At 71.1% G+C, this 56877-nt stretch carries 53 protein-coding genes and 2 tRNA genes (2 of these 55 only partly in view); 40 read left to right on the plus strand and 15 right to left on the minus strand.

What is annotated here, in order from left to right; genetic code table 11:
• From ACZ303_RS05330 to obgE, 4 genes are all read left to right on the plus strand, one after another.
• Nucleotides 1-394 carry the final stretch of an Rne/Rng family ribonuclease gene (locus tag ACZ303_RS05330; protein WP_467335242.1) on the plus strand. 3518 nt of this gene lie to the left of the window's left edge, so 394 of the gene's 3912 nt are visible here — the last part of the coding sequence; its start codon lies beyond the left edge, outside the window; the stop codon is at nt 392-394.
• A gap of 366 nt (nt 395-760) precedes the next feature.
• Nucleotides 761-1081 carry a 50S ribosomal protein L21 gene (gene rplU / locus ACZ303_RS05335; protein ID WP_130877714.1) on the plus strand — a complete coding sequence of 107 codons (321 nt, stop codon included), beginning with the start codon at nt 761-763 and terminating at the stop codon, nt 1079-1081.
• A gap of 14 nt (nt 1082-1095) precedes the next feature.
• Nucleotides 1096-1353 (plus strand): 50S ribosomal protein L27, encoded by a 258-nt coding sequence (rpmA, locus tag ACZ303_RS05340; RefSeq protein ID WP_467335244.1) that lies wholly within the window; start codon nt 1096-1098, stop codon nt 1351-1353.
• 124 nt (nt 1354-1477) lie between these two features.
• Entirely contained in the window at nt 1478-2914 is a 1437-nt protein-coding gene (obgE, locus tag ACZ303_RS05345) for a GTPase ObgE (RefSeq protein ID WP_467335247.1), read from the plus strand.
• Between the two features lie 98 nt (nt 2915-3012).
• On the opposite strand, the gene ACZ303_RS05350 is transcribed toward obgE, so the two are convergent.
• Nucleotides 3013-5052, minus strand: coding sequence for a hypothetical protein (locus ACZ303_RS05350; protein WP_467335249.1), 2040 nt, complete (start codon nt 5050-5052; stop codon nt 3013-3015).
• Between the two features lie 282 nt (nt 5053-5334).
• Between ACZ303_RS05350 and proB the strand changes: the two genes are divergently transcribed.
• The 5 genes from proB to ACZ303_RS05375 all read left to right on the plus strand — a co-directional run bounded on the left by proB (nt 5335) and on the right by ACZ303_RS05375 (nt 10499).
• Nucleotides 5335-6435 carry a glutamate 5-kinase gene (proB, locus tag ACZ303_RS05355; protein ID WP_467335251.1) on the plus strand — a complete coding sequence of 367 codons (1101 nt, stop codon included), beginning with the start codon at nt 5335-5337 and terminating at the stop codon, nt 6433-6435.
• 248 nt (nt 6436-6683) lie between these two features.
• Nucleotides 6684-7196 carry a hypothetical protein gene (locus ACZ303_RS05360; RefSeq protein WP_467335253.1) on the plus strand — a complete coding sequence of 171 codons (513 nt, stop codon included), beginning with the start codon at nt 6684-6686 and terminating at the stop codon, nt 7194-7196.
• A gap of 111 nt (nt 7197-7307) precedes the next feature.
• The gene (locus ACZ303_RS05365) at nt 7308-8627 is read left to right on the plus strand and encodes a glutamate-5-semialdehyde dehydrogenase (RefSeq protein WP_467335255.1); all 1320 of its coding nucleotides are present in this window, start codon (nt 7308-7310) and stop codon (nt 8625-8627) included.
• Between the two features lie 50 nt (nt 8628-8677).
• Entirely contained in the window at nt 8678-9295 is a 618-nt protein-coding gene (locus ACZ303_RS05370) for an SCO2584 family spore wall biosynthesis protein (RefSeq protein ID WP_467335257.1), read from the plus strand.
• Nucleotides 9296-9404: 109 nt separating this feature from the next.
• Nucleotides 9405-10499 carry an SCO2583 family membrane protein gene (locus tag ACZ303_RS05375; protein ID WP_467335259.1) on the plus strand — a complete coding sequence of 365 codons (1095 nt, stop codon included), beginning with the start codon at nt 9405-9407 and terminating at the stop codon, nt 10497-10499.
• 171 nt (nt 10500-10670) lie between these two features.
• On the opposite strand, the gene ACZ303_RS05380 is transcribed toward ACZ303_RS05375, so the two are convergent.
• Nucleotides 10671-11819 (minus strand): M48 family metallopeptidase, encoded by a 1149-nt coding sequence (locus ACZ303_RS05380; RefSeq protein WP_467335261.1) that lies wholly within the window; start codon nt 11817-11819, stop codon nt 10671-10673.
• Nucleotides 11820-11908: 89 nt separating this feature from the next.
• On the opposite strand from ACZ303_RS05380, the gene ACZ303_RS05385 reads away from it, so the two are divergent.
• The 10 genes from ACZ303_RS05385 to ACZ303_RS05430 all read left to right on the plus strand — a co-directional run bounded on the left by ACZ303_RS05385 (nt 11909) and on the right by ACZ303_RS05430 (nt 18571).
• Entirely contained in the window at nt 11909-12079 is a 171-nt protein-coding gene (locus ACZ303_RS05385; RefSeq protein WP_467335263.1) for a hypothetical protein, read from the plus strand.
• Between the two features lie 92 nt (nt 12080-12171).
• Complete coding sequence (locus ACZ303_RS05390; RefSeq protein ID WP_467335264.1) at nt 12172-12336, plus strand: hypothetical protein; 165 nt, start codon at nt 12172-12174, stop codon at nt 12334-12336.
• Between the two features lie 55 nt (nt 12337-12391).
• Nucleotides 12392-12997, plus strand: a complete 606-nt coding sequence (gene nadD, locus ACZ303_RS05395) for a nicotinate-nucleotide adenylyltransferase (protein ID WP_467335266.1) — start codon at nt 12392-12394, stop codon at nt 12995-12997.
• 52 nt (nt 12998-13049) lie between these two features.
• Nucleotides 13050-14684 (plus strand): LCP family protein, encoded by a 1635-nt coding sequence (locus ACZ303_RS05400; RefSeq protein ID WP_467335268.1) that lies wholly within the window; start codon nt 13050-13052, stop codon nt 14682-14684.
• Between the two features lie 99 nt (nt 14685-14783).
• Nucleotides 14784-15215, plus strand: a complete 432-nt coding sequence (gene rsfS, locus ACZ303_RS05405) for a ribosome silencing factor (protein ID WP_467335270.1) — start codon at nt 14784-14786, stop codon at nt 15213-15215.
• The gene (locus ACZ303_RS05410; protein ID WP_467335803.1) at nt 15212-15877 is read left to right on the plus strand and encodes a histidine phosphatase family protein; all 666 of its coding nucleotides are present in this window, start codon (nt 15212-15214) and stop codon (nt 15875-15877) included. Before rsfS ends, ACZ303_RS05410 begins: the two co-directional genes overlap by 4 nt.
• Nucleotides 15878-16002: 125 nt before the next feature.
• Nucleotides 16003-16075 (plus strand) — tRNA-Ala (locus tag ACZ303_RS05415).
• A 118-nt stretch (nt 16076-16193) separates the two neighbouring features.
• Entirely contained in the window at nt 16194-16427 is a 234-nt protein-coding gene (locus tag ACZ303_RS05420) for a hypothetical protein (protein WP_130877703.1), read from the plus strand.
• A 62-nt stretch (nt 16428-16489) separates the two neighbouring features.
• Nucleotides 16490-18340: an O-aminophenol oxidase PhsA gene (gene phsA, locus ACZ303_RS05425; protein WP_467335272.1), complete on the plus strand. Its 1851-nt coding sequence runs from the start codon at nt 16490-16492 to the stop codon at nt 18338-18340.
• A 158-nt stretch (nt 18341-18498) separates the two neighbouring features.
• Nucleotides 18499-18571: transfer RNA gene (locus tag ACZ303_RS05430), tRNA-Ala, on the plus strand.
• A 66-nt stretch (nt 18572-18637) separates the two neighbouring features.
• Here the strand turns inward: ACZ303_RS05430 and ACZ303_RS05435 are convergent.
• Nucleotides 18638-20152 carry an NADH-ubiquinone oxidoreductase-F iron-sulfur binding region domain-containing protein gene (locus tag ACZ303_RS05435; RefSeq protein ID WP_467335274.1) on the minus strand — a complete coding sequence of 505 codons (1515 nt, stop codon included), beginning with the start codon at nt 20150-20152 and terminating at the stop codon, nt 18638-18640.
• On the minus strand, nt 20149-20865 hold the full coding sequence (locus ACZ303_RS05440) for a hypothetical protein (RefSeq protein WP_467335276.1): 717 nt from the start codon (nt 20863-20865) through the stop codon (nt 20149-20151). The genes ACZ303_RS05435 and ACZ303_RS05440 overlap by 4 nt, the downstream gene beginning before the upstream one ends.
• A 371-nt stretch (nt 20866-21236) precedes the next feature.
• Here ACZ303_RS05440 and leuS point away from each other — a divergent pair, with 371 nt between their 5' ends.
• The 6 genes from leuS to ACZ303_RS05470 all read left to right on the plus strand — a co-directional run bounded on the left by leuS (nt 21237) and on the right by ACZ303_RS05470 (nt 30637).
• The gene (leuS, locus tag ACZ303_RS05445) at nt 21237-24083 is read left to right on the plus strand and encodes a leucine--tRNA ligase (protein ID WP_467335277.1); all 2847 of its coding nucleotides are present in this window, start codon (nt 21237-21239) and stop codon (nt 24081-24083) included.
• 190 nt (nt 24084-24273) lie between these two features.
• Complete coding sequence (locus tag ACZ303_RS05450; RefSeq protein ID WP_467335278.1) at nt 24274-25002, plus strand: hypothetical protein; 729 nt, start codon at nt 24274-24276, stop codon at nt 25000-25002.
• Nucleotides 25003-25095: 93 nt separating this feature from the next.
• The gene (locus ACZ303_RS05455; protein ID WP_467335280.1) at nt 25096-25941 is read left to right on the plus strand and encodes a DegV family protein; all 846 of its coding nucleotides are present in this window, start codon (nt 25096-25098) and stop codon (nt 25939-25941) included.
• A gap of 244 nt (nt 25942-26185) precedes the next feature.
• Nucleotides 26186-26956 carry a ComEA family DNA-binding protein gene (locus tag ACZ303_RS05460; RefSeq protein WP_467335282.1) on the plus strand — a complete coding sequence of 257 codons (771 nt, stop codon included), beginning with the start codon at nt 26186-26188 and terminating at the stop codon, nt 26954-26956.
• A gap of 323 nt (nt 26957-27279) precedes the next feature.
• Nucleotides 27280-29787 (plus strand): ComEC/Rec2 family competence protein, encoded by a 2508-nt coding sequence (locus tag ACZ303_RS05465; protein ID WP_467335805.1) that lies wholly within the window; start codon nt 27280-27282, stop codon nt 29785-29787.
• Between the two features lie 34 nt (nt 29788-29821).
• A complete protein-coding gene (locus ACZ303_RS05470; protein WP_467335283.1) occupies nt 29822-30637 on the plus strand; it encodes an arylamine N-acetyltransferase family protein in 816 nt (271 codons plus the stop codon).
• A 1-nt stretch (nt 30638) separates the two neighbouring features.
• Here the strand turns inward: ACZ303_RS05470 and ACZ303_RS05475 are convergent, their stop codons facing one another.
• Nucleotides 30639-30866 carry a hypothetical protein gene (locus ACZ303_RS05475; protein ID WP_467335807.1) on the minus strand — a complete coding sequence of 76 codons (228 nt, stop codon included), beginning with the start codon at nt 30864-30866 and terminating at the stop codon, nt 30639-30641.
• Nucleotides 30867-31031: 165 nt separating this feature from the next.
• On the opposite strand from ACZ303_RS05475, the gene holA reads away from it, so the two are divergent.
• A complete protein-coding gene (gene holA, locus ACZ303_RS05480; protein ID WP_467335284.1) occupies nt 31032-32018 on the plus strand; it encodes a DNA polymerase III subunit delta in 987 nt (328 codons plus the stop codon).
• A gap of 324 nt (nt 32019-32342) precedes the next feature.
• Here holA and rpsT read toward each other — a convergent pair whose 3' ends face one another.
• Entirely contained in the window at nt 32343-32609 is a 267-nt protein-coding gene (gene rpsT, locus ACZ303_RS05485) for a 30S ribosomal protein S20 (protein ID WP_467335286.1), read from the minus strand.
• A 226-nt stretch (nt 32610-32835) separates the two neighbouring features.
• On the opposite strand from rpsT, the gene lepA reads away from it, so the two are divergent.
• From lepA to ACZ303_RS05505, 4 genes are all read left to right on the plus strand, one after another.
• A complete protein-coding gene (gene lepA / locus ACZ303_RS05490) occupies nt 32836-34701 on the plus strand; it encodes a translation elongation factor 4 (protein WP_467335288.1) in 1866 nt (621 codons plus the stop codon).
• A 281-nt stretch (nt 34702-34982) separates the two neighbouring features.
• The gene (locus ACZ303_RS05495; protein WP_467335289.1) at nt 34983-36872 is read left to right on the plus strand and encodes an AMP-dependent synthetase/ligase; all 1890 of its coding nucleotides are present in this window, start codon (nt 34983-34985) and stop codon (nt 36870-36872) included.
• Nucleotides 36873-36929: 57 nt separating this feature from the next.
• Entirely contained in the window at nt 36930-38162 is a 1233-nt protein-coding gene (gene hemW / locus ACZ303_RS05500; protein ID WP_467335291.1) for a radical SAM family heme chaperone HemW, read from the plus strand.
• A 100-nt stretch (nt 38163-38262) separates the two neighbouring features.
• Entirely contained in the window at nt 38263-38823 is a 561-nt protein-coding gene (locus ACZ303_RS05505; protein WP_467335293.1) for a Uma2 family endonuclease, read from the plus strand.
• Here the strand turns inward: ACZ303_RS05505 and ACZ303_RS05510 are convergent.
• Together ACZ303_RS05510 and ACZ303_RS05515 are read right to left on the minus strand one after the other, a co-directional pair.
• On the minus strand, nt 38820-39644 hold the full coding sequence (locus ACZ303_RS05510) for a DUF3097 domain-containing protein (protein WP_467335295.1): 825 nt from the start codon (nt 39642-39644) through the stop codon (nt 38820-38822). The genes ACZ303_RS05505 and ACZ303_RS05510 overlap by 4 nt on opposite strands.
• A gap of 101 nt (nt 39645-39745) precedes the next feature.
• Nucleotides 39746-40414 carry an MBL fold metallo-hydrolase gene (locus ACZ303_RS05515; RefSeq protein ID WP_467335297.1) on the minus strand — a complete coding sequence of 223 codons (669 nt, stop codon included), beginning with the start codon at nt 40412-40414 and terminating at the stop codon, nt 39746-39748.
• A 258-nt stretch (nt 40415-40672) separates the two neighbouring features.
• On the opposite strand from ACZ303_RS05515, the gene hrcA reads away from it, so the two are divergent.
• From hrcA to ACZ303_RS05555, 8 genes are all read left to right on the plus strand, one after another.
• Nucleotides 40673-41689, plus strand: coding sequence for a heat-inducible transcriptional repressor HrcA (hrcA, locus tag ACZ303_RS05520; RefSeq protein WP_467335298.1), 1017 nt, complete (start codon nt 40673-40675; stop codon nt 41687-41689).
• Complete coding sequence (gene dnaJ / locus ACZ303_RS05525; RefSeq protein ID WP_467335300.1) at nt 41690-42829, plus strand: molecular chaperone DnaJ; 1140 nt, start codon at nt 41690-41692, stop codon at nt 42827-42829.
• A gap of 134 nt (nt 42830-42963) precedes the next feature.
• The gene (locus ACZ303_RS05530) at nt 42964-44094 is read left to right on the plus strand and encodes a nitronate monooxygenase (protein ID WP_467335302.1); all 1131 of its coding nucleotides are present in this window, start codon (nt 42964-42966) and stop codon (nt 44092-44094) included.
• Nucleotides 44091-44843 (plus strand): 16S rRNA (uracil(1498)-N(3))-methyltransferase, encoded by a 753-nt coding sequence (locus ACZ303_RS05535; protein ID WP_467335304.1) that lies wholly within the window; start codon nt 44091-44093, stop codon nt 44841-44843. Before ACZ303_RS05530 ends, ACZ303_RS05535 begins: the two co-directional genes overlap by 4 nt.
• A gap of 100 nt (nt 44844-44943) precedes the next feature.
• Nucleotides 44944-45723 carry a helix-turn-helix transcriptional regulator gene (locus ACZ303_RS05540; RefSeq protein WP_467335306.1) on the plus strand — a complete coding sequence of 260 codons (780 nt, stop codon included), beginning with the start codon at nt 44944-44946 and terminating at the stop codon, nt 45721-45723.
• 293 nt (nt 45724-46016) lie between these two features.
• A complete protein-coding gene (locus tag ACZ303_RS05545) occupies nt 46017-46373 on the plus strand; it encodes a WXG100 family type VII secretion target (RefSeq protein WP_467335308.1) in 357 nt (118 codons plus the stop codon).
• Nucleotides 46370-50629, plus strand: coding sequence for a DUF6531 domain-containing protein (locus ACZ303_RS05550; RefSeq protein WP_467335310.1), 4260 nt, complete (start codon nt 46370-46372; stop codon nt 50627-50629). Before ACZ303_RS05545 ends, ACZ303_RS05550 begins: the two co-directional genes overlap by 4 nt.
• A gap of 30 nt (nt 50630-50659) precedes the next feature.
• Nucleotides 50660-51007 (plus strand): hypothetical protein, encoded by a 348-nt coding sequence (locus ACZ303_RS05555; protein WP_467335312.1) that lies wholly within the window; start codon nt 50660-50662, stop codon nt 51005-51007.
• Between the two features lie 146 nt (nt 51008-51153).
• Here the strand turns inward: ACZ303_RS05555 and ACZ303_RS05560 are convergent, their stop codons facing one another.
• Genes ACZ303_RS05560 through ACZ303_RS05570 form a run of 3 tightly spaced genes read right to left on the minus strand, consistent with a single transcriptional unit; the run spans nt 51154 to nt 52421 of the window.
• Entirely contained in the window at nt 51154-51345 is a 192-nt protein-coding gene (locus ACZ303_RS05560) for a DUF397 domain-containing protein (protein WP_467335314.1), read from the minus strand.
• A 19-nt stretch (nt 51346-51364) separates the two neighbouring features.
• Nucleotides 51365-51610, minus strand: coding sequence for a DUF397 domain-containing protein (locus ACZ303_RS05565; protein ID WP_467335316.1), 246 nt, complete (start codon nt 51608-51610; stop codon nt 51365-51367).
• Nucleotides 51567-52421, minus strand: coding sequence for a helix-turn-helix domain-containing protein (locus ACZ303_RS05570; protein ID WP_467335318.1), 855 nt, complete (start codon nt 52419-52421; stop codon nt 51567-51569). The genes ACZ303_RS05565 and ACZ303_RS05570 overlap by 44 nt, the downstream gene beginning before the upstream one ends.
• A 232-nt stretch (nt 52422-52653) precedes the next feature.
• Between ACZ303_RS05570 and ACZ303_RS05575 the strand changes: the two genes are divergently transcribed.
• Entirely contained in the window at nt 52654-53283 is a 630-nt protein-coding gene (locus tag ACZ303_RS05575) for an ATP-binding protein (protein ID WP_467335320.1), read from the plus strand.
• A complete protein-coding gene (locus ACZ303_RS05580; protein ID WP_467335322.1) occupies nt 53280-53537 on the plus strand; it encodes a DUF6255 family natural product biosynthesis protein in 258 nt (85 codons plus the stop codon). The genes ACZ303_RS05575 and ACZ303_RS05580 overlap by 4 nt, the downstream gene beginning before the upstream one ends.
• Nucleotides 53538-53560: 23 nt before the next feature.
• On the opposite strand, the gene ACZ303_RS05585 is transcribed toward ACZ303_RS05580, so the two are convergent.
• The 4 genes from ACZ303_RS05585 to ACZ303_RS05600 form a co-directional block, all read right to left on the minus strand.
• The gene (locus ACZ303_RS05585) at nt 53561-54067 is read right to left on the minus strand and encodes a hypothetical protein (RefSeq protein ID WP_467335324.1); all 507 of its coding nucleotides are present in this window, start codon (nt 54065-54067) and stop codon (nt 53561-53563) included.
• 57 nt (nt 54068-54124) lie between these two features.
• Nucleotides 54125-55816 (minus strand): protein kinase domain-containing protein, encoded by a 1692-nt coding sequence (locus tag ACZ303_RS05590; protein WP_467335326.1) that lies wholly within the window; start codon nt 55814-55816, stop codon nt 54125-54127.
• A 100-nt stretch (nt 55817-55916) separates the two neighbouring features.
• Nucleotides 55917-56612: an aspartate/glutamate racemase family protein gene (locus ACZ303_RS05595; protein WP_467335328.1), complete on the minus strand. Its 696-nt coding sequence runs from the start codon at nt 56610-56612 to the stop codon at nt 55917-55919.
• Nucleotides 56613-56643: 31 nt separating this feature from the next.
• Nucleotides 56644-56877 carry the 3' portion of a hypothetical protein gene (locus ACZ303_RS05600; protein ID WP_467335330.1) on the minus strand. The gene runs 45 nt beyond the window's last position, so 234 of the gene's 279 nt are visible here — the last part of the coding sequence; the start codon falls outside the window, past its right edge; its stop codon occupies nt 56644-56646.

Genomic DNA, 56877 nt, shown 5'->3' on the forward strand with positions numbered 1-56877 from the left:
CCCGGCGGGCTCGCCGGCGGACGCCGAGGCGGCCGTGGTGGTCGTGGAGGCGCCCGCCGCACCCGCCGCGGAGCCCGAGCCGGTCGCGGTCGAGGAGCCCACGACGGCCGAGCAGGTCGTGGAGGCCGTCGTCGAGCTGGTCGAGGAGGCGGAGGCGGCCGAAGCGGCGGCCCCGGCCAAGAAGACGGCCCGCAAGACGGCCGCCAAGACGGCGAAGAAGGCACCGGCGAAGAAGGCCGCCACGAAGAAGACGGCGGCCAAGAAGACGACGACCGCCAAGAAGACCGCCACGACCGCGGCCAAGAAGACCGCCACGAAGACGGCGGCCAAGAAGGCCCCGGCGAAGAAGACGGCGAAGAAGGCGACGGCCACGGTGTCCTCTTCCGAGGACTGAGCCGAGCGCTGTATTCAGGGGCCGGTGCGCGCGGGGCCGCCGGGAGACGTGAAGTGACACGTCTCCCGGCCCCCGCAGCGGGCCGGCCCCGGCCCGTTCGGCCCCCGCGGCCAGGGGCTCGTCCCGTGGCCGGCACCCGTCGGCCGAGGCCCTCCGCGGAGCGGCCTCCCCGGCGAGGGGACCGGTTTGACCCCCGGGATAAGGCCCCGTAACCTTGTCCTTCGGCGTCTGTACGCCAACCCCTGAGCAAATCCCTTCCGGTGCATTCCGGGAGAGGCCGCTCGTCCTCTCGGATATCACGGGCATTCGCCCGTGTGAGCGGCTGGCATCAGAGGTCCCGATTACCAGCGAGAGAGTGAGATCCGCGTGTACGCAGTTGTGCGTAGCGGTGGTCGCCAGCACAAGGTTGCTGTCGGCGACATCGTCGAGGTTGACAAGATTTCCGACGGCAAGGTGGGCGACTCCGTCGAGCTCTCCACGCTGCTCGTGGTCGACGGCGAGTCCGTCACCAGCGACCCGTGGGTGCTGGCCGGGATCAAGGTCCAGGCCGAGATCGTGGATCACCACAAGGGTGCCAAGATCGACATCCTGAAGTACAAGAACAAGACCGGCTACCGCAAGCGCATTGGTCACCGCCAGCAGTACACGGCGATCAAGGTCACCGGCATCCCCACGGCTGCGAAGTAAGGGACTGAGAACACATGGCACACAAGAAGGGCGCATCGTCCACCCGGAACGGTCGCGACTCCAACGCTCAGCGGCTCGGCGTCAAGCGCTTCGGCGGCCAGGCCGTCCTCGCCGGTGAGATCCTGGTCCGCCAGCGCGGCACCCACTTCCACCCGGGCGCGGGCGTCGGTCGCGGTGGCGACGACACCCTGTTCGCCCTGCAGGCCGGTTCGGTGCAGTTCGGCACCCACCGTGGCCGCAAGGTCGTGAACATCGTCCCGATCGCTGAGTAATCAGCTTTTCGGCGCGACATAGCACCTTCCGAGGGCGGGCCCGCTTTTTCCGGTGACGGGGAAGCTGGTCCGCCCTCGGCGTGTTAACAAAGAGACATCCCCGTATTCATCTGGAGGCACCGCAATGACCACCTTCGTGGACCGCGTCGAGCTGCATGTCGCCGCGGGTAACGGAGGCCATGGCTGCGCCTCCGTTCACCGTGAGAAGTTCAAGCCGCTGGGCGGCCCGGACGGCGGCAACGGCGGCCGCGGTGGCGACGTGACCCTGGTCGTGGACCAGTCCGTCACCACGCTCCTGGACTACCACCACAGCCCGCACCGCAAGGCCACCAACGGCCAGCCCGGCGCGGGTGACAACCGCTCCGGCAAGGACGGCCAGGACCTCGTCCTGCCCGTGCCGGACGGCACCGTCATCCTCGACAAGCAGGGCAACGTCCTCGCCGACCTGGTCGGCCAGGGCACCACCTTCGTCGCCGGCCAGGGCGGCCGCGGCGGCCTCGGCAACGCCGCGCTCTCCTCGGCCCGCCGCAAGGCCCCCGGCTTCGCGCTGCTCGGCGAGCCGGGCGAGACCCGTGACATCGTCATGGAGCTCAAGACCGTCGCCGACGTGGCGCTGGTCGGCTACCCCAGCGCGGGCAAGTCCTCGCTGATCTCGGTGCTCTCCGCCGCCAAGCCGAAGATCGCGGACTACCCCTTCACGACGCTGGTCCCCAACCTCGGTGTGGTGACGGCCGGTTCGACCGTCTACACCATCGCCGACGTCCCCGGCCTGATCCCCGGCGCCAGCCAGGGCAAGGGCCTGGGCCTGGAGTTCCTGCGCCATGTCGAGCGCTGCTCGGTGCTGGTGCACGTCCTGGACACGGCGACCCTGGAGTCCGACCGCGACCCGGTCACGGACCTGGACGTCATCGAGGCGGAGCTCAGCCAGTACGGCGGCCTGGACGACCGGCCGCGCATCGTCGTCCTCAACAAGATCGACATCCCGGACGGCCAGGACCTCGCCGACATGATCCGCCCGGATCTGGAGGCGCGCGGCTACCAGGTCTTCGAGGTCTCCGCCGTCGCCCGTACGGGCCTGAAGGAGCTCTCCTTCGCGCTGGCCGGCATCATCGCCGAGGCGCGCGCGGCCAAGCCGAAGGAGGAGGCGACCCGCATCGTCATCCGCCCGAAGGCCGTGGACGACGCGGGCTTCACGGTCACGCTGGAGGACGACGGCATCTACCGCGTGCGCGGCGAGAAGCCGGAACGCTGGGTGCGCCAGACGGACTTCAGCAACGACGAGGCCGTCGGCTATCTGGCGGACCGCCTCAACCGCCTCGGTGTCGAGGACGAGCTGATGAAGGCCGGCGCCCGGGCGGGCGACGGCGTGGCCATCGGCGCCGAGGACAACGCGGTCGTCTTCGACTGGGAGCCCACGATGATGGCGGGCGCCGAGATGCTGGGCCGCCGTGGCGAGGACCACCGTCTGGACTCCCCGCGTCCGGCCGCGACGCGCCGTCGCGACCGCGAGGCGGAGCGGGACGAGGCGGACCGCGAGTTCGACGGCTTCAAGCCCTTCTGACGGACCGGTTCCTGACAGAGGCTGACATGGGGAAGGCCCCGGGAGATTCTCCCGGGGCCTTCCCCATGTGCGGTGCGCGGCGCTCGCGCCGCGCGGCGTCAGACCGCCGCGGTCTTGTCCGCCTCGCGCTGCGAGGGGATCTCCGAGGCGCGGGCCTCCATCCGGGCCCGCCGCTCGTCCGCCTTCTGGGCGAGCGCGAGCGCCGCCTGGTTGAAGCGGACCAGCGACGGCGGGTCGGAGGGACCCAGCAGCTGGACCTTCAGCTCCGCGCGGGCCGCGGCGAGCGCGTCCCGGCCGTCGCTGCGGACGTCCGCGAGGAGGGCCGGTACGCCCTCCGCCTCGGGCGAGAGGATCGTGGCGGCGCTGACGGTCGGGAAGACCGCGCGGAACTCGTCCTCGGCCATGCCGCTGGTGTTGGCCACCGCGTACGGCTTCTCGCTGATCAGATAGTCCGAGACCACGCTGGAGACATCGCTGATCAGCAGGTCGGACTGGTTGAAGCAGGTGTACAGGGCGGGCCGGGCGGCCGTGATGATCTGGTGCTCCCACTCCGGCAGCGACGCCCAGTAGGCGGCCTCCCACGCGATCGTGGCGGCCTCGACGGTCGCGGCGCGGCCCTTCTCCGGGGCGCCCTGGAGCAGCATCCGCTCGACGTCGTCGGCGCTGTCGCGGAAGGCGCTGGTGGTGAGCCGGTCCAGCTCGGCCGTGCGGCGCGCCAGCTCGGCGGCGGCCTCGGGGCCCGGGCGGGCACCGGTGCGCCGCGTGTTGGCCTCGCGGATCATGGCCTGGATGCGCTCGTTGGCACGGCCGGCGCGCGGGTCGACGGAGCCGGTCATCGGGTGCGGCTTGTACAGCAGCCGGACCTTGGGGTCGGCGAGCAGCGCGCGGACGATGTTCTCGCCGGCGAGCATCACCGAGGTGTTGCCGGGCTGGCCGTCCCAGCCCTCCCACGTCGGCGCGTAGAGGACCGTCGTGAAGCCGTCGGCGGCCGGCGGGCCGGCGTACGGCATGATCGGCGCCAGCTGCGGGCGGCCGACCTCGACGACGTCGCGGTCGTCGACACCGATGTCGGCGAGCTGGTAGCGCTCGCGCGCGGCGGGGCCGGCGACCCAGATCTCGTCGTACGCCTTGGAGTACGGGTTGCAGCTGGAGAGCTTGTCGCTCTCGCCGTGGTTGGTGAAGGCGTGCTTGATCGACGGCATGCGCAGGACCTGCGAGGTCTTACCGGAGTTCGCCGGGTGCAGCATCATCTTCAGCGAGGACTTCTCCAGCGCCATCAGGTGCACGACCTTGGGGATGCACACGATCGGCACATCGGTGGCCTCGATCTTCTGCACCATGAAGCGCTCGCGGAGCACGATGACGGGGTTGCCGTCGAGCTCGCCGAGCGTGGAGAGCCACATGTTGGCCTGGTAGGCCGAGGTCGTGCCGCCGGAGAAGTACATGCCGACGGTCGGCCGGTAGTCGGCCAGCCAGCGGTCCAGCCACTCCAGGGCCTGCTGCTCGTTGGCGATGCGCTTCTTCGGCCGCAGCCAGCCGGCCAGGTAGGCGGTGCCGGCGAGGCCGAGCAGGACCGCGAGGCCGACGCCGAGCTCGCCCCACAGGGCCTTCTCGGTGGCGGCGGTGACCAGCAGGCCCGCCGTGGCGGGGACCGCGAAGCGCAGCAGGCGGCGGCCGTGCTGGCGGGCCAGCAGGCGCGGCGGCGCGGCGGTCAGGCGCAGACCGGAGGCGTCGATGTTCCGGGTCAGGAAGGGGAGCGTGCGGCTGCGGCGGACGAGGATCGCGGTGGCCTGGCAGGCGAGGTGCGTGGCGTAGAAGAGCACCAGGCCGACGAAGACCGGGGCGTAGTCGCTCAGCGAGCCGTCGCCGTGCAGGCGCAGCAGCCCGACCAGGACCAGCATGTCGCGCAGCAGCTGCCGCACCATGACATCGAAGCGGATCTTGCCGAGCACGGCGACCAGACCGGGGTCGCGGTGCTGGAGGTAGAGGTCGAGCGCGAGACCCGCCGCCGAGGCGGTGATCAAGAGCGGCACGTTGGGCAGCAGGGCTCCCACGAGCTGAGTGGCGAAGAACACCAGCATCGCGAGCAGCGCCGCGAGCTGTACGGCTCGGCGGGAGGCTGTTCCGGCAGAAGGCACTGGGCGGGCTCCTGGCAGGAGTACGGGGGGATGGGGAAGCTTGCGGGGGTGGGGACCGTGCCTGGGCAACGGTCGACTACCGACCGTATGACGGCGGCCGGTCCAGGAGCAATCTTCCGTGACGGCAATCATTACAAAACAGGGCCGAACGACCACAATCGTCCGGGCGGTAGATTTGCGGGCCGGAGCGGGCGGACGGCTCGCGCGCACAGGCGATCACAGGGGTGTACGTACGTGACAGGGGCAGGGGCGGGTAATGGGGCCGGAGCGGCGCGTCGCGAGGTGACGGACGCCCGCAGGATCGTGGTCAAGGTGGGCTCCTCCTCCCTCACCACCGCAGGTGGGGGACTGGACGCCGACCGGGTGGACGCGCTCGTCGACACGCTGGCCAAGGCCGGCGGCGAGAAGGAGATCGTGCTGGTCTCCTCCGGCGCCATCGCCGCCGGGCTCGCGCCGCTCGGCCTCGACCGGCGCCCGCGCGACCTGGCCCGCCAGCAGGCGGCCGCCAGCGTCGGCCAGGGCCTGCTGGTCGCCCGCTACACCGCGTCCTTCGCCCGCTACGGCCGGCGTGTCGGCCAGGTGCTGCTCACCACCGACGACACCAGCCGCCGCGCGCACTACCGCAACGCCCGCCGGACCCTGGACCAGCTGCTCGCCATGGGCGCGGTGCCGGTCGTCAACGAGAACGACACGGTGGCCACGGACGAGATCAGGTTCGGCGACAACGACCGCCTCGCGGCCCTCGTGGCCCATCTCGTCCGGGCCGACCTGCTGATCCTGCTGTCGGACGTCGACGGCCTGTACGACGGCGACCCCAGCACCCCGGGCACCTCGCGGATCGCCGAGGTTGCCGGCCCCCAGGATCTCGACGGCGTGTCCATCGGCAGCGCCGGCAAGGCGGGCGTGGGCACCGGCGGCATGGTCACCAAGGTCGAGGCCGCCCGGATCGCGGCCGCCGCCGGCATCCCCGTCGTCCTCACCTCCGCCAGCCAGGCCGCCGACGCCCTCGCCGGGCGCTCCACCGGCACGCTCTTCCACCGCACCGGCCGCCGCTCCGCCGACCGGCTGCTGTGGCTCGCGCACGCCTCCACGCCGCGCGGGGCCCTGACGCTGGACGAGGGGGCCGTACGGGCGGTGATCGAGGGCAGCGCCTCGCTGCTGCCGGCGGGCATCGCGGCGGTCGAGGGGGAATTCAGCGCGGGTGACCCGGTGGAGCTGCGCGACGTCTCCGGGCGGGCGCTGGCCCGCGGGCTCGTCGCCTTCGACGCCGGCGAGATCCCCCAGCTGCTCGGCCGCTCCACCCGTGACCTGGCCCGCGACCTGGGCCCCGGCTACGAGCGCGAGGTCGTGCACCGGGACGACATGGTCGTGCTGCACCGCTGACGGACGTCACCCATGAGCAAGAAAGTGGGGTAAGTCCAGCCTTTCCATGGGGACCTTCCGGAAAACGGTCACGCGGCCGCCCGCGGACTGGTCAACTTTGATGCGGGGGGCCGTCACGGGCAGCCGGTCCCCGAGCACCGACACGGCGCCGGCCCGGCGCGGGAACACAGCGACGCGGGACACAGCGAGAACAGGCACCACAGGGCTCCGCCGACGCGCGCGGAGCGGGGAACAACAGGAGGCCGCCGGTGAGACGAGGGCGCCCAGGGGCGCTGCCCCGAGGTGGGGGCACTCCCACCCACGCCCGCAGGGCCATGGGGGAGGAGCGCACACTGACCAGCGTCGGCGCGGGCCCGGACCGGGCGGAGGGCGGGCAGACGGATCCGGCCGCGGCCACCGCGGTCGGGGAGAACGGCGAGGTGTCCCGGCTGTGGCACATCACGCTGAGCGTCTCCGGCGCCGAGGCGCCGCTGGCCGAGGTCCGGCGGGCGCTGGAGAAGCTCGCCCACGACCACCCCTTCCTGCTGACCAGCCGCTACGCCAACGATCACGCCGAGATCCGCTACTGGGAAGAGGCCCGTGATCTGCACGACGCGGCGGCCGTGGCGCTGCGGCTGTGGGGCGAGCACCGCCAGACGGCCAAGCTCCCGCCGTGGGAGATCGTCGGCCTGGAGGTCATCGACCGGGAGACCTATCACCAGCGCATCGCGGAGGGCTACGGCCCGCTGCCGGCCACCCCGGTCGGGGTGCACCCCTTCTGACCTGCGCATGACGCCCTCTTGGACGCCTCCGGCGGCCCCCGATGGGCTCTGATGTCCCACAGACTGGAATACGGGGTGGCTCCGGCGCGCCACGCGGCTAGGCTGCGGACCATGAGCAGCGTCTTCCCCTCCCCCCTCGCCGATCCGATGCCGCAGTCGCCCGTACTGCGCGCGGCCTACCGTGCCCGTGCGGCGGCCGCCGACCTGGCGCCACTGCCGCGCTCGGTGAAGGACGAGGCGCTGCTGGCCATCGCCGACGCCCTGGAGGTCCGCACCCGGGAGATCGTCGAGGCCAACGCCGAGGACGTCGAGCGCGCCCGCGCCGCCGGGACCAGCGAGACCGTCATCGACCGGCTGACGCTCACCCCCGAGCGGGTGCGCGCCATCGCCAAGGACGTCCGCGACGTCGTCGCCCTGCCCGACCCGGTCGGCGAGGTCGTCCGCGGCTCCACGCTGCCCAACGGCATCGACCTGCGCCAGGTGCGGGTACCGCTGGGCGTGGTCGGGATCATCTACGAGGCCCGGCCGAACGTCACCGTCGACGCCGCCGCCCTGTGCCTGAAGTCGGGCAACGCCGTGCTGCTGCGCGGTTCCTCCTCCGCGTACGCCTCCAACACCGCCCTGGTGCGCGTCGTGCGCGACGCCGTCGGCGGCGCCGGTCTGCCCGCCGACGCGGTGCAGCTGGTGCCGGGCGAGAGCCGCGACTCCGTACGGGAGCTGATGCGCGCCCGCGGCATGGTCGACGTGCTGATCCCGCGCGGCGGTGCCTCGCTGATCCGTACGGTCGTGGAGGAGTCCACCGTCCCGGTGATCGAGACCGGCACCGGCAACTGCCACGTCTACGTCGACGCCGAGACCGACATCGACATGGCCGTGGACATCCTCATCAACTCCAAGGCGCAGCGCCCCAGCGTCTGCAACTCCGCCGAGACCCTCCTGGTCCACCAGGACATCGCGGCGGACTTCCTGCCGAAGGCCCTCGCCGCGCTGGCGAAGGCCGGTGTGACCGTGCACGGCTGCGAGCGCGTCCTCGCCCTGGCCCAGGGCGGCCCGGCCACCGTCGTCCCCGCGACCGTCGAAGACTGGGAGACCGAGTACCTCTCCTACGACATCGCCGCCGCCGTCGTGGACAGCCTGGACGCCGCGGTGCGGCACATCCGGCTGTGGTCGTCCGGGCACACCGAGGCGATCGTCACCACGTCGCAGGCCGCGGCCCGCCGGTTCACCCAGCTGGTGGACTCCACGACCGTCGCGGTCAACGCCTCGACGCGTTTCACGGACGGCAGCCAGTTCGGCTTCGGTGCCGAGATCGGCATTTCCACGCAGAAGCTGCACGCGCGCGGGCCGATGGGCCTGCCGGAGCTGACGTCGACCAAGTACATCGTCACGGGCGACGGACACGTGCGCGGCGGAGCGCCCGCCGGAAGCTGAATTCCCGTACCGGCTGCGCGGATTGGCCGCTTCGGGGCTACGCTGGTCGGGTGCCGGACGACGTGGGGGGCCAGCCGTTCCCGGACGGCGAGGAGCCCGACAGCAACCGCAGCAGGGACGACGCGTTCGCCTCCGTGGTCTTCGACGAGGAGTTCGTGCGGTCCGCCGCGATCCACGAACCGACGGCGGTCGAGCGCATGCTCGCCGCCGCCCAGGCCCGTGCCGATGCCGAGGCGTCCAGGTCCCGGGCGGGCGGCGGCCCCGCCGACGACGACACCTATGACTACGACGACCTCTTCGAGGACGGCCCCGGACCCGGCCATCACACGGCCCGCCCGGGCCGCTGGCCGGGCCTGACCCACGACCTCGACCCCGACGACGCCTACGGTCCGTACGGACGCTACGGCGCCGCCCGCCGCCCCTACCGGGGCCATCCGCGCTGGCACCGCCCGGTCGCCTGGGTGCTCGCCGTCCTCATGGGCATCGGCGTGGTGGCCCTCGCCTTCGCCGCCGTATACCGCAGCGCCTCCTCCGGCGGGCGGCCCAGTTCCGATCCGCCGCCCGCGACGACCGGAGTGGACGCCCCGGCCGAGCAGCGGCCCGGCCCGCTGCCATCCGTCTCGGCCGATTCCGAGCCCCCGGTGGCCTCGGCGGCGCCCCGCCTGTAGACCCCGCCGACCAGCGGTGACGTAGGTGCATGCGGCACCCGGAATATTGCTCACAACTTGTCGTGTACCAGCGCGTTTACCAAGCGCCCGGCGGACCTACTCTTGAGGTATGGACGGGCCTGGAGACCCACCTGAGGGGACGCCCGAGGGTGTCCCGGGAGGCGGGGAGGACGAGTACCGATCCGTCGTCTTCGACGAATCGTTCGTCCGGGCTGCGCGCCTTCAGGAGCTCTCCGCGAACGAGCGCATGGGCGACCACGCGCTCGCTGTCCGTAACCGCCATCTGTGGACGCGCGTCAGCACCTCCCGCCAGGTCCTCGTCCTGGTGATCCTGATCGCCCTCGCCTTCGGCACGGCCGTCTACATGGGCCTGCGCCACCCGTACAAGGACGCGGCCGTGCCCGCCGTGGAGTCGCTGCGCTCGACGCTCGTCCCGCTCGCGCCCCGCGACGCGGTGCCCGGCGGCACGGCGGCCGAGCTGTTCGAGCACAGCCCGGCCGCGCAGTTCCGGCACGGCCCCGAGGGGGTGACGCTGCCCGCCGCCCGCAGCACCTCGCACTTCTCCGAGAGCCAGGTCATGGCCGCGCTCGCCGCCGCCAAGGAGTACACGGTGAAGTCCTCCCTCGACCCGGCCGTGCTCACCGGCGGCGGCCAGCGCGGCGTGCGGCTGCTGCTCGATCCGGAGCAGCTCGACCAGTTCGACCGCAGCTTCGACCACCCCGCCGACGACGGCCGGCACGCCGCCACCGCCTGGCTGGTCCGCTTCGACCCCACCCAGGTGGCCCTCGTCGACACACCCATACGGACGCAGGGCGTCTTCTCCGTGACCGAGACGGGCGCCTCCACGCTGGAGGTGTCCGGCGACCACACCTTCGTCTACGCCCTGCGCCCGGCCGCCGCGGGCGGCGACCAGAAGGCGGGCGCGGACCGGGCGTCGCTCTTCACCGTCCGCCGGGAGCTGCGCTTCCGCTTCGACCGCGACGGCCTCCAGGAACACCACCTGACCGTCCTGCAGAGCCGCCTCCAGGCCGGCCCGGAGTCCTGCTCCGCCGACGACGAGGTCTACCTCCGCCCCCTCCTGGCCGGCCAGCACGCCACGGCCGAGGGCCCGACCGGCACGGACCCGTACGCGACCGGCCAGACGACAGCCGCGGTCTGCGGCCGCCTGGCGGACAGCGCCCAGCCGAGCATGCCGCGGCGCTGAGGCCGGCAGCTGATCAAGCCTGTCCGGGGGGACCTCCCAGCGGTAGCCGGGGGAGTTTGAGGACCGGAGCCCCGGTTACGGGAAGGGGCGGGTAGGGGAAGAGGAGCCCCCACAGAACCCCCGCGGCCCGCAGCCACCCCCGGGGGCCCGGAAAGCCCCCCAGACGCCCCCTCAGCCTCCCTTGGGCCCCTCCTCGGGCCCACGATCCCGGGACGCACCCCCGGAACCCCCGGACCCCTCCTGGCCCCCACCAGAAGGCGGCCGCGAACCCCAAAACGAATCCCGCAGCCGACCGCCGAGGTCACCCGCCCCACCCGCGATGTCCCGCACCAACCCCATCAGCGGATCCTTGCTGGACCGCACCGACTCCGCGTAATGGTTCGCCGACTCCCGGAAGGAGTCCGACACGGACGTGTCCTTGTCCTCCGACCGCCGCGGGTAGTGGCCGTCCATGATCCGCTGGTGATCACGGCTCTCGGCCCACTTCTTCAGCTCCGCCGCCCGCACCGTCGTGAAGGGGTGCGACCGCGGCAGTATGTTCATGATCTTCAGGACGGAGTCGCGCAGATCGCCGCCCGCCTCGTACTCCTCCGCCTGCGCCAGGAACGCGTCCACGTTCATCTCGTGCAGGTGGTTGCCGCCCGCGATCTTCATCAGGGCGCGCATCGACGCCTTCAGGTCCTGGCCCACCAGCAGCCCGGCCCGGTCCGCCGACAGCTCCGACTTGCGGAACCACTCGCGCAGGGCCGTCACGATCGCCATCACGGCGATGTTCCCCAGGGGGATCCACGCCACCTTGAGCGCGAAGTTCGTCAGGAACAGCAGGATCGTGCGGTAGACGGCGTGGCCGGAGAGGGCGTGGCCCACCTCGTGGCCGACGACGGCCCGCATCTCCTCCTCGTCCAGCAGCTCCACCAGGCCCGTGGTCACCACGATGATCGGCTCGTCCAGGCCGATGCACATGGCGTTGGGCTGGGGGTCCTGGGTGACGTACATCGGCGGGACCTTGGGCAGGTCCAGGATGTAACAGGCGTCCAGCAGCATCGTGTGCAGATGCGGGAACTGCTGCTCGCCGACGCGCACCGAGTCGGACAGGAACAGCAGGCGCAGGCTGCGCTCCGGCAGCAGCCCGCTCAACGCCTTGAAGACCGTGTCGAAACCGCTCAGCTTGCGCAGCGCCACCAGGGCGGAGCGGTCAGCCGGATGCTCGTAGGCGCGGGAGGAGATGTCCGGGAATCGCTTCCGCTGCCGACCGGGCAGCCGCTCGTGTCCCTCGCCGGAACCGCTCCCCGACGTGCGGTCGCTGGTGCTGTCGCTCATCAAGACCCCCTCAGTGGGCTGATCATGGCCCGTCCCCCGGCTACCGACCCCACAGTAAGCGCTGCCACCGACATGGCTACCGTGGAGACATGCCCGACATGAACGCCTTCGCCGCCCATCCCGCTCTCAACGAGTTCCTCGCCGTCTCCAAGGGCGACCAGGGGCCGGGTGCGCTGATCCGCACGGTCCTCGTCGTCGGCGTGATCGGCATCGTCTTCCTCGCCTGGTTCCTGCTGCGCGGTTACGGCAAGAAGGACTGACGCGTGGAGTCGGCGTGAGCCCGCTCGCCGCCCCCGCATACGATGTGGCAGAAATCTCTGCCCGATCCCATCCCGGATAGGTCCTGCCGAAGATGACCGCTTTCACGTCAGCCCACGCCGCCCTGACCACGCTCGCCTCCGAGGGCGAGCACGTGGACACCCACCAGAGCATCAGCCCGTACATGACCGGCGGCGGCGCCCTGGTCATCCTGCTGCTGCTGGTCTGGATCACGACCCGCTTCAACCGCGACCGCTGAGCGCACCGGTCCCTGCGGGTTCGGCGGTCCGCCACGCCCAGTAGGGTCTGCACGCATGGGAGAGCAGACAGGGCCCGTGAAGCGGCGGCTCGGCGTGATGGGCGGGACATTCGACCCGATCCACCACGGCCACCTGGTCGCCGCCAGCGAGGTGGCCGCGCAGTTCCACCTGGACGAGGTGGTCTTCGTACCGACCGGGCAGCCGTGGCAGAAGAGCCACAAGACGGTGTCACCGGCCGAGGACCGCTATCTGATGACGGTGATCGCCACCGCCTCCAACCCACAGTTCTCGGTCAGCCGCATCGACATCGACCGCGGCGGCCCGACGTACACCACGGACACCTTGCGCGAGCTGCGTTCCCTGAACGACGACGCGGACCTGTTCTTCATCACCGGTGCCGACGCGCTGTCGCAGATCCTCACCTGGCGGGACACCGAGGAGCTGTTCTCGCTGGCCCACTTCATCGGTGTGACCAGGCCCGGTCACATACTGGCCAATCCGGGGCTGCCCGAGGGCGGTGTCTCGCTGGTCGAGGTGCCCGCGCTCGCGATCTCCTCCTCCGACTGCCGCACGCGCGTGGCGCAGGGAGATCCGGTCTGGTACTTGGTCCCCGACGGTGTGGTGCGCTACATCGACAAGCGCAAGCTCTACCGCGACTGAGCGGCCGAGCCGCTTTAGCGACCGAGCACTGACAGGGCACTGAGGGGCACTGGTGAACGACCGACAGGATCCGTACGCGCAGGACCCGTACGGGCGGCAGCCGCAGGTGTACGGCTACGACGCCTACGGTCAGCCGGTGTACCACCCGAACGCCCCGGAGCGCGTCTACGACCAGTACGGGCAGCCGGTCCAGCAGCAGCCCGCCCAACAGGAGCCGGCGCCCCAACAGCCCGTACAGCAGCAGGACTACGGCTACGGCGGGCACGGCGGCTACGACCCGTACGTCGCCCAGCAGTACGGGCAGCAGCAGCCCGCACCGCCCCAGCAGCGGACGCAGCAGCAGGAGTGGATCCCGCGGCAGTCGGGGCCGCCCGCGCACGAGGAGACCCGCCCCGAGCCGGACGAGGCGCGCCCCGAGCCGGAGGACGCGCGACAGGGCGAGGCCGTGCCGGAGTACCGCACCGAGCAGTTCTCGTTCATCGAGGAGCCGGACGAGGACTCCGAGGACGTCATCGACTGGCTGAAGTTCAGCGAGAGCCGTACCGAGCGGCGCGACGAGCGCAAGCGCAAGGGCCGCAACCGCGTCGTCGGGCTCGTCGTGGTGCTCGTCCTCGCGGTGGCGGCGGTGGCCGGCTATCTGTGGTTCGAGAGTGCGCGGGACGACAAGGGACCGGCCGCGGGCGGTGCGCAGAAGCGTGACGTGATCGTCGTCCATCTGCGGGCGATCAAGGGCGGCGACAGTTCCACGGCCCTGCTGGTCGACAACGAGACCGCCAAGAAGGGCACGACGGTCCTGCTGCCGAACTCCCTCGCCATCGCCAAGGAGGGCGGCGGTTCCACCACCCTCGGCAAGTCCGTGCAGGACGACGGCACCGGCGCGACCCGTGACGCCCTCAACACCCTGCTGGGTGCCGACATCAAGGGCAGCTGGCGGCTGGACACGCCGTATCTGGAGAACCTCGTCGAGCTGGTCGGCGGGATCACGGTCGACACCGACACCGACGTGCCCGGCGCCAAGCCCGGTGACAGCCCGCTCGTCCGCAAGGGCGCCGCCCAGAGCCTCAGCGGACAGATGGCCGTCGCCTACGCCACCCACCGCGCGCCCGGTGAGGCACCGGACAAGCAGCTGACGCGCTTCGGCGAGGTGATGCGGGCGGTGCTGAAGAAGCTCTCCAGCGAGCCCGGCGCGGCCACCCGGACCGTGGACGCGCTCGCCCAGATCCCCGACCCCTCGCTCTCGGTCGAGCAGCTCGGCGCCTCCCTGGCCCAGCTGGCGGCGCTGGCCAAGAAGGGCTCGTACGACACCGCCGTGCTGCCCGTACAGCCCGACGGCACGCTCGGCGAGCAGGCGACCGACAAGGTGGTCAAGGAAGTGCTCGGCGGCACCGTGAAGAACACCGACAAGAACGCCGCGCCCCGGGTGAGCGTGAAGAACGCCACAGGCGACAAGAACGCCACCGGAACCGCGACGGTCACCCTCGTCAACGGCGGCTACACCGTCATCGACGGCGGCTCGGCGGGCACGGGCGAGGCGGCGTCCGCGGTGACCTTCGCCGACGACGCGCGGGCGGCGGAGGCCAAGGAGGTCGCCAAGACCCTGGGCCTTCCGGCGGGCGCGGTGAAGAAGGCCAAGGGCGCCGGGAACGCGGATGTCACCGTGGTCCTGGGCAAGGACTACAAGCGCTGAGCGGGGTCCGGGAGGGCAGGGCCGAAATGCCCAGGAGGACCGGTGGCCGGTCGTGAGACCCTTGACAGGTACTGACCCTCTTTAGCGAAAGCATGGCTTGTGACCGCCACGGACCGCTCCATCGAGCTCATCAAGGCCGCCGCTCAGGCGGCCGCAGACAAGCTCGCGCACGACATCATCGCCTACGACGTCAGCGACGTCCTGTCGATCACCGACGCCTTCCTGCTGGCCTCGGCCCCCAACGACCGCCAGGTCAAGTCGATCGTCGACGAGATCGAGGAGCGGCTCAACAAGGAGCTCGGCGCCAAGCCGGTGCGCCGTGAGGGCGACCGCGACGCTCGCTGGGTGCTGCTCGACTACGTCGACATCGTCGTCCACGTCCAGCACAGCGAGGAGCGCGTCTTCTACGCCCTCGAGCGGCTCTGGAAGGACTGCCCGGAGATCGACCTGCCCGCCGACGCCCTCGCCACCCGCGGCAAGGCCGAGGAGCACGCGAAGGCGCAGGGTGACCTGGACGGTGAGCTGAGCTGAACGCCGGCAAGGACCCCCAGGGCACCGGCAGGGGCCGCCGCATCGTCCTGTGGCGGCACGGCCAGACCGCGTGGAACCTGGAGCGCCGCTTCCAGGGCACCACGGACATCGAGCTGACCGAGACCGGCGTCGCGCAGGCGCGCCGGGCCGCCCGGCTGCTGGCCGCGCTGCGGCCGGACGCGATCGTCGCCTCCGACCTCAGCCGGGCCAGGGCCACCGCCGCCGAGCTGGCGGCGGTCACGGGCCTGCCGGTCGCCAGTGACGCCGCCCTGCGCGAGACGTACGCGGGCGTGTGGCAGGGCCTCACGCACGACGAGATCATCGCCCGCCACGGCGAGGAGTACGCCGCGTGGAAGCGCGGCGAGCCCGTACGGCGCGGCGGCGGCGAGCTGGAGACCGAGGTCGCCGACCGGGCCGCCCCGGTCGTCCTGGCCCAGGCCGACAAGCTGCCCGACGGCGGCACGCTCGTCGTGGTCAGCCACGGCGGCACCATCCGCACGACCATCGGCCGGCTGCTGCGCCTGGAGGCCGCCTCCTGGGAGTCGCTCGGCGGGCTCACCAACTGCTGCTGGTCCGTGCTGGGCGAGGGCGCGCGCGGCTGGCGGCTGCTGGAACACAACGCCGGGACCCTGCCCGAGCCGGTCCTGGGCGACGACGACTGAACGACGGCCGAACGACCGCCGGACGCCGCCCACGGCCCGATTTCACATCCGGGCAGGTCACAGGCTAAAGTTCTTCTTGTTCGCGGGGAACGCGGAGGGAAACCTCCGGGGGAACCAAGAACAGCGGGGCTATAGCTCAGTTGGTAGAGCGCCTGCATGGCATGCAGGAGGTCAGGAGTTCAATTCTCCTTAGCTCCACAATCACGACGATCCCGTCTCCCTCACTGGGAGGCGGGATTGTTGCTGTTCGGGCGGGGTCCCGTGGCAGAATCGGACGGCCGGGAGCGGACGGGGCCGAAGGGGAACGTACTGACCCATGGGTGCACACAGCCGGAAGTGCGACTGGTGCGGCAGCGGCACGCCGATCGTCCGCGACATGGAGCCGCTCAACTCCGCCTACCAATACTGGTGCGTGGAGTGCGCGCGGGCGCTGATCATAAAAGGCGACCCGATCGAGACCTACCGTGAGCTGGAAGGCGAGCCGATCTACGGCCGGCTGCTCGACGAGCACTGCGCCCTGAAGCGCTTCTACTCCTTCGCCAGAGCCTGACCGGAGCCCGATTTTTCCGCGTCACCCGGCAACCCTCGTCGTGGGCCGCGCGTCCCTCAGGGATGAGAGCTGCCGCCGGGAACGGCCGGCGGCACGGGGGAAGCGATGGAGGTCACCTGGTGACCGAGACAGCGATCAGCCCTGCGCGCGAAGAGGAAGCGGCGGCCGAACTCACACCCTTCCTCGACGCCCTGCGCGTACCGCCGGTGCTCAGGCCCGGCCGCACCGAGGCCCTCGACGGCATCGAGATCGATCTGACCGCCACCTGGGTCCGGCTGCACTCACAGCTGCCGCCCACCCGGGTGTGGACCTACGAGGGCCATTTCCCGGGTCCGACCATCGAGGTGCGGCGCGGCCGCCGGCTGCGGATCGCCTGGTCCAACCGCCTCACCGGCGAGCATCCGGTGACGGCCGTCGAGGCCGTACCCGCGCCGGACGGGCCGCCACCGGGTGACGTACCGGGCCGCGGCGGCGCCGAGCCGCTCGCCGAGGTGGCCGCGCTGCCGCCGTGGACGGTGACGCACCTGCACGGCGCCCTCACCGGCGGCGGAAACGACGGCTGGACGGAGAACGCCGTCTCGCCGGGCGACAGCCAGCTCGCCGAATATCCCAACGACCACCGGGCCGTCGCCTGGTGGTACCACGACCACGCCATGGACATCACCCGGTGGAACGTCTTCGCCGGCCTCGCCGGGATGTACCTCGTCCGGGATGAGGAGGAGGACGCGCTGCGGCTGCCGCACGGCGACCGCGAGATCCCGCTGATCATCCAGGACCGCAACCTCGACCTGGACGAGGACGGCCGGCTCACCGGCCGGCTGCTCCACAAGACCGTCGTCGTCGGCAAGGACGCCCACGGCAAGAACGTCACCCAGGCGTTCAGCGGCCCGTACACCCTCGTCAACGGCGTCATCTGGCCGCACCTGGACGTGACGGCCCGGTGGTACCGCTTCCGGCTGCTCAACGCCGCCAACGCCCGCACCTTCGACCTCCGGCTGATCGACGAGGAGAGCGGCGAGCCGGTGTGCGACGCCGCCTGGCAGATCGGCACGGACGGCGGGCTGCTGTCCCGCCCGCTGCCGCTGGACGGGCCGCTGTCCGTGGCGCCCGCCGAGCGGATGGACCTGCTGGTCGACTTCGGCCGGCTGCGAGGGCGCCGGATCCGGATGGTCAATGTCGCGCCCGGAGTGCGCCATCCGCAGGTGATGCAGTTCCGGGTGGGGAGGGAGCCGGCGCGCGACTCTTTCGTGCTGCCGCGGGTCATCTCCAGCTCGTTCCGGCGCATCACCCACGAGAGCGCGCCGGAGCACGGCCACCGCTTGGTCGCCCTCGTCCCGCCGGGCACCCCGGGCAACGCCCACCCTGAGATGTGGGAGATGCACCCCGTCGAGCCGGGGCGGGTGCCGGTGCCGGCCGAGGGCGTGATCCAGCTCAAGGGCGCGAACGGCACGGTGCGTACGTACCGGCGGGGCGCCCGCGCCTTCGACGACGCGCTCGGCTTCATGGTCGGGCACGACGCGTGGGAGCAGTGGAGCTTCCTCCACCTCGGCGGGCCCATGCACCCGATGCACATTCACCTGACCGACTTTCAGGTGCTCAGCCGCGATCTCTATCCGGCGGGCGCGGGCGGGCCGTTCGATCCCGCCCTGGGCGGCACCCGGTCCCCACTGGAGCACGGCGGGCGGATGCCGGTGTCGGACGGCGACGCCGGCTGGAAGGACGTCGTCCAGGTGCCCGCCGGACAGATGGTCAATGTGATCGGCCGCTTCCACGGCGCCAAGGGGCGGTTCATGTACCACTGCCATCTGCTGGAGCACGAGGACATGGGGATGATGCGGCCCTATGTGGTGATGCCGCCCGAGGTGCTGAAGTTCCACCACGGGGATGCCGGTGGGCACCATGGCGGCCACTGAATAGGTGATAAGGGGCAAAAGGGATGTCAGGGGGCTGGTGCTACCCGCCGGCCCCCTCGTTCAAGCGTCGGGGGGCAAGTGATTTGGCAGATGGGGGGGAGCTCCGTGTAATGTACTCCGTGTCGCCAGGGAAACCGGGCGGCGGAAAAACAGAACAAGGGGCTATAGCTCAGTTGGTAGAGCGCCTGCATGGCATGCAGGAGGTCAGGAGTTCAATTCTCCTTAGCTCCACAGCGAATGAGAGGGTCGTCCGGAAACGGACGGCCCTCTCGTCGTTCGGCGCTCCTCGTGCGAGGGCTAGCGTTCCCGGTCGAGCCGCAGGGCGAGCGCCGGACAGCGCCGCACGGCCCGCAGCGCACGGCCTCGCAGGTGCGTCGGCACGCCCGCGTCCGCGAGCGCCGGATAGCCGTCCGGCCCCAGGCGTACGAGCTCGGGCAGCAGCCCCGCGCACAGCCCGTGCCCCTCGCACAGCGTCCAGTCCACCGCCAGCCGCTCGCCGCTCTCCGGGCTCCCCGGGCCCGCTCCGGCCGCGAAGGGCAGCGGGAGCACCCCCGCCGTGCCGCGCCCGCAGCCGCCGCCCAGGACGTGCGCGGCCAGGTCGTCGGTGAACGCCGACAGCGCGGTCAGCGTGAAGCGCGCCGACCCGTCCGGGTGCCCGCACGCCCCGCGCCCGCGTAAGGACCCCGCCGCCTCCCGTACGGCCTCCAGGGCACCTCTGCCACCTCCGGCCACCACGTCCGCCAGCGCCCCGGCCACCGACGGCAGGCCGAGCCGGCAGGGCCCGCACTGTCCGGCGGACTCGGCGGCCAGCCAGTGCGCCACCCGGACCGCCTCGCCGAGGGGGCAGGTGTCCGCGGGCAGCGGCAGCACCGCACCCGCGCCCAGCGCGCCGCCGCAGGAGGCCAGGGCGTCCTGGGAGACCGCCGCCGCGTACGCCGTCGGCGCGTCCAGCCACGCGCCGTGGTAGCCGCCGGTGAGCACCCCCTGGAGCGCCGGATCGGCGCCGCACGACCGCAGCACGTACGACATCGGCACCCCGCTCGGCGCCTCGACGACCCGCGGCTCGGGCACCCCGCCGGAGACGGTGAGCAGCAGGGTGCCCGGCTCGGCCGTGGTTCCGGTGGTGGCGTAGCGGTCGGCGCCCAGGCGGGCGGCGAGGGCGAGTTGGGCGTACGTCTCGGTGTTGGACAGCAGCGTCGGTGCGCCGCCGAGGCCCTCGTCGGAGGCGCGTCCGTGCCGGCCGGGCGGCAGCGGGGGCCCGCCGTCGGCGGCCCGCAGCAGGGCGGAGGACTCGCCGGAGACCAGTCGCTCGGGCAGGCGCACCACCCGGGCGCGCAGCGCCCGGCCGCGCCGGTCCGCGAGCCCTCGCTCGGCCAGCGCCTCCCGGACCGACTCCTCGGTGGCCGGCCGGGTGACGCCGACGACCAGGGTGTTCGCCCCGAGCGCTTCGGCGGTCAGCAGGGCGCCGTCCAGGACCAGGTGCGGGGCGCGCGCGAGGAGGACGGCGTCCTTGCGGCAGGCGGGCTCGCCCTCGCAGCCGTTGACGACCACCGCCGGGTGGACGCCGCGGCGCCGCGCCGTGCGGCCCACCGCCGTCAGCTTCCGGGCGAAGGGGAAGCCCGCGCCGCCCCGGCCGCGCAGCGCCACGGCCTCGGCCAGCTCGGTCAGCTGCGCCTCGGTGAGCTGGGGCATCGAGCCGTGCACGGCCAGGTGGGCCCTGCGGTCCAGGCGCGCCGCCGTGTCGAAGCCCGCGGTCAGGCGGGGCAGGCCCAGGGTGAGGACGTCGGGCACGGTGGGGAGCGGGGCGCTCATCGGGTACGGCCCGGGGAGCCGTGCGAGGACCGTCCGAGCGCGGGCGGCGCGGAGCGGGCGCGGGAAGCGCGGGGGAGGGGCACGGGGGTCCGGCCGCGCGGGGCGGCGTGGGCGCCCGGCGTGGAGAGGGCGGATGGCGCCGGCGCCGGCGGGGCCGCGCCGGCGGGCTCGGCCTCGGACGCGCCGCGGCGGCGCGCGCGTACCAGCCGGAAGACCAGCGCGCCGGCCACCGCCGTCAGGCACAGCCCGTAGCACGCGGTCACCCAATTCGCCGGGGGGCGGCCGGAATTGAGGCCGTGGAGCACGGCGGCGCACCAGGCGGGGTAGGCGCAGGCGTGGAGCGCGCGCCAGCGGTGGGCGGCGCGCCCGTTCCCCGCGAAAGCGCTCCGCAGTGCTCCGGTCGCGCCGGCGAGCACCATCAGATACGCCGCGAGCGCGCCCAGCCCGATCAGCCCGCCCGCTCCCCGTACCCCAGAGGAGAACGGCAGCAGGGCGGCGGTGGCCGAGGTGTGGGCCTCCGCGACCTTGACGCCGATGTGTACCAGGAGGAAGCCGAGCGCGCCGACGGCGGTCGCGCGGTGGACGGCCTGGGCGAGCAGCCGGGCGCGCGGAGTGAGGAGCAGCCGGTCGGCGGCGATGAGCCCCCAGACGACAGTGGCGGTGAGCGAGACCAGGGTGAGGACTCCACCGGTGTGGTCGAGGAAGCGGTTCATGACCCCGCACGCTAGGCAGCGGCGCGGGAGCGCCGGGTCCGCTTCGCGCAACACCGGTGCGGCGGGTGGTCGCGCTGCTAACGTTTGTTCGTTCGGGCCACGTGGGGTGACTGACAGGTGACCTTGCGTGTGCGGCCGTCGGGCGGTCGCCGGCCCGGGAGCCGCCGCCGCCTCCTCCGTGCGGGCCCTTCGGCCCCTGCGGTAACCTGACCCCATGCGTGCCGTACGCCTTCTGCTTAGCGGGCCGCGCTGATCAGTACCGACCGGTGACCTCGGTCGGCATCGGCGCGGCGTCCCCTCCTGTGCGAGGGGATTTTTCATTTCCGCAAGTGCCGCAGGTAGAGACGACGATCGATGGAGCTTTGAGGACGATGAGCGAGACCAACACCGCCGCCGAGGTGGCTGCCCCGCACCGCTATACGGCCGCGCTGGCCGCTGACATCGAGGCACGCTGGCAGGACTTCTGGGACGCGGACGGCACCTACGAGGCGCCCAACCCCAGCGGTGACCTGGCGGGCGATCCGGCGGTCGTCGCGCGGCCCAAGAAGTTCATCATGGACATGTTCCCGTACCCCTCCGGCGCGGGCCTGCACGTCGGCCACCCGCTGGGCTACATCGCCACCGACGTCTACGCGCGCTACCACCGCATGACGGGCCACAACGTCCTGCACACCCTCGGCTTCGACGCGTTCGGCCTGCCCGCCGAGCAGTACGCCGTGCAGACCGGCACCCACCCGCGGGTCTCCACCGAGGCCAACATGGAGAACATGAAGACCCAGCTGCGGCGGCTGGGCCTGGGCCACGACAAGCGCCGGTCGTTCGCGACGATCGACCCGGAGTACTACAAGTGGACCCAGTGGATCTTCCTGCAGATCTTCAACTCCTGGTACGACGAGGAGGCGAAGAAGGCCCGGCCGATCAGTGAGCTGGTCGCCCTCTTCGAGAGCGGCGAGCGTGAGGTGCCGGGCACGCGCGCGTGGAGCGAGCTGACGGCCGGCGAGCGCGCCGATGTCCTGGGGCAGTACCGCCTGGCGTACGCCTCCGACGCGCCCGTCAACTGGTGCCCCGGTCTGGGCACCGTGCTGGCCAACGAGGAGGTCACCGCCGACGGCCGCTCCGAGCGCGGCAACTTCCCCGTCTTCAAGTCCAAGCTGCGCCAGTGGAACATGCGGATCACCGCCTACGCGGACCGCCTGATCGACGACCTGGACGCGCTGGACTGGCCCGAGGCCATCAAGCTCCAGCAGCGCAACTGGATCGGCCGCAGCGAGGGCGCCCGCGTCGCCTTCCAGGTCGCCGGCCACGACGAGAAGATCACCGTCTTCACCACCCGCCCCGACACGCTCTTCGGCGCCACCTACATGGTGCTGGCCCCCGAGCACGAGCTGGTCGACACGATCGTGCCGGCCGCGTGGCCCGAGGGCACCAAGGACGCGTGGACCGGCGGCGCCCACACCCCGGCCGACGCCGTCGCCGCGTACCGCAAGCAGGCGCAGTCCAAGACCGACGTCGAGCGCCAGACCGAGGGCAAGGACAAGACCGGTGTCTTCACCGGCGCGTACGCCATCAACCCGCTGACGGGTCAGCAGGTCCCCGTCTTCGTCGCCGACTACGTCCTGATGGGCTACGGCACCGGCGCCATCATGGCCGTACCCGGCCAGGACGAGCGCGACTGGGAGTTCGCGACCGTCTTCGAGCTGCCGATCGTGCGGACGGTCCAGCCGCCGGAGGGCTGGGAGGGCGAGGCGTACGGCGGCCAGGGCCCGGCGATCAACTCCGCGAACGACGACATCGACCTGAACGGCATGGACGTCGACGAGGCCAAGCGCACCGTCATCGCCCACCTGGCCGAGCGCGGCATCGGCGAGGGCACCATCAACTTCCGCCTGCGCGACTGGCTGTTCAGCCGCCAGCGCTACTGGGGCGAGCCCTTCCCGATCGTCTACGACGAGGACGGCGTCGCCCACCCGCTGCCCGAGTCGATGCTCCCGCTGGAGCTGCCTGAGGTCGAGGACTACTCGCCGCGCACCTTCGAGCCCGACGACGCCGACACCTCCCCCGAGACCCCGCTGTCCCGCAACGAGGACTGGGTCAACGTCGAGCTGGACCTGGGCGACGGCGTCAAGCGCTACCGCCGCGAGACCAACACCATGCCCAACTGGGCCGGTTCCTGCTGGTACGAGCTGCGCTACCTCGACCCGCGCAACGGCGAGCGGATGGTCTCCGCCGACGCCGAGCAGTACTGGATGGGCCCGCGCGAGGGTCAGCCGCACGGTGGCGTCGACCTGTACGTCGGCGGTGCCGAGCACGCCGTGCTGCACCTGCTGTACGCCCGCTTCTGGTCCAAGGTCCTCTTCGACCTGGGTCACATCTCCTCGGCCGAGCCGTTCCACAAGCTCTACAACCAGGGCATGATCCAGGCGTTCGTCTACCGCGACGGCCGCGGCATCGCCGTCCCGGCCGCCGAGGTGGAGGAGCGCGACGGGAAGTTCTTCCACCAGGGCGAGCCGGTCAGCCGGGTCCTGGGCAAGATGGGCAAGTCCCTGAAGAACGCCGTCACGCCGGACGAGATCTGCGCCGAGTACGGCGCCGACACGCTGCGCCTGTACGAGATGGCCATGGGCCCACTGGACGTCTCCCGCCCCTGGGACACGCGCGCCGTCGTCGGTCAGTACCGGCTGCTCCAGCGCCTGTGGCGCAATGTGGTCGACGAGGCCACCGGCGAGGTCACGGTCGTCGACACCGACGCCGACGAGGCCACGCTGCGCGCCCTGCACAAGGCCGTCGACGGTGTCGGCCAGGACATGGCGAACCTGCGCTTCAACACCGCCATCGCCAAGGTCACCGAGCTGAACAACTTCGTGACCAAGCTCAGCGAGGTGCCCCGCACCGTCGCCGAGCGGCTGGTGCTGCTGGTCGCGCCGCTGGCCCCGCACATCGCCGAGGAGCTGTGGCGCAAGCTGGGCCACACCGGCTCGGTCGTCCACGAGGACTTCCCCGTCGCCGACCCGGCCTACCTGGTCGACGAGGCCGTGACCTGCGTCGTACAGATCAAGGGCAAGGTCAGGGCGCGGCTGGAGGTCGCCCCGTCGATCTCCGACGAGGACCTGGAGCGGGTGGCGCTGGCCGACCCGGCGGTCGTCGCGGCGCTGGGCGGCGCGGGCATCCGCAAGGTGATCGTCCGGGCGCCGAAGCTGGTCAACATCGTCCCCGCGTAATGCCGGGGGCGGGCTCGGGGACGGCCTGGGGGCTCGTCCCTGAGGGTTGTCCCTGAGGGTTTGTCCCTACGGGCAGGTTGGGGGTTCCTCCGGAACCCTCGGCCTGCCCTTTGCGTTTACGGTGGAGGGGTAGCCGCCGATCTGCTGTCCCGTTCGCCCTTTCGCCCGCCGACCTCGCTGAGGAGCGCCCATGGAAGCCGTGGCCGTGATCGTCGCGTTGATCTTCGCGATCCTCGTCGCACTCGGCGTGTTCGCCACGGTCAAGACCGTGCGCGCGGTCAAGCGCGGCGTCGACCACACGGTCACCCAGGCCCGCCGGACCGTCGAGGACACCCGCCTCAAGGCCAGGCGGTACGCACAGCCCGGCCCGGCCGGCGAGGTCGCGCAGCTGCGCCTGTCGCTGCGGACGTCCATGCGCGCCACCCAGGAAGCGCTGGCGGTCGCCGCCCCCGAGGACCCCTCGCTGTCCGAGGCGCTGGCCCTCTTCCAGCGGCTCAGCAACCACGGCCGTGAGCTGGACGAGGAGCTCAAGCGGCTGGAGAGCGAGCCCGACCGGACCAGGATCGCCGCGTGCCTGCCCGGACTGCGGGAGCGCACGGAGCGGGTGCGGGACTCGGCGGACTCGCTGCGGTTCGCGGCGCAGGACCGGGCCAAGCGGTTCGCCGAGGACGACCTGGAGACGCTGAGCGGCCAGATCCGCATGGAGGCCGGAGCGCTGCGGCACTGGACGACCGACGAGCCGGAGGACGCCCCGACCGCGCCGCCCGCGGGGCGGTCCGGCGCCCGCGGGGAATCGGAGCCCGGTCCCGGCGCGGCGGCCGGAGAGGCGCCGGAACGGCCCGCGATCACCGGGCGCCAGGCATGGCAGCAGCCCGGCTACTCCTGGCAGAAGACCGGCCGCCCCGAGAGCACTACCTGACCGCCTGCCCCGCTGTCCGGCGGTCGGCCGGGATGATCACGCGTACGGGGCTCGTACTGCCGCCGGAGCGCCCCGGCGGGTAACCTCCGGAACATGTCCCGCCACGTCGCTGTCGTCACTGATTCCACGGCCTATCTGCCGCAGCAGGCGATGCGGCGGCACGGCATCACGGCCGTGCCGCTGACGGTCGTCCTGGGTGACGAGGCGCTCGAAGAGGGCACCGAGATCTCGGCCCGCTCCGTGGCGCAGGCCCTGCAGAAGCGCAGGCCGGTGACGACCTCACGACCCGGGCCCGAGGTCTTCGCCGCCGCCTATCGCGCGGCGGCCGAGTCCGGCGCCGAGGGCATCATCTCCCTCCACCTCTCCGCCGAGTTCTCCGGCACGTACGACGCGGCGGTCCTCGCGGCGCGGGAGGCGTCCGTGCCGGTGCGGGTCGTGGACACGGGCATGGTCGCCATGGCCCTCGGCTTCTGCGCGCTGGCCGCCGCGGAGACCGCGGACGCGGGCGGCACCCTCGACGAGGTGGTCGCCGCCGCGGAGAAGCGCGCACAGGGCACGACGGCGTACTTCTACGTCGACACCCTCGACTACCTCCGCCGGGGCGGCCGGATCGGCGCCGCCCAGGCGCTGCTGGGCTCGGCACTGGCCGTCAAGCCGCTGCTCCAGCTCGACGACGGCCGCATCGAACTGCGCGAGAAGGTCCGTACGGCGTCCAAGGCCATCGCCCGCCTGGAAGAGATCGCCGTGGAACGGGCGGGCGCCGCGCCCGTCGACATCGCCGTCCACCACCTCGCGGCCGCCGACCGCGCGACGCTCCTCGCGGACCGGCTGCGGGAGCGGGTGCCGGGGCTGGTGGACCTCCACGTCAGCGAGGTCGGGGCGGTCATCGGGGCGCATACGGGGCCTGGGTTGTTGGGTGTGGTGGTCGCGGCGCGGTAGGGGGTTGGGGCCTGGGGAGTCGCGGGGGCTGTGGGGCCCGGAGAGGCTCGTTCGGGTGACCGGGTTATCCACAACTGCCGGGTTATCCACGGAATTTGAGCCGCTTCAGCGGGATTCCGGGAATGTGCCTACGGTCGTCGGCATGACAGATCACTCGGATCGCTTGGACCGCCCGGATCGCTCGGATCGCCCGCATCGCCCGGACCTGCCGCAACGCGAGCGCGCGGCGATGCTGTTCCCGGGCGTGCCGGCGCCTGTGCGCGGCAGCCCCGACCCGCCCGGAGTCGGCGAGGACCGGCCCAATCCCGGCCGGAGCCACGCCGGTTGGCGGGTCGCCGTGTGGGAACGGCTGCCGGTGTGGGTGCAACTGCGGTGCGGCATCGAGCCCAGGACGCTTGCCGCGCTCGCGGTCGTGCTGATCGCCGCGTGCGTTTTCGCCGGGTACCACTTCTGGGCGGGCCGTCCCCAGGCCGTACGGGCACCCGAGCGGCGGCTGCCGGCCCTGGCGGCGGTACCGGCCACGGCGCCGGCGCCGACTCCGCCCGCGACCGGCCCCGGCCACGTGGACCGGCCCGGCGGGAGCGTGGTGGTGGACGTGGCGGGGAAGGTGCGGCGTCCCGGCATCCAGCGCCTGCCGACCGGTTCGCGGGTCGTCGACGCGCTGAACGCGGCCGGGGGAGCCAGGGAAGGCGCCGACACGACGGGCCTCAATCGCGCTCGCGTGCTCACCGACGGCGAACAGATCGTGGTCGGCTCGCCCGTGGCGGCGGCCCCGCCGCCCCTCGGCGCCCAGGGAGCCACGGGTGGGCCGGGGCACCCCGCCGGACCGGTCAGCCTCAACACCGCGACCGTCGAACAGCTCGACTCCCTCCCGGGCGTCGGCCCGGTCCTCGCCCAGCACATCCTCGACTACCGCACCCAGCACGGCGGCTTCCGCTCCGTCGACGAACTCCGCCACGTCAACGGCATCGGCAGCCGCCGCTTCACCGACCTGCGCCCACTGGTCCAGCCATGAGGCGGGCGGGGGGAGCGGGTGAGGCGGGCACTTCCGAGGGGTTCACGGGAATCGGGGACGCAGCGGGGGCGGGCGCGGGCGGCACAGGCGCAGGGGCTTGCCCAGGTCCCGGCCCTGGCTCCGGCTCCGGCCCTGGCTCCGGCCCTGGCTCCGGCTCTGGCCCTGGCCCTGGCCTCGATCCTGGCCCCGGCCCTGGCTCTGGCCCCGATCCCGGCCCTGGCTCTGGCCGTGGTCCCGGCTCTGGCTCTGGCCCCGATCCCGGCCTCGGCCCCGGCCTCGATCCTGGCCCCGGCCGTCCCGAGGATAGGCCGGACGGGCTGCCCCTGGCACCGGATGAGGCCCCAGCGTCGGACGTCTCAGGGCCCGATGTCTCCCCGTCCGGTGCCACCCCGCCGCCCCAGGACGTCCCGGCCGACCTTCGGCTGGCCGTGCCGGCGGGCGCCGCCTGGCTGGCGGCGGCATGGGCGCTGACAGCGGACGGGACAGCCGTCGCCCTGGCCGCGGCCGCCGCCGTGCTCCTGGCGTGCGCGCTGCTCGTCAGAGCCCGGCGTCCGAGACGTACAGCACCGCTCCATCCGACGAGACATGCGGCGTCGACATCACCCCGACGGACCGATGCGGCCGTTGCCGCTGCCACCGTGCTGCTGTGTGCCGTGGCAGGCGCGGCCGCGGGCGCCCTGCGGGCCGCCGACACCCATCGGGGGCCGCTGCCCGGGCTGGCCCGGCAGTACGGTGAGGCCACCGTCGAGGTGACCGTCACCGGGGACCCACGGGCCACTCGCCCGCACGTGCGGGGCGCGGCGCGCGCGGCGCCCGCCGTCGTGTTCGAGGCCGAAGCGACCCGAGTGACCACCGGGCACGGCACGACGGCCATCCGTACGCCGGTCCTGGTGATCGCCCACCCGTCATGGCGCGGGCTGCTGCCGTCGACCCGTCTCCGCGTCGAAGGCCGGCTCGCCCCGCCGTCGCGCGAGGGTGACCGCGTCGGCGCCGTCGTCCGCGCCGGCCACCACGCCTCACCGGAGGTGATCGAGCGGCCCTCGGCCCTTCAGCGCACCGCCGCCCGGCTCCGCGCCGGTCTGCGCACCGCCACGGACGGCCTCTCCCCGGACGCCCGCGCGCTGCTCCCCGGGCTGGTGGTCGGCGACACCTCGCGCATCCCGCCCGACCTCGAAGTCGCCTTCCGGGCCACGGACCTGACGCATCTGCTGGCCGTCTCCGGCAGCAACCTCGCCATCCTCATCGCGGTGCTGATCGGGCCGCCGCACCTCGCCACCCGCGCCGAGCGCCGCGGGCTCGCCGCCCGGCTGGGGATCCCGCTGCGGGCGACGGCGGTGCTGGGCGCCTGTCTCGCGCTCGGGTTCGTCATTGTGTGCCGCCCGGAGCCGAGCGTGCTGCGTGCCGCCGCCTGTGGCCTGGTCACGTTGGCGGCCATCGGTACGGGCCGGCGCCGCAGTCTGCTTCCCGCGCTCGCGGCCGCCGCACTGCTGCTCGTCCTCTACGACCCGTGGCTCGCGCGCAGTTACGGCTTCCTGCTGTCGGTCCTGGCCACCGGCGCCCTGCTGACGATCGCACCCCGCTGGGGCGCGGCCCTGCGGCGGCGCGGGGTGCCGCCCCGCGCGGCGGAGGCCCTCGCCGCGGCGGCCGCCGCGCAGGCCGTGTGCGCGCCGGTGATCGCCGTGCTGGCGGCGAGGGTGAGCCTGGTGGCCGTGCCGTGCAATCTCCTCGCCGAGGCGGCGGTCGCCCCCGCCACCGTCCTCGGGTTCGCGGCTCTCGCCGTCGCGCCGTTCGCCATGCCCGTCGCCGAGGGACTCGCCTGGCTCGCCGGTTGGCCCGCTTCCTGGGCCGCGACCGTGGCCCGCACGGGCGCCGGCCTGCCCGGGGCGGAGCTCGGCTGGCCGGGCGGCTGGGCCGGCGGACTGGCGCTGGCCGCGGTCACCGCGACCGTCGCGCTCGCCGCCGGGAGAGTGCTCCACCGCCCCTGGCTGTGCGGCGCCTGTGCCCTGCTCCTGCTGGTCGCGATCGTCCGTCCGGCACCCCTGACCCGGGTCGTCACCGGCTGGCCACCGCCCGATTGGCGCTTCGCCGCATGCGAAGTGGGGCAAGGGGACGCCTTGGTCCTGGCGGCGGGCGAGGGCACCGCCGTGGTGGTGGACGCGGGCCCCGAGCCGCGCGCCGTCGACACATGCCTACGCGCCCTGGGCGTCGAGCGGGTGCCGCTGCTGGTGCTCAGTCACTTCCACGCCGACCATGTCGACGGTCTGCCCGGGGTCCTGCGCGGCCGGGCTGTCGGGGCGATCGAGACGACGCCGTTCGCGGAGCCGCCGGGCCAGGCGGCGTTCGTGCGCCGTGAGGCCCAGCGCGCGCACGTCCCGGTCGTGGAGGCCGTACCGGGGGAGCGGCGAAGTCTCGGCGACCTGTCCTGGGAGGTGCTGTGGCCGCCACCCGCGGGAACGTCCGTCCTGGCCGAGGAGAGCCCCAACGACGCCAGCGTCACCCTCCTGGTGCACAGCGCCGGCCTGACCCTCCTCCTGCTCGGCGACCTCGAACCGCCCGCTCAACAAGCCCTGATGGAGGCACACCCCGGACTGCCCCCGGTCGATGTGGTCAAGGTCGCCCACCACGGTTCCGCCTATCAGGACCCGCGGCTGATACGGATGATCCATCCGCGGCTGGCTGTTGTCTCGGTCGGGGCCGACAACCCGTACGGCCATCCTTCACCCCGCACGGTCGCCGCGCTGGAGGCGCAGGGCGCGACGGTTCTGCGCACCGACACGGACGGGCCCGTCGCGGTGACCGACGAGGCCCTGGCCGTCACGGGAAGGCCATGACACCTCTCACCCAAGGACAAGGGACAACCGACTCATGACCGACATCGACATCGACGCCTACCTGCAGCACATCGGCGCCGACCGCCCCGCTGCCCCCGACCTGGCCGCACTCCGAGAGTTGCAGCTCCGCCACATGCGCGCCGTGCCGTTCGAGAACCTGTCCATTCATCTCGGCGAGGAGATCGTGCTGGACGGTGAGGCCCTCGTCCGCAAGATCGTCGAACGGCGGCGCGGCGGCTTCTGCTACGAACTCAACGGCGCCTTCGCGCAGCTGCTGACGGCGCTCGGATACCGGGTGACGCTGCTCGCGGGGCGGGTGAGGCTGCCGGAGGGGTTCGGGGTGCCGTTCGACCACCTGGCGCTGCGGGTCGACCTGCCGGAGCTGCCGGAGCCCTGGCTGGTGGACGTCGGGTTCGGGCAGCACAGCCACTACCCGCTCGCCTTCACCGACCGGGGCGATCAGTCCGACCCCGCCGGAGTCTTCCGGATCGCCGAGACGGAAGAGGGCGATCTGGAGGTGCTCCGCGACGGCAGGGTGCAGTACCGGCTCGAACAGCGGCCGCGGATCCTGGCCGACTTCGAGAGCGCCTGCTGGTGGCACCGCACTTCGCCGAAGTCCCTGTTCACCCAGTCGCTGGTCTGCTCCCGCCTGACCGAGGCCGGTCGGGTCACCCTCAGCGGCCGTACGCTCGTGACCACCGACGCGACGGGCCGTCAGGAACGGGAACTGACCGACGCCGACGTCCTGCCGGCCTACCGGACCCACTTCGGCATCGAGCTGGACCGCATACCCGAGGTCGGCGCGCCCGACGCCCACGCCGCGCGGACGGCGGCCGCGCGGGAGCGGTGACTCACTCCGCTTCGAGCCAGCCCTCGTACTCCTCGGCCAGCTCACGGAGGGCTTCCGCGTCGAGGGCGCCGCGGGGGTCCTCCAGGACCACCAGCCACTGCGCGTCCTCGGCGTCGTCCTCCCCCGCGAGGGCCTCGCGCACGATCTGCGGCTGCTCGTCCAGCCCGAACCGCTGGACGGCCTCGTCCGCGACCTCGTCGGCGGCGTCGCGGTCGGGGAGCACCAGCAGATGCCGTACGGGATCGCCGGCGTCGAAGGCGGGCGAGGCGGGCGAGGAGGAGGCCGGGTGGGGGCCGGGAGAGGAGGGGGAAGCGCTGCTCACCCGATCATTGTGCGATACGCGCGGGCGGGCGCCGGAGCGGGAGTGTCAGTAGCGCGTGGGATGCTGGACGCGATGGCCAGGAAGACTGCAACAGACGACCCGCTCGCCCCCCTCACGCTCGCGGTGGGCCAGGAGGACCTCCTCCTGGACCGTGCCGTGCGGGAAGTGGTCGCGGCCGCCCGTGCCGCCGACGCGGACACCGATGTGCGCGACCTCACCCCCGACGCGCTCCAGCCCGGCACGCTCGCCCAGCTGACCAGCCCGTCGCTGTTCGCCGAGCGCAAGGTCGTGGTCGTGCGCAACGCCCAGGATCTGTCCGCGGACACGATCAAGGACGTGAAGGCCTATATCGGCGCACCCGTCGAGGAGATCACCCTCGTCCTGCTGCACGCCGGTGGCGCCAAGGGCAAGGGACTGCTGGACGCCGCCCGCAAGGCCGGCGCCCGGGAGGTCGCCTGCCCCAAGATGACCAAGCCGGCCGACCGCCTGACGTTCGTCCGCCAGGAGTTCCGCGCGACCGGCCGCTCCGCGACCCCCGAGGCGTGCCAGGCCCTCGTCGACGCGATCGGCAGCGACCTGCGGGAGCTGGCCAGCGCCTGCGCACAGCTCGTCGCGGACATCGAGGGCACCATCGACGAGTCCGTCGTCGCCCGCTATTACACGGGCCGCGCCGAGGCGTCCAGCTTCACCGTCGCCGACCGGGCGGTCGAGGGCCGGGCGGCGGAGGCCCTGGAGGCGCTGCGCTGGTCGATGGCGACCGGCGTCGCCCCCGTGCTGATCACCAGCGCGCTCGCCCAGGGCGTCCGCGCCATCGGCAAGCTCGCCTCGGCCCCCCGCGGCGCCCGCCCCGGTGACCTGGCCCGCGACCTCGGCATGCCGCCCTGGAAGATCGACCGGGTGCGGCAGCAGATGCGCGGCTGGTCGGCGGACGGCGTGGCGGCCGCGCTACGGGCCATCGCCGAGGCCGACGCGGGCGTCAAGGGCGGCGGTGACGATCCGGAGTACGCCCTGGAGAAGGCGGTCGTCGCGGTGGCTCGCGCGGCCCGTAGTCGATCTTGATTCGCCCGTGCCCCACCTCTTCCCGTAATCGGGGCCCCGTCCCTGCGCCGAGCCCAGCCGCAGCCGGCGATTGAGGCCGAAGGGGGCCCGGAGGCTTGCCCCCGGTTCCTGGAAGAGGCGGGTCCAGGGGAAACGCAAAGGCCCCGTGCCCGCCCTGGGGAAGGGCAGGCACAGGGCCTTCGAGGTGATTCTGTGAGCCGTCGGGCTCATGCCGCACCCGCGTGGCGAACGACCGAGTGCGGCGAGAGGTGCCGGTTCGGAGCGGTAGAGAGGGTCCGCTGATTCCTCACCGGCGAGGCCCGGGGCTCACGCCCCGGAAAGGCTTCAGGCCTTGAGGGACGCAGCCTGCTTGGCCAGCGCCGACTTCTTGTTGGCGGCGGCGTTCTTGTGCAGGACACCCTTGCTGGCAGCCTTGTCGAGCTTCTTGCCGGCAGCGGCAACGGCCGCGGTGGCCTTCTCGACGTCGCCGGCGAGGAGCGCCTCGCGGGCCGCGCGGACAGCGGTCTTGACCGAGGACTTGACGGCCTTGTTACGCAGGCGCGCCTTCTCGTTGGTCTTGTTCCGCTTGATCTGGGACTTGATGTTCGCCACGAAAGAGCCTTTTCAGGTTCGTCGGATTTCGATGAGTGCGTTCGTGCGACCCGGCTCGTACATGAATGCACGAGAGGGCACGAGGCACAGTGGACCAGGCTACCAGCAGCGACTCCGACCGCCCAAACCGGACCGTTGCCGCCGCTCGTGGGACCATGGGGGAGTCGTATACCCGACTCCCGCCGAGACCAGCGTTCAAACGCCGAAGTCACCGAATGGATCCTGCGTGCCCGCGACCCCTACCAACGTGCCGGAGCCGAGCCGTACCGACCCGGCTCTGATCCGTAACTTCTGCATCATCGCGCACATCGACCATGGCAAGTCGACGCTCGCCGACCGGATGCTCCAGCTGACCGGCGTGGTCGACCAGCGACAGATGCGCGCGCAGTACCTCGACCGGATGGACATCGAGCGCGAGCGCGGCATCACGATCAAGTCCCAGGCCGTCCGTCTGCCCTGGGCACCCACCGAGGACAAGAGCAACACCCACATCCTCAACATGATCGACACCCCGGGCCACGTCGACTTCACCTACGAGGTCTCCCGCTCCCTCGCCGCGTGCGAGGGCTGTGTCCTCCTGGTGGACGCCGCCCAGGGCATCGAGGCCCAGACCCTCGCCAACCTCTACCTGGCGATGGAGAACGACCTCACGATCATCCCGGTCCTCAACAAGATCGACCTGCCGGCCGCCCAGCCCGAGAAGTTCGCCGCCGAGCTGGCGCACCTGATCGGCTGCGACCCGTCCGAGGTCCTCAAGGTCTCCGCGAAGACCGGCGTCGGCGTCGACGCGCTGCTCGACAAGGTCGTGGCCGAGGTCCCGGCCCCGGTCGGCGTCAAGGACGCCCCCGCCCGCGCGATGATCTTCGACTCCGTCTATGACTCCTACCGTGGCGTGGTCACCTACGTCAGGGTCGTGGACGGCGAGCTGAAGAAGCGCGAGCGCATCAAGATGATGTCGACCGGCGCCACCCACGAGCTGCTGGAGATCGGCGTCTCCTCGCCCGAGATGACGCCCTCCGACGGCCTCGGTGTCGGCGAGGTGGGCTACATCATCACCGGTGTGAAGGACGTCCGGCAGTCCAAGGTCGGTGACACGATCACCTCCTTCACCAAGGGCGCCACCGAGGCCCTGGGCGGCTACAAGGACCCCAAGCCGATGGTGTTCTCCGGCCTCTATCCGCTGGACGGCTCGGACTACCCCGAGCTGCGCGAGGCCCTCGACAAGCTCCAGCTCAACGACGCCGCGCTCGTCTACGAGCCGGAGACCTCGGCCGCCCTCGGCTTCGGCTTCCGCGTCGGCTTCCTGGGCCTGCTGCACCTGGACGTCATCCGTGAGCGCCTGGAGCGGGAGTTCGGTCTCGACCTCATCGCCACCGCGCCCAACGTGGTGTACCGCGTGAAGATGGAGGACGGCGCCGAGCACATCGTCACCAACCCGAGCGAGTTCCCCGAGGGGAAGATCGCCGAGGTGCACGAGCCGGTCGTCAGGGCGACCGTCCTGGCGCCCAACGAGTTCGTCGGCGCGATCATGGAGCTCTGCCAGTCCCGCCGCGGCTCGCTGCTGGGCATGGACTACCTCTCCGAGGACCGCGTCGAGCTGCGCTACACCCTTCCGCTCGCCGAGATCGTCTTCGACTTCTTCGACCAGCTGAAGTCCAAGACCCGCGGCTACGCCTCCCTCGACTACGAGCCCACCGGCGAGCAGCAGGCCAGCCTGGTCAAGGTCGACATCCTGCTGCACGGCGACAAGGTCGACGCGTTCTCCGCGATCACGCACAAGGACAAGGCGTACGCGTACGGCGTACGGCTCGTCGCCAAGCTGCGAGAGCTCATCCCGCGGCAGAACTTCGAGGTGCCGATCCAGGCGGCGATCGGCTCGCGGGTCATCGCCCGTGAGACGGTCCGCGCGATCCGCAAGGACGTCCTCGCCAAGTGCTACGGCGGCGACATCTCCCGTAAGCGCAAGCTGCTGGAGAAGCAGAAGGAGGGCAAGAAGCGGATGAAGATGGTCGGCAACGTGGAGGTCCCCCAGGAGGCCTTCATCGCGGTGCTGTCCTCGGACTCCGACAGCCCGGACAAGGGCAAGAAGTAACGGGTAGATCCACCAACGGGTAGATCCACAAGGGCAGGAAATGGCCGCGTAGATCCACCCCGTACGGCCGCCCGCGCCCGTCCCCGCTCCGGGGGCGGGCGCTCGCCGTATCCGGAACGCCCAGCTCGGCGCGGGTGTGTGCAGTTGACACCTACCGTGTGGGTCACAGCTTCGACAAGGCAACTACAGACTCTTACGCAAGGGCCTCATGGGCCCTAGTCTGATCAAAGCTTCAAGGTTACTCGCGAGTCACCAGCAACAATCGGGCCCCGGAGGATGCCGTGACCGAGACACAGGCTTTGATCGAGAGCCGGCCGCCCTCCGTGGCGACGATCTTCCTCGAACGCGTCGAGGAGACGCCCGACGCGGAGGCCTACCGCTACCCGGTTCCCGCGCCCTCCGGCCAGGGCCCCGACGACTGGGCCTCGCTGACCTGGCGCCAGGCCGCCGACCGCGTCCTCGCCATCGCCGCCGGCCTCATCGACCTCGGCGTCCGCCCGCAGGAGCGCGTCTCCCTGGCCGCCTCCACCCGGGTGGACTGGATCCTCTCGGACCTCGGAGTGCTCTGTTCCGGCGCCGCGACCACCACGATCTACCCCAGCACCAACGCGGAGGAGACGGCCTTCATCCTCTCCGACTCGGAGAGCCGGGTGCTGATCGCCGAGGACGCCGCGCAGCTCGCCAAGGCCCGCGAGCACCGCGCCGACCTGCCCGGACTCGCCCACGTCATCGTCATCGACGCCGAGGACGCCGTCCCCGCCGAGGGCGACCCGGACGGTTGGGTGCTCTCCCTCGCCGAGCTGGAGCGGCGCGGCACCGCGTATCTGGAGTCCGAGCCGGACGCCGTGCGGGACCGCATCAAGGCCCTGCGCCCCGACCAGCTCGCGACCCTGATCTACACCTCGGGCACCACCGGCCGCCCCAAGGGCGTACTGCTGCCCCAGGACGCCTGGTCCTACATCGCACGCGCCGTCCAGGTGCAGGGGCTGGTGCTCTCCACCGATGTGCAGTACCTCTGGCTGCCGCTCGCCCACGTCTTCGGCAAGGTGCTGACCGTCAGCCACATCAGCACCGGGCACGTCACCGCCGTGGACGGCCGGGTCGACAAGATCATCGAGAATCTGCCGGTCGTCCGCCCCACCTACATGGCCGCCGTGCCCCGGATCTTCGAGAAGGTCTACAACGGCATCGCGGCCAAGGCGCGCGAGGGCGGCGGCGCCAAGTACAAGATCTTCCAGTGGGCCGCCGAGATCGCCCGCGAGTACGGCAAGGTCTCCCAGGACAACTTCCAGCGCACCGGCAACAGCTCCGTGCCCTTCGGCCTGGCCACCAAGCACAAGATCGCCGACGCGCTCGTCTACGCCAAGATCCGCGAGGCGTTCGGCGGCCGCCTGCGCGCCTGTGTCTCCGGCGCGTCCGCCCTCGCCCCCGACCTCGGCTTCTTCTTCTCCGGTGCCGGCATCCACATCCTGGAGGGCTACGGCCTCACCGAGACCAGCGCCGCCAGCTTCGTCAACCCCGGCGAGGCGTACCGCACCGGCACCGTCGGCAAGCCGCTGCCCGGCACCGAGGTCCGCATCGCCGACGACGGGGAGATCCTGCTGCGCGGCCCCGCCATCATGGCCGGTTACCACGGGCTGCCCGAGAAGACGGCCGAGGTCCTCGAACCCGACGGCTGGTTCCACACCGGCGACATCGGCGAGCTGTCCTCCGACGGCTATCTGCGCATCACCGACCGCAAGAAGGACCTGATCAAGACCTCGGGCGGCAAGTACGTCGCGCCCGCCGAGGTCGAGGGCCAGTTCAAGGTCGTCTGCCCCTTCGTCTCCAACATCCTGGTGCACGGCGCGGACCGTAACTTCTGCACCGCCCTGATCGCCCTCGACGAGCCGTCCATCATGACCTGGGCCGAGGAGCACGGCCTGGCGGGCAAGTCGTACGCCGAGGTGGTCGCCGCCAAGGAGACCGAGGAGCTCATCGACGGCTATGTGCGGCGGCTCAACGAGGGCCTCCAGCGCTGGCAGACGATCAAGAAGTTCCGGCTGCTGCCGCGCGACCTCGACGTCGAGCACGGTGAGCTCACCCCCAGCCTCAAGCTCAAGCGGCCGGTCGTGGAGCGCGAGTACAAGCACCTGATCGAGGAGATGTACGTGGGCACCCGGGAGAGCTGAGCCGGCCGGCGGCGACGAGGAGGCGGGTTCGGCCGGCCGATGCCGGACAATGGACCCATGCCTTCCGTACTGCCTGACGGCGAACCCATGCCCGAGGACGGGGCACTGCCCCGCCACGCCCTCCAGGGCGCCGGGCAGCGGCCCCTCGGGTTCTACCTGCACGTGCCGTACTGCGCGACACGCTGCGGGTACTGCGACTTCAACACCTACACCGCGACCGAGCTGCGCGGCTCCGGCGGGGCGCTGGCCTCCCGGGACAACTACGCCGCCACGCTCGTCGAGGAGATCCGCCTCGCGCGGAAGGTGCTGGGCGACGACCCGCGCCCCGTCGAGACCGTCTTCGTCGGCGGCGGCACGCCCACGCTGCTGCCCGCCGCCGATCTCGTACGGATGCTCGCCGCCATCCGCGACGAATTCGGCTTCGCCGACGGTGCGGAGATCACCACCGAGGCCAACCCGGAGTCCGTCGACCCCCGCTATCTCGCGGAACTGCGCGAGGGCGGCTTCAACCGGATCTCCTTCGGCATGCAGAGCGCCCGACAGCACGTCCTGAAGATCCTCGACCGTACGCACACCCCGGGCCGCCCGGAGGCGTGCGTCGCGGAGGCGCGGGCCGCCGGTTTCGAGCACGTCAACCTCGACCTGATCTACGGCACGCCGGGAGAGTCCGACGACGACTGGCGGGCCTCGCTGTCCGCCGCGATCGGCGCCGGCCCGGACCACGTCTCGGCGTACGCCCTGATCGTCGAGGAGGGCACCCAGCTCGCCCGGCGCATCCGCCGCGGCGAGGTCCCCATGACCGACGACGACGTCCACGCCGACCGCTATCTGATCGCCGAGGACATGCTCACGGCCGCGGGCTACAGCTGGTACGAGGTGTCCAACTGGGCCACCGACGACGCCGGCCGCTGCCGCCACAACGAGCTCTACTGGCGCGGCGCCGACTGGTGGGGCGCCGGCCCGGGGGCGCACTCGCACGTAGGGGGCGTGCGGTGGTGGAACGTCAAGCACCCGGGCGCGTACGCGCAGGCCCTGAGCGAGGGGCGCTCCCCGGGCGCGGGCCGCGAGGTCCTGCCGGACGAGGACCGGCGGGTGGAGCGGATCCTGCTGGAGCTGCGGCTGCTGGAGGGCTGCCCGCTGGATCTGCTCAAGCCCGCGGGGGCCCGCGCGGCGGCGAAGGCGCTGGCGGACGGGCTGCTCCAGGCCGAGCGGTACGAGGCGGGGCGCGCGGTCCTGACGCTGCGGGGGCGGCTGCTGGCGGACGCCGTAGTCCGTGATCTGGTGGACTGATCACCTGTTCGGGTGAACTGACGCGCATGGGCCACAGGCCCGCCTAACCTGTCCATAGGCTGCCGCTATACGCACGCGGCAGATGTGGAGGACCACGGAGATGACCGCTGTGGACGACCGAAGGAAGATCGAGTTCTTCGAGAACTTCGAGGCTCCCGAGGGCTGGCGAGCTGAGCTGCTGCGGGGGGAAATCGTGATGATGTCGGCGCCTGGCAAGGTGCACAACATGAACGTCCTCTTCGTTCAGAGGCAGATCCTTTCTGATCGCTGGTATCCGCTCCAGACGCAGGACATCACCATCCCGGGTGAAGCGAGTGAGCCGATCCCGGATCTTGTGGTGGTCGGCCCCGAAGAGATCGAGGACTCCAGTCGCATCATCCCCGCACCGGCGGTCACTTTGGTCATGGAGGTGGTTTCGAAGAGCAGCGTCTACCGCGACTATTCGCTCAAGTCCTCCATGTACGCGGCCGGGCGGGTGCCCGCGTATTTGATCGTGGATCCGATCAAGTCCAGCTGTCTCCTGCTCACCGAACCCACAGGTGTCGGCGATGAGGCGAGTTACCTGAACCAGCGCACATGCAAGTTCGGAGACTCGCTGCGTATCGACGCGCTCGACCTCACCCTGGACACGTCCATGCTGCGGAGCCTTCCCAGCACCTAATCGACCACCGTCACAAAGTCGATCAGCTCCTCCACCCGCCCCAGAAGCTCCGGCTCCAGGTCCTTGTACGACCGCACGCAGCCCAGAATCCGCTGCCAAGCGGCCCCCGTGTTCGCCGGCCACCCCAGCGCCCCGCACACGCCCGTCTTCCAGTCCTGCCCCCGCGGCACCCGCGGCCACCCCGCGATGCCCACCGAGGACGGCTTCACCGCCTCCCACACGTCGATGTACGGGTGGCCCACGACCAGCACGTGTTCGCCCGTCACCTCCGCCGCGATCCGGGACTCCTTCGAGCCCGGTACGAGGTGGTCGACCAGGACCCCCAGCCGCGCATCCGGGCCCGGGGCGAAGGAGCGCACGATGGCCGGCAGGTCGTCGATGCCCTCCAGGTACTCCACGACCACGCCCTCGATGCGCAGGTCGTCACCCCAGACCCGCTCCACGAGCTCCGCGTCGTGGCGCCCCTCGACATAGATGCGCCCGGCGCGTGCCACCCGCGCCCGCGCACCGGGTAGTGCGATGGAGCCGGACGCGGTCCGCTGCGGCGTGCGGGGGCCCTGCGCGCTCGGGCGTACGAGCGTGACGACGCGCCCCTCCAGGAGGAACCCGCGCGGCTCCATCGGGAACACCCGGTGCTTGCCGAAGCGGTCCTCCAGGGTGACGGTCGGTCCCTGCGCCGTCTTCTCACAGCGGATCACGGCGCCGCAGAAGCCCGTGGTGACCTCCTCGACGACGAGATCGGGTTCGGCCGCGACCTCGGGGGCGGGGGTGTTCTTCTTCCAGGGCGGGGTCAGATCGGGCCCGTACTCTCTGCTGCGCATGCGGGCCATTGTGGATCACGGAAGGGGCCGCGTCCCAGACCCCGCGAGACGGCCCTCGCGCTCACGCCAGGGTCTCCGCGCTCACGCCACGGCCCCCGCGCTCACGCCACGCCGAAACGCTCCGCCAGCGCGTCCCGCTGCCGCCGCACGTACCCGGCGTCCACCACCGCCCCGTGCCCCGGCACGTACACCGCGTCCTCGCCGCCCAGCGCCAACAGCCGGTCCAGCGCCGCCGGCCACTGCCGGGGGAGCGCGTCCGGGCCCGCCTGCGGCTCGCCGGACTCCTCGACCAGGTCGCCGCAGAACACGACCTCGGGCGCCCCGCCCGAGCCCGCGACGAGCACCACCAGGTCGTGCGCGGTGTGGCCCGGTCCGACATTGGCCAGCAGCGCCTGCCGGCCGCCGCCCAGGTCGAGGGTGAGCTCGCCGGAGACCAGGTGTTGGGGGCGTACGAGCAGCTCGACGGCCTCGTCGGCGGCCTCGGGCGCCATGCCGTGCCGCACCGCGTCCCGGCGCAGCTCGTCGCGCTCGCGCGCGAGCAGGTCGTCGAGCCCGACCGCCCCGTACACCCGCGCCCCCGAGAACGCGGCGGTGCCGAAGACATGGTCGAAGTGCGGATGTGTGAGAGCGATATGCGTCACTGTGCGGCCGAAGAGCCCGTCCACCTCCCGGCGGACCTCCGCGCCCTCCCGTACGGTCGATCCGGTGTCCACGAGCAGCACGCCCGTCTCACCCGCGATCACCCCGATCGTGGCGTCCCACACGGGCATTCTGCGGCGTGCGACCCCTGGCGCGAGCCGTTCCCAACGCGCTGTCGCCTGATGGCTTTCCATACCAGGACGCTAGCCGGAGCGCGGTACCGTTGCCCGCCCGGTGGGCATACCGCGGGTGTGGGTCGGGCACGCGGCGGGGACGGCTCTTGCCCTGGCCGTGGTGCACGGCCGTACACTGGCTGGAGGGATCTGGCACTCGTGACCTTTGAGTGCCAGGGAAGGACCCCGTAAGACGGTGGACTGGAGGTGCGCGCGGTGCTGAGCGAACGCAGGCTCGAAGTGTTGCGCGCCATCGTCCAGGACTATGTGGGCACCGAGGAGCCCGTCGGCTCCAAGGCCCTCACCGAGCGGCACCGCCTGGGCGTGTCCCCGGCCACGGTGCGCAATGACATGGCCGCGCTGGAGGACGAGGGCTTCATCGCCCAGCCCCACACGAGCGCCGGCCGCATCCCGACCGACAAGGGCTACCGCCTCTTCGTCGACAAGCTGGCGGGCGTCAAGCCGCTGTCGACGCCGGAGCGGCGTGCCATCCAGAACTTCCTCGACGGCGCGGTCGACCTCGACGACGTCGTGGGCCGCACGGTCCGGCTGCTGGCGCAGCTGACCCGGCAGGTCGCGGTGGTGCAGTATCCGTCGCTGACCCGCTCGACCGTGCGCCACGTGGAGCTGCTCTCGCTCGCTCCCGCCCGCGTCATGCTCGTCCTGATCACGGACACCGGCCGGGTCGAGCAGCGCCTGGTCGACTGCCCGGCGCCGATAGGGGAGACCTCGCTCGCGGACCTGCGGGCGCGGCTCAACAGCCGGGTCGTCGGGCGGCGGTTCGCGGATGTGCCCCAGCTGGTGCAGGACCTCACCGAGTCCTTCGAGCAGGAGGACCGGGGAACCGTTTCCACGGTCCTCGCGACCCTGCTGGAGACGCTGGTCGAGGAGACCGAGGAGCGGCTGATAATCGGCGGTACCGCCAATCTCACCCGCTTCGGTCACGACTTCCCGCTGACGATCCGGCCCGTGCTGGAGGCGTTGGAGGAGCAGGTCGTCCTGCTGAAGCTGCTCGGCGAGGCCACGGATTCGGGCATGACGGTGCGAATCGGTCATGAGAACGCTCATGAGGGATTGAACTCCACATCGGTCGTCGCCGTCGGCTACGGTTCGGGCGACGAGGCAGTCGCCAAACTCGGCGTGGTCGGACCGACCCGCATGGACTACCCCGGAACGATGGGAGCGGTACGCGCAGTGGCACGTTACGTCGGACAGATCCTGGCGGAGTCGTAAGTGGCCACGGACTACTACGCGGTCCTGGGCGTACGGCGTGATGCCTCGCAGGACGAGATCAAGAAGGCCTTCCGCCGCCTCGCCCGCGAGCTGCACCCGGACGTCAATCCGGACCCCAAGACGCAGGAGCGGTTCAAGGAGATCAACGCCGCTTACGAGGTGCTCTCGGACCCGCAGAAGAAGCAGGTCTACGACCTCGGTGGCGACCCGCTCTCCGCGTCCGGCGGTGGCGGTGGCGGCGCCGGTGGTTTCGGCGCGGGCTTCGGCAACTTCTCCGACATCATGGACGCCTTCTTCGGCCAGGCGTCGCAGCGCGGTCCGCGCTCGCGCACCCGCCGCGGCCAGGACGCCATGATCCGTCTCGAAGTGACCCTCGACGAGGCCGCCTTCGGCACGACCAAGGAGATCCAGGTCGACACCGCCGTCGTCTGCACCACGTGCAGCGGCGAGGGCGCGGCCCCCGGTACCTCCGCGCAGACCTGTGACATGTGCCGCGGCCGCGGCGAGGTCTCGCAGGTCACCCGCTCCTTCCTGGGCCAGGTCATGACCTCCCGGCCGTGCCCGCAGTGCCAGGGCTTCGGCACCGTGGTGCCGACCCCGTGCCCGGAGTGCGCCGGCGACGGCCGTGTTCGCTCGCGCCGCACGCTGACCGTCAAGATCCCGGCCGGCGTCGACAACGGCACCCGCATCCAGCTCGCGGGCGAGGGCGAGGTCGGCCCCGGCGGCGGCCCCGCCGGCGACCTCTACGTCGAGATCCACGAGACCCCGCACCCGACCTTCCAGCGGCGCGGCGACGACCTGCACTGCACGGTCACCCTCCCGATGACGGCCGCGGCTCTCGGCACCAAGGTGCCGCTGGAGACCCTGGACGGCGTCGAGGAGATCGACATCCGGCCGGGCACGCAGTCGGGCCAGTCGATCCCGCTGCACCAGCGCGGCGTCACGCACCTGCGCGGCGGCGGCCGCGGTGACCTCGTCGTCCACGTCGAGGTGATCACCCCGAGCAAGCTCGACCCGCAGCAGGAGGACCTCCTGCGCCAGCTCGCGAAGCTGCGCGGCGAGGAGCGCCCGATGGGCGAGTTCAAGCCGGGCCAGCAGGGCCTGTTCTCGCGGTTGAAGGACGCGTTCAACGGGCGGTAGACGTCTCTTCGTAAGCGGGGCGGGCCGGATCTTCCGGACCGCCCCGTTTTCGTGGGCCGCGGCCCGGGGCGGAGCCCCGGGAACGCCCGTCCGGCAGGGCCGACGACCACATCGTCCTGTGACACGATGTGGTCATGGCTTTTGAATCCAGGGGGGCGGCCGCGCTGACCGGTCTGCACCGGCACCCGATCGTGCAGGCCCCCATGGCCGGCGGCGCCTCCGGCCCGCCGCTCGCCGCGGCCGTCTCCGAAGCCGGCGGCCTCGGCTGCCTCGCCGCCGGTTACAAGACGCCGGCCGCGATGTACGAGGAGATCAAGCAGCTCCGCGCCCGTACCACCAAGCCCTTCGGCGTGAACCTCTTCATGCCGCAGCCCCCCGCCGCCGACCCGGCCGCCGTCGAGGTCTACGCCGAGCAGCTGGCCGGCGAGGCCGCCTGGTACGAGACGCCGCTCGGCGACCCCGACCAGGGCTGCGACGACGCGTACGACGCCAAGCTCGCGATCCTCCTCGACGACCCGGTTCCGCTGGTCTCCTTCACCTTCGGCTGCCCGACCGCCGCGGTCGTGGAGTCGCTGGCCGAGGTCGGCACGCTGACGGTGGTGACCGTGACGTCGGCCGCCGAGGCGCGGGCCGCGGAGCAGGCGGGCGCGGACGCGGTCTGTGTCCAGGGCATCGAGGCCGGCGGCCACCAGGGCACCCACCGCGACGACCCGCACCTGGACGGCGCGGGCGCGGGCGTCGGCCTGCTGTCCCTGCTCGCCGAGGTCCGCGAGGCCGTACGGGTCCCCATGATCGCGGCGGGCGGCCTGATGCGCGGCGCGCAGATCGCGGCCGTGCTGGCCGCCGGCGCGTCCGCGGCGCAGCTGGGCACCGCCTTCCTGGTCTGCCCGGAGTCGGGTGCGCACGCCCTGCACAAGCAGGCCATGACCGACCCGTTGTTCGTCGGCACCGAGTTGACGCGTGCCTTCTCCGGCCGTCCGGCCCGTGGCCTGGTGAACCGTTTCATCCGGGAGCACGGCCCGTACGCCCCCGCCGCGTACCCCCAGGTCCACTACCTCACGTCCGGCCTGCGCAAGGCGGCCGCGGCGCTGGGCGATCCGCAGGCCATGAACCTGTGGGCGGGCCAGGGCCACCGGCTGGCACGCCCCCTGCCGGCGGGCCGGCTGGTCGAGGTGCTGGCCGGTGAACTGGACGCGGCACGGGCGTCCTTGACGTCCGGCCCGCAGGGTCGGCAGGGCAGTGAGCTGCGAGGGAGCGAGTCATGACAGCGCCGGTCTTCCTGGTCGAGGAGGATGCCCTCACGGGCGTCTTCCCCGGCACCGTCTTCCCGCTCGCCGGACCGGAGGGACGCCACGCGGTATCGGTCCGCCGCCTGCGGGTGGGCGAGGAGATCGTCCTGACGGACGGCGCGGGCACGGGCGCGTTCGGCACCGTGGCCGCCGTCGAGGGCAAGGACCGCCTCGACGTCGCCGTCACGTCGATCCGTGCCGAGCCGCTGCCGGAGCCCCACATCACGGTGGTCCAGGCCCTGCCGAAGGGCGACCGCGGCGAGCTGGCGGTCGAGACCATGACGGAGACGGGTGTCGACGCGATCGTCCCCTGGTCGGCGGCGCGTTGCATCACCCAGTGGAAGGCCGAGCGCGGCGCGAAGGCGCTGAGCAAGTGGCGCGCGACGGCCCGCGAGGCGGGCAAGCAGTCACGGCGTCTGCGCTTCCCGCCGGTGTCCGACCCGCTGACGACCAAGCAGGTCGCCACGCTGCTGGCGGACGCCGCGTTCGCGGCGGTCCTCCACGAGGAGGGTTCCAGCACGCCCCTGGCCACGGCCGAACTCCCGGCCACGGGCAACATCGTGCTGGTCGTCGGCCCCGAGGGCGGCGTGTCCCCGGAAGAGCTCACGGCGTTCGCCGAGGCGGGCGCGAAACCGTACCGCCTGGGGCCGAGCGTCCTGCGGACGTCGACGGCGGGCACGGCGGCGACGGCACTGCTGCTGGGCCGCACGGGACGCTGGTCGTAGTCCCGGCGTCCGGCCGTGGAAGTCGGCCGGATTCATCGGAAGAGCCTGAACGGGGGCGGGCGTCGGATCAAGGTATGCCGTTTTTGGGGATGCACTGTTCATGTCGCACCTTCGTTCCCGGGATTACGAGCGGATGCTCGACCTCGCCGTCGCCGTTCTCGAAAGCGATGAGCCGGATTCGTTGCGGCAGTTGATCGCCGCGCACCTGCTCGAAACGTTCGGCTGCGGCACGGTGATCCAGGTGAGGATCGAGCCGCGGCGGCCGACCGCGGGTCAGGCCGACGGCTGGGCCCCCGCGTCGATCGGACCTTCCCTGGACGAGCTGGTCCAGCGCCGGAGGCGGCAGAGCCACCCCCTGCTCCACTATCTGAGCGCCGGCGGGTCGCACCCGGTGACCATGAACCAGATCTGCGACAACTGGCGCAACACCGAGTGCTACAGCGAAGCGCGCCACGACTTCGGCACGACGCGCCAGCTGGGCCTGCCCCTGCCCCTGCCGACCGGCGACGGCGGCATACGAGCGGTGTCGCTCGGCCGCAAGGGAAGGGACTTCAGCGCGCGCGAACTCGCCTTCGCCGCACGCATCCAGCCGCTGCTGGTGAGCGCGGACAACCACGTACAGGAACTGACGCGCCTGCGCACCGCGGCGCCACCCTCCGAATCCGGCCTGGTGACCCCCGCCGAACATGGTCTGACACCGCGTGAGCAGACGGTCCTGGGCCTCGTCGCCGAGGGACTGACCGCCGACGTCATCGGCCGCCGCCTCACGATCTCCCCGCACACGGTCAACCGCCACCTGGAGAAGATCTACCGCAAACTCGGCACGAACAACCGTGTGTCGACGGTGGTCCAGGCCAGGCACGCGGGGCTGGTGCCGTAGGGAGGCTGCAGGGAAAGCGGTGGGAGGCCGTAGGAAGTTCTTCCTATAGCGACGCCCCCAGGTCGGTCGCGATGCTGTGAAGCGAGAGGGCGCCGACGCCGACCACGGGGGAGTGGGCGTCGGCGCGGGGCCTTGGGGCTCGGGTCAATTGATGACGTATGGGCCATGTGTGAGCGATGTGACGCACCACGTGTAAGTGTTTGGTCGCAACGCGCCCGCAGTCGACCGATCGGTGATCGACACTCCACTATTTTTGAGGCTGACATTTCATACCTCAGTGGGGGAGCGGTGGCATGGGCGACAGCCCCGGCAGTGGCAAGGTCCTGGACATCAAGACGGCGGACCTGAAGTCGGCCGCACCGGTCTTCCACGAGCAGAGCATCAAGCTGGGCGAGGCGCTCACCACGCTCGTCACCACGCTGGACGGGCTGGGCAAGCCCTGGGGCGGGGACGACGCGGTCAAGGACTTCGCGAAGGATTACCCCAAGCAGCAGAAGGAGATCGAGCGGGCGACCGGCGTCCTTGTGCTGGGCCTGGTCAGCATCCATGAGGCGATGGTCGACATGTCGGACGGGCATGTCGACAACGACCAGCTGATCGCCGGGATGTTCACCAAGAGCAAGGGCGACGAGGGCAAGGGCCACAAGTGAGCGTCTTCGACGAGGCCAAGAACATCCTCGAAAAGCTCGGTCTCCACTGGCCGGACGGCGACCCGGGCAAGCTCCGCGAGGCCGCCAAAGCGTGGAACACCTTCGCCGACAGCGTCGAGAAGGTGCGCGGGCCCGTGGACAGGACGGCGCGCACCCTCATCCACAACAACAAGGGTGAGGCGATCGACGCCTTCGAGACCTTCTGGCACCAATACGCCAACGGCGAAAAGGGATGGCTGTACGACCTCCCGGCGGCGGCACGCAAGATGGCCGATGCGCTGGAGCAGCTCGCGAAGGCCATCGAGGAGGCGGTCGAGAAGCTGAAGACGAAGCTCTGGATCGAAGCCGGGGTCATCGTCGCGGGCGTCGCGCTGGGCGCCGTCACCTTCGGCCTGACCTCCGCGGCCTCCGCGGCCGCCGCCACCGCGGTCATCGAGCTCGGCACCGCCGTGGGCATCAGCATTTCGACCGTGGTCGCCGAAGTCGCCGCGACCACCCTTGTCGCGGCGGCCTTCGGTGGCGTGGAATCCGTCGTCGTGGACCTGGCCGTTGCCCAGAACCTCAAAATCGCCACCGGCCTTCAGAAGGGCATCAGCCTCGACGACATCAACGCCGCCGCCAAGAACGGCATGATCTACGGCGGCACCTTCGGCGGCTTCGGATCCATAGCGAAGAACAGCGTCCAGGTCGGCGGCATCGGCCCCCTCCTCAAGGGCGCCCGGCCCAACCTCCTCGAAGAGGGCCTCGTGGCCCGCCCCAAGGCGAACATCAAGGAGTGCCAGGACCCGATCGACGTCGCGACCGGCACCATGATGCTGCCGCAGACCGACATCTCCCTGCCCGGAGCCCTCCCGCTGGTCGTCGAGCGCACGCACCTGTCGTCGTTCCGGGCGGGCGGCTGGTTCGGGCCCACGTGGGCGTCGACGCTCGACGAGCGCGTACAGCTCGACGCCGAGGGCGTGGTGTTCGTGGCGGCCGACGGCATGCGGCTCGTCTACCCGGTACCGCAGCCCGGCGAGCCGACGCTGCCGGTCAAGGGCCCGCGCATGCCCCTGGAGTGGGACGGCCGCCCCGACGGCGTCATGACCGTCACGGATCCACAGACCGGCGTTGTACGAACCTTCGGCAGCCCAGCCCCCACGGATGTCCCCGGCGCCGTCCAACTGCCCCTCGACAGCTGGCACGACCACAACGGCGCGCGCATCGACATCGAGCGCACGGCCGGCGGCATCCCCACGGCAATCCGCCACTCCGGCGGCTACTACGTGGCCATCGAGACGGAGGGCCCGCGCGTCACGGCCCTCCGCTTGCTGGACGAGCCCCCGTCACCGTACGAGAAGCCCTGGTCGGTCGCCGTCGGCGGAACGGTCATCGTCCGCTACGGCTACGACGAGGCGGGCAACCTCACCGAGGTCATCAACTCCAGCGGCCACCCGCTGCGCTTCACCTACGACGCCGAGAACCGAATAACCTCCTGGACCGACCGCAACGACATGTCGTACGCCTATGTGTACGACGCGCGCGGCCGCGTCATCCGCACCGAGGGCCGCGACGGCTACCTCACGGGTGACCTGTCCTACGACGACGAGACCCGCACGACGACCGTCACGGACTCGTTCGGCCACGACCGCACGTTCCGGCACAACGCGGACGGCCTGGTGACGGAGGAGACCGACCAGCTCGGCAACGTCACGCTCACGCGGTGGGAGGAGCGGGGCGAACACCCGCTGGCGGTCACGGACCCGCTGGGCCGCACGACGACGTACGCGTACGACGAGGCGGGCAACCTCACCGAGATCACCCTGCCGGACGGCACGACCGGCAGGGCCGCGTACACCCCGCTGTGCCGCCCGGCGGAGGTCACGGAGCCCGGGGGCGCGACGTGGCGCCACACGTACGACGAGCGGGGCAACCTCCTCACGACGACGGACCCGACCGGCGCGGTGACCCGCTACGCGTACGACGACCTGGGCCACCTGACCGCGGTGACGGACGCGCTGGGCCACACCAGCCTGATCACCTGCGACCCGGCCGGCCTGCCCCTCGTCCTCACCGATCAGCTGGGCCACAGCACGACCGTCCGCCGGGACGCGTTCGGCCGCATCGTCGAAGCGGTGGACCCGTTGGGTCACACGTCCCGCATGGGCTGGACGACGGAGGGGAAGCCGAGCTGGCGCGAGCACCCGGACGGCACACGGGAGACGTGGACCTGGGACGGCGAGGGCAACCTCCTCACCCACACGGACGCGGCGGGCAACGTCACGAGCCACGAGGTCAGCGGCTTCGATCTGCCGTCCTCCAGCACCGGCCCGGACGGCACGACGTACCGCTTCACGTACGACACGGAACTGCGCCTCAGCGAGGTCACCAACCCGCAGGGGCTGACGTGGTCGTACGACTACGACGCCGCGGGCCGCCTCACCTCGGAGACGGACTTCAACGGCCGCACGCTCTCGTACGCCGTCGACGCGGCGGGTGAGCTGGTCTCCCGGACGAACGGAGCGGGAGAAACGATCCGCTTCATACGGGACTCGTTGGGTCGCATCACCGAGCAGCGTGATGACGCGGGCGGTACGACGACTTTCGCGTACGACGCGACGGGTGCGCTGATCCGCGCGGCGAACGCGGACGCGGAGGTCGTCTACGAGCGGGACGCGCTGGGTCGGGTCCTGTCGGAGACGGTCAACGGCCGGACGATGACGTACGCGTACGACGCGCTGGGCCGCCGGACGCAGCGTGTCACACCGTCCGGGCTCACGACGGAGTGGACGTACGACGCGGCGGGCCGCCCGACGGAGCTGCGGGGCACGGCGGGCGCGTTGAGCTTCGGCTATGACGCCGCCGGCCGTGAGACGGAGCGTCGCCTGGGTGAGGGCGTCACCCTCACCCAGGAGTGGGGCGTGACGGACCGCCTCACCAAGCAGGTCGTGCGGGCGGGTGAACGCCTCCTCCAGCACCGCGAATACGCCTACCGCCAGGACGGGTACCTGCGGGAGATCCGCGAACTGACATCGGGCACACGTCGCTTCGACCTTGACGCTACGGGGCGCGTCACGACAGTGAGCGCACACGGCTGGACCGAGCGGTACGCGTACGACGCGGCGGGCAACCTCACCAGCGCGGTGGCCCCGGCACATGCCTCGGCCGGCCAGCGCGAGTTCGAGGGCACGCTGATCCGCCGGGCGGGTCGCACGACGTACGAACACGACGCCCAGGGCCGCATGACGCGCCGCACGCGCAAGCTCCTCAACGGCCGGACGCACACGTGGACGTACGCGTGGGACGCGGATGACCGCCTGAGGGAGGCGGTGACGCCGGAGGGCGAACGGTGGCGGTATGCGTACGACCCGCTGGGGCGCCGCATATCCAAGGGGCGGGTGTCGGACGGTGAGGAGCTCGTCGAGGAGACGCTCTTCTCGTGGGACGGCACGCGGGTTGCCGAGCAGACGGCGTCGGACGGCAGAGTCACGACGTGGGACTACGCTCCGGGCACGCATCGTCCGCTGACGCAGACGGATCACAGACCGCTGGTGCGGGTGACGGGCGAGTCCCTGATCGAGGCATTCGCCGAGCAGGCGGCCGTGGATCACGCCACCCATTTCTTCGCGGTCGTGACGGATGCGGTCGGCACCCCGACGGAACTGGTCACGACTGAGGGGGCTCTGGCGTGGCAGCAGCGTACGACTCTTTGGGGCACTCGACTCCCCGCCCCGGCGGACGGCACGGTCGGCTGCCCGCTGCGCTTCCCGGGCCAGTACTGCGACGTTGAGACGGGCCTGAGCTATAACTACTTCCGGTACTACGACCCCGAGGCAGCGCGGTATGCGACGCCTGATCCACTGGGGCTTATTCCTGCTCCCAACCACCGTGCTTATGTCGCGAACCCATACACGGCCTCGGATTCCCTCGGGCTGGCTCCTGACGAGTGCGTGAAGAAGACCGGCGAGACCAGTGGAAAGCATGCGGACTCTCCGGCTGTCCCTCCCGTGCGTGACATGCTCAACCCAGAGTCCATGAGAGGCGCATCCGTCGAGGAAGTCATGGAAATGACCAAGGGAGATGGGTGGATCCGCCAGGTGTCCCCATCCGCTACGGGAGGCGGATACGTCCTTCGTAAGGGTCAGCCGACTATTCTCATCGAGTACGGAGACCCGACGATGCGTCGCCTTGACCATCAAGGACCCTATTTGAAGTATCAGATCGGTAAGAAGCCGGTCAGAATACCGCTTCAAGGCAACCCGGCCCTGGGCGAATAATGCCGACAGACACTATGGAAGGAAAGGGTCATGGACTGGCTCTCCGCAGAAGAGGAGTGCGTGCTGGTCAACGCCAGGGAAATGTCTCCCTTGTGGTCGGTGCTTGCGGACTGGACAGGTAGCGAGGATGAAGCGAACTGGCGGCCTGTTGTGCCCGTCTTCGCTGAGATCATCGCCCGATGGAGCAAGGTGGGATACGTTCACGTCTATCGAGGCGAGCAATGGCCGGCTCACGAAGGTGGGGAGCGCGTCAGCGGTGAAGCACTTGAAGTGCTGCTCCGTCAGCCGTCCACCTGGGAGTACCGGGAAGATCCTCCGGTGATCGGCTTGCTGGCGGCAGAGAGAAGCCTCGGATTGTCTTCCCCGCCATTGGAGTAGCTTCCGCTGGAGGTTAATCGCCCGATTGGCCGTCGAATGTTTCCCTGGGGTGAGTTGGGTGGTGTGTGCTGACGAGCGGTCGGCAGATCGCTGACGGGTCCCTTGTGTTCGAGCTGACGATGCCGACGGTGGGTCGGTGACCAGCTCTACCTCCGTATGAGGGTGCCTCGCTTTATGCGGGATATCAGGGGGCGGAGTTTGTCGGGGCTGGTGGTGAGGACGGTGTCCGGGGTGTCGCTCTCGCGGAGGTGGATCTCGCCGGGGTGGCGCATGGCCAGGTAGACACACGAGGATGCTGCCTCGCAGTATGAGGACTTCTGCCAGTTCAGGGTGGTCATGGCTGCTCCCTCTGAGGCGTCAAGCGTTCAGTGCATCGGCCTTGATGTGGGATATGAGAGGGCGGAGTCTGCTGGGCGTGGTGGTGAGGACGGTGTCCGGGGCGTCGCTCTCGCGGAGGTGTATGTGGCCGCTAGGGGCCGCAGCCAAGTAGACGCATGAAGATGCCTCTTGGCTGTAGGAGGACTTCTGCCAGTTGAGGCTGTGCATGACCGCTCCCCTTTCAGGTATCGCTGGCGATTTTCTGGATGAGATCGCGCGAAGCATCCGGCGGCAGAGCCGCTGCCTCCATGCGGTCCAATACGAGTCGGTACTTCTGGAGTTGCGCTGCGGCGTCGATCAGTGTTCCGCCGTGCTCGGTGTCGATCTGCACCGTGTCCAACTGGGTAACAGGGCCGTATAGGTAGTCGACCCCTTGGCCGGAACTTGGGAAGGGAGTGCTGCCGAACGGAATGACCGCGATGGTGATGTTGTCGCGCTCGCTCATGCTGATGAGGTGATCCAGCTGCGCTCTCGCTGTCTTCTCGCCGCCGTAGCGCATGCGTAGCGCGGCCTCATGGATGATTGCGGTGTACGACGGCGCCGGATCGCGGTAGAGGATCGCTTGGCGCTTGATGCGATGGGAAACGCGGTACTCCGCTTCGTGAGGGAGCAGTGGAGGAACAACCTCGCGGAAGATGGCGCGGGCGTGATCCGTGGTCTGGAGCAGGCCCGGAATGTTGATCAGTTGAGCCACTCGTAGTGCTGTGGCGTGGTGTTCGAGCTCGGCCAGGTCGGTGAGTCCGGTGGGCACAGTCTCCCGGTACTCCTCCCACCAGCCGCGCTTCCGCTCTCCCGTCATCGCCGTCAGCGCCTCGATCAACGGCTGGTCCGAGCAGTCGTAGTTGCGGGCCAGAGTGCGAACGCGTTCCGCGCTGACTCCATATCGCCCGGCCTCGATGTTGCTGATGCGTGACTGGGTTGCGCCCAGCAGAACGCCAGCCTGTGTGGCTGACAGGTCAGCCCGCTCCCGCAGTCGGCGCAACTCGGTGCCGAGACGACGTCGTCGTGCGGTCGGTACGGGTGTACTCGGTGGCATCGTGCTCCTCTTGCGCGCTCGCACACGGTGTGCGGCTGTCACTCGATCGGGTTGTGTGGGCTGCAGCCCATGGATTGCGTGGAATGTAGTCCACGTCAGACGCTACGGTGTGAGCCACGCCACTCCAGTCGCGGCGCCGCGAACGCGGAAGCGCACCGTCGGTGTGACCGGCGGCAAGACACCGCTCACGTTGCCTGAGTGATCCAACTCCACCTCCCGCCAGGAGACTTCCATGGCCACCGTAGCTAAACCGCCGCCTTGGACGTACAACCTCGAACTGCCTCGCGATCCACGCGCCCCCGGCGTTGCCCGCAGCACACTGCGGGCGGTGCTCCGTAGTCACGGGATGGCTGAACTCGTCGACGTGGCCGTGCTGCTGACCTGCGAGCTCGTCACCAACGCGTACGTGCACACCGACGGGCCCTGCTCCTTGCGGCTGCACGGGCGGGAAGGGGAGCGGCTTCGGGTGAGTGTGTGGGATTCCAGTCCGGGCGTTCCGGCGATGTTCGGTGAAACGAGGGCCCTGCCTCAGCCGGCAGGGAAGGACGTTGCCGATAACGGGCGGGGGCTGCTGCTCGTTTCGCGGTGTGCCGACCGGTGGGGGAGTTACACGTTCGAACCTGAACATTTCGGGTCGGCCGGCGGCAAGATGCTGTGGTTCGAGCTCACTCATCCGGAGCGGCGGGACGTCGCCGGACCTGTTAGCGCCTCCCCGTGGGGATGCGTCGAGTGCGCCGACCTCGAAACCGCGCGGCGGCGGGTCGCGCGCAGTGGGGATCGCGAGAAGGCCGTGGATGCCGCGATCGCCGTGCGCAGGCACTTCCGCAGTGTCCACCTTCTGCCGAAGGGAGCCGTCTGGTGACGGCGGCACATTGCGCACACGGGACAGGGTGGACCCGCATCGGAGGGCAAGCGCGGTGCCGTGGGTGCGGTACGCGGCGGTTCATGGATTACGGGGCGTTGTGGGTGGGTGAGTCGCCTCAAGCCGTCACTCCGGATCACTCCGCCCGCCTGGCCGCGGACCGCGCGGCGGCAAGCCGCTGTCAGCGCTCGTACAGTGCCGCCTCCACCACCGCCTCCGCGCGCAGCCGCGCACCCAGACGCGTCACGGGATGAGCGGCAAGCCAAGTTTTCCTGGGTCAGGTGCGGAGCAGTGAGGCGTGGATGCGGGCGATGGCCCGCAGTACCTCGTCGCGGTTCTTGGCTTGCTGCATCCATGCGGGCAGACGGGCCACCACGGTCATCTTCCGGCCGTGGTCGTGCCAGGGAATCCCTTCACGCAGCGGCGCCTGCACGAATCGTCTGATCAGGTCCAGGTGTTCCAGGTTGTAGGCCCGTATCCACCCGTGCCGGGTCTCGGTCTGCAACCACAGACGGGCGCCGAAGTACGGGTCTGTGGCCGGCTCGTACCGGTCCCGGTGCAAGGCCACAGTTCCACGGTTCCATTCCTTTGCCGTCCCGCAGTTCCGGCAGACGAGACGCCTTGGCGCGAAGAGGCCCTGGTCGTGCACTCCGGCCGGATCCGGTGCTGTCCCGACGTGCGCGATCTTCTCGCAGCGGGGGCAGCACACGAGGACAGACGCGAGGAAGTCGTACTTCGTGCTGCGTGGGTCCCGGAACCGATGATGGGTGGAGACCGGACTCATCGGACCAGTATGCGGGCCAAGCACCGAAGGCCCCTACGGGTTATATCTCAAGGTCAGTCAGCGCGCACTTTCCTGCACTTGCCGGAAGCTGTTCTTCCAGTCGGTCAGTGGGCGGGGCCCCAGGACGCGCTTGTCGGTGTGGCTGCCGTTGGCGACCTCGATCAGTGCGTATTGGTCGCCGGAGAAGATCCAGTATTGGTTGGGGTTGTCGGGTGTCTGCATTACTGCGTCTATTCGCTGTGTTGCGCCCGGCAGTCCTTCGAGGCTCGTCCAGCTGCTCAGTGGGTGTGGTCCCGTCACCTGTTTGTCGGTGTGGCTTCGGTTGGCGACCTCGATCTGTATGTATTGGTCGCCGGAGAAGATCCAGTATTGGTTGGGGTTGTCGGGTGTCTGCATTACTGCGTCTATTCGCTGTGATGCCCCCGGCAGTCCTTCGAAGCTCGTCCAGCCGCTCAACGGGCGTGGTCCCGTCACCTGTTTGTCGGCGTGGTTGCCGTTGGCGACCTCGATCAGCGCGTATTGGTCACCGGAGAAGACCCAGTACTGGTTGCGGTTGTCGGGCGTTTGCATCACCGCGTCCGCCCCCTTGGTAAACCCCGACAGGCCCGCCCAATCGGTCAATGGGCGAGGCCCGCGGACGCGACTGTTGGCGTGGTCGCCGTCGGCGACCTTGACCAGTACGGACTGGTCCCCGGAGAACACCCAGTACTGGTTCCGGTCGTCCGGCGCGCGCAGCACCTCGTCGGGCGGCGTCGGCCGTCGCTCCTGTGTCGTGTCCGTCGCCGCATGCCGCTGCTTCGTCGTCGGACCGGTCATCAGGTACGCGGTGGTCGCGCCGGCCGCGAGCAGCAGGACGGCCAGCGGCACCACTGCCCGGCGCAGCGGACGACGTCGGCGCCGTGAGGGAAGGGTCCGCACCCGCAGGGTCTCCTTGGGCGGCACGGGCCCGGGGGTGCGGATCGACCGCAGGGCGTCCGCCGCGTCGGCCGCGGAGAGGCGTTCGTCCGGGTCCTTGTGCAGAAGGCCCTCGACGAGTGTGCGCAGCGGGCCCGTGCAGCCCGAGGTGTCGGGCTGCTCGTAGGCGACGGCGTGCAGCACGGCGGCGGGCGTCGGCCGGGCGAACGGGGAGACGCCGGAGGCCAGTACGCACAAAGTGGCTCCCAGCGAGAACAGATCGCTGGGCGGGCCCGCCGGCCGGCTGTGCAACCGTTCGGGGGCGATGAAGTCGAGGGAGCCCATCACCTCGCCGGTACTGGTCAGCGACTCGGCGTCGGCCAGGGCGGCGATGCCGAAGTCGGTGAGCGCGACACTGCCGTCGCCGCGCAGCAGCACGTTGGCGGGCTTCACGTCCCGGTGCAGGGCGCCGGCGGCGTGCACCGCCCCGAGGGCGTCGAGAAGCTGCAGGCCGATCTCGGCGACCCTGGCCGGGGGCAGCGGGCCGGCAGCGGCAAGGTGATCGGCGAGCGACGGGCCGTCCACGAGTTCCATGACGATCCACAGCCGGTCTTCGTATTCGACCAGGTCGTAGACGTCGACCACGTGGGGGTGGGAAACGCGGGCGATGGTCCGAGCTTCCCGCAGCGCCCGCCGGTGTCCGTCGCCGTCGCCTCCGAGGTGCAGTTCCTTGACCGCGACGGTGCGCTGCAACAGCTGATCGGCGGCGCGCCAGACCGCGCCCATACCGCCGCGCCCCATCAGGTCGGTCAGGAGGTATCGGTCGGCGATCAGCCGCTTGTCACTGGGAATCACGCGGCCAACCTACGTCACCCAGCGGGGCGGCCGACCTCCTGACCTGGGGCAGTCCGTTCTGTACCAACCAGCGACCCTTCCGCGCGGCGGCAAGCCGCCGTCAGCGCTCGTGCAGCGCCGCCTCCACCGCCGCCTCCGCGTGCAGCCGCGCCGTGGGGAAAATCGGCACCGGGCTGTCCTCGGCGCCGATGAGCAGCTCGATTTCCGTGCAGCCCAGGATGATGCCTTCCGCCCCCGCCGCGACCAGGTCTTCGATGACCTTCTGGTAAGCCGTGCGCGAGTCCTCCCGCACCACGCCCAGGCACAGCTCCTCGTAGATCACGCGGTGGACGAGGGCCCGGCCCTCGGCGTCCGGGATGTGCACCGTCAGCCCGCCCGCTTCCAGGCGGCCCCGGTAGAAGTCCTGCTCCATGGTGAACGCCGTGCCCAGCAATCCGACCCGGCGCAGGCCCGCTGCCCGTACCGCGCCCGCCGTGGCGTCCGCCAGGTGCAGCAGGGGGATCGAGACCGCCGCTTCGATCTGGTCGGCGACCTTGTGCATGGTGTTGGTGCAGATCAGCACCATGTCGGCACCGGCCGCTTCCAGGGACTTGGCGGCCGAGGCCAGGATTTCCCCGGCCTCGGACCAACGGCCCTGGACCTGAAGCCGTTCGATCTCCGCGAAGTCCACCGAGTACAGCACGCACCGGGCCGAGTGGAGGCCGCCGAGACGGTCGCGCGTGAACTCGTTCAACAGCCGGTAGTACTCGGCCGTCGACTCCCAGCTCATGCCACCGATCAACCCGATCGTCCTCATCGCTGCCACTCTCCCCGTGCCGGCTGCCGCTCTACCAATGGCGGATCAAAAGCAGTGTCCCCGCCAAGGTCATTATGAGCCCGAAGGGAATCATCACCGCGCCGAGGAAACGGAGATAGCCCGCAGTTCCGGTGATGGGGATGAACGTGGGGCCGAGGCGGCCGCTCTCCAGGTGCCTGAGTTCCAGCTTCCTGTGGAGGCGTTGTACGCGGGCGGTCACTACGCCGCGGATGTTGAAGGCGTGGACGATCCCGAAAACCACCGC

Source organism: Streptomyces sp. NPDC023527, from assembly GCF_055560115.1.

Excerpts from the sequence above, each read along its gene's own strand:
- phsA (WP_467335272.1), top strand. The coding sequence starts at position 16,490 with ATGAGAGCTGCCGCCGGGAACGGCCGGCGGCACGGGGGAAGCGATGGA.
- ACZ303_RS05470 (WP_467335283.1), top strand. The coding sequence starts at position 29,822 with ATGACCGACATCGACATCGACGCCTACCTGCAGCACATCGGCGCCGAC.
- obgE (WP_467335247.1), top strand. The coding sequence starts at position 1,478 with ATGACCACCTTCGTGGACCGCGTCGAGCTGCATGTCGCCGCGGGTAAC.
- ACZ303_RS05385 (WP_467335263.1), top strand. The coding sequence starts at position 11,909 with ATGCCCGACATGAACGCCTTCGCCGCCCATCCCGCTCTCAACGAGTTC.
- ACZ303_RS05455 (WP_467335280.1), top strand. The coding sequence starts at position 25,096 with ATGTCCCGCCACGTCGCTGTCGTCACTGATTCCACGGCCTATCTGCCG.
- ACZ303_RS05545 (WP_467335308.1), top strand. The coding sequence starts at position 46,017 with ATGGGCGACAGCCCCGGCAGTGGCAAGGTCCTGGACATCAAGACGGCG.
- ACZ303_RS05560 (WP_467335314.1), bottom strand. The coding sequence starts at position 51,345 with ATGACCACCCTGAACTGGCAGAAGTCCTCATACTGCGAGGCAGCATCC.
- holA (WP_467335284.1), top strand. The coding sequence starts at position 31,032 with ATGGCCAGGAAGACTGCAACAGACGACCCGCTCGCCCCCCTCACGCTC.
- rpmA (WP_467335244.1), top strand. The coding sequence starts at position 1,096 with ATGGCACACAAGAAGGGCGCATCGTCCACCCGGAACGGTCGCGACTCC.
- ACZ303_RS05440 (WP_467335276.1), bottom strand. The coding sequence starts at position 20,865 with ATGAACCGCTTCCTCGACCACACCGGTGGAGTCCTCACCCTGGTCTCG.
- ACZ303_RS05375 (WP_467335259.1), top strand. The coding sequence starts at position 9,405 with ATGGACGGGCCTGGAGACCCACCTGAGGGGACGCCCGAGGGTGTCCCG.
- ACZ303_RS05510 (WP_467335295.1), bottom strand. The coding sequence starts at position 39,644 with ATGCGCAGCAGAGAGTACGGGCCCGATCTGACCCCGCCCTGGAAGAAG.
- ACZ303_RS05585 (WP_467335324.1), bottom strand. The coding sequence starts at position 54,067 with ATGAGTCCGGTCTCCACCCATCATCGGTTCCGGGACCCACGCAGCACG.
- ACZ303_RS05575 (WP_467335320.1), top strand. The coding sequence starts at position 52,654 with ATGGCCACCGTAGCTAAACCGCCGCCTTGGACGTACAACCTCGAACTG.
- ACZ303_RS05390 (WP_467335264.1), top strand. The coding sequence starts at position 12,172 with ATGACCGCTTTCACGTCAGCCCACGCCGCCCTGACCACGCTCGCCTCC.
- ACZ303_RS05450 (WP_467335278.1), top strand. The coding sequence starts at position 24,274 with ATGGAAGCCGTGGCCGTGATCGTCGCGTTGATCTTCGCGATCCTCGTC.
- ACZ303_RS05435 (WP_467335274.1), bottom strand. The coding sequence starts at position 20,152 with ATGAGCGCCCCGCTCCCCACCGTGCCCGACGTCCTCACCCTGGGCCTG.
- ACZ303_RS05565 (WP_467335316.1), bottom strand. The coding sequence starts at position 51,610 with ATGCTTCGCGCGATCTCATCCAGAAAATCGCCAGCGATACCTGAAAGG.
- leuS (WP_467335277.1), top strand. The coding sequence starts at position 21,237 with ATGAGCGAGACCAACACCGCCGCCGAGGTGGCTGCCCCGCACCGCTAT.
- ACZ303_RS05365 (WP_467335255.1), top strand. The coding sequence starts at position 7,308 with ATGAGCAGCGTCTTCCCCTCCCCCCTCGCCGATCCGATGCCGCAGTCG.
- ACZ303_RS05535 (WP_467335304.1), top strand. The coding sequence starts at position 44,091 with ATGACAGCGCCGGTCTTCCTGGTCGAGGAGGATGCCCTCACGGGCGTC.
- ACZ303_RS05380 (WP_467335261.1), bottom strand. The coding sequence starts at position 11,819 with ATGAGCGACAGCACCAGCGACCGCACGTCGGGGAGCGGTTCCGGCGAG.
- ACZ303_RS05540 (WP_467335306.1), top strand. The coding sequence starts at position 44,944 with ATGTCGCACCTTCGTTCCCGGGATTACGAGCGGATGCTCGACCTCGCC.
- ACZ303_RS05595 (WP_467335328.1), bottom strand. The coding sequence starts at position 56,612 with ATGAGGACGATCGGGTTGATCGGTGGCATGAGCTGGGAGTCGACGGCC.
- ACZ303_RS05515 (WP_467335297.1), bottom strand. The coding sequence starts at position 40,414 with ATGCCCGTGTGGGACGCCACGATCGGGGTGATCGCGGGTGAGACGGGC.
- ACZ303_RS05555 (WP_467335312.1), top strand. The coding sequence starts at position 50,660 with ATGGACTGGCTCTCCGCAGAAGAGGAGTGCGTGCTGGTCAACGCCAGG.
- ACZ303_RS05570 (WP_467335318.1), bottom strand. The coding sequence starts at position 52,421 with ATGCCACCGAGTACACCCGTACCGACCGCACGACGACGTCGTCTCGGC.
- ACZ303_RS05420 (WP_130877703.1), top strand. The coding sequence starts at position 16,194 with ATGGGTGCACACAGCCGGAAGTGCGACTGGTGCGGCAGCGGCACGCCG.
- ACZ303_RS05505 (WP_467335293.1), top strand. The coding sequence starts at position 38,263 with ATGACCGCTGTGGACGACCGAAGGAAGATCGAGTTCTTCGAGAACTTC.
- nadD (WP_467335266.1), top strand. The coding sequence starts at position 12,392 with ATGGGAGAGCAGACAGGGCCCGTGAAGCGGCGGCTCGGCGTGATGGGC.
- ACZ303_RS05530 (WP_467335302.1), top strand. The coding sequence starts at position 42,964 with ATGGCTTTTGAATCCAGGGGGGCGGCCGCGCTGACCGGTCTGCACCGG.
- hemW (WP_467335291.1), top strand. The coding sequence starts at position 36,930 with ATGCCTTCCGTACTGCCTGACGGCGAACCCATGCCCGAGGACGGGGCA.